This is a genomic window from Kiloniella antarctica (assembly GCF_042682825.1).
Classification (GTDB): Bacteria; Pseudomonadota; Alphaproteobacteria; order Kiloniellales; family Kiloniellaceae; genus Kiloniella; species Kiloniella antarctica.
In genome coordinates this window covers 1-57,671 of sequence record NZ_JBHUII010000008.1, presented here as the reverse complement: position 1 = coordinate 57,671, position 57,671 = coordinate 1, and the positions used below count along the sequence as shown (strand labels likewise).

Here is a 57,671-nt window from a genome sequence, read left to right as displayed (position 1 = left end):
GCGGAGAAGACAACGTTTAGCTCGCTGTCTTTTGCCATTGCCCGAGCCGTTGAAGAAGTAGCTCGTTTGAACTGCTCTAGAGGTGTTTCAGCCTTACTCATACGTGTTACTTACCGTCTTCTTACTTAATCAAGCCTGGATTGTTGGCTTTGCCGCACCGTCCGCCAATTCACGCCCAAAACAACGTTGGAAATATTCGGCAACAAGAGGGCGTTCCATTTCATCACATTTATTGAGGAATGTAAGACGGAAAGCAAAATCAATGTTCTCAAATATTTTGGCATTTTCAGCCCAGGAGAGAACCGTACGTGGGCTCATCAAGGTAGAAATATCACCGTTGATAAATCCACTACGGGTAAGATCTGCAAGAGAAACCATGTTGGCGATCAGCTCGCGGTCTTTTTCGCTATCATATTCAGGGTGTTTCGCCAGAACGATGTTCATTTCATCCTGATGAGGCAGATAGTTTAAGGTTGCTACAATGTTCCAACGGTCCATCTGACCCTGGTTCAACTGTTGTGTTCCGTGATACAGGCCTGTGGTATCGCCCAAGCCAACGGTGTTCGCCGTAGAGAACAATCTGAAAGAGGCATGGGGTGTAATCACCCTGTTTTGATCGAGCAGGGTAAGGCGGCCTTCTACCTCAAGAATGCGTTGAATTACGAACATTACGTCAGGGCGGCCGGCATCGTATTCGTCAAATACGAGCGCTACGGGACGTTGTAGAGCCCATGGCATTAGGCCTTCTCTAAATTCGGTGACCTGCTTACCTTCTTTGAGGACAATGGCGTCTTTACCTACCAAATCAATACGGCTGATGTGACTATCGAGATTGACACGGATGCAAGCCCAGTTTAGTCGGGCAGCGACTTGTTCGATATGCGTGGATTTTCCCGTGCCATGATAACCTTGAATCATTACGCGTCGATTGAAGGCAAATCCAGCAAGAAGAGCCAATGTTGTATCGAGATCAAATTGATAAGTTGGATCGATATCCGGTACATACTCGTTCCGTGTGCTGAATGCAGGAACCTGCATATCGCTATCAATACCAAAAACTTCTCGTGCTGAAACCGTTGTGTCAGGGCCACTCATGATCATTTCACTGTGGCTTATTACTTTAGAGGACATCGTTGCATCCGTACTGCTGATAGGGAGTAGTTAATTTCTTGGAGGTTACACTAGGGCGTCAATCCCGTTTCTTGAAGCGTTTCTTTTACAAAAATGCTTTTTTTAAGAAGACTGTAGGCCAAGTTGACCTTTTTTAACTGATCTTCAGCACTTTTCAAGCCGCCGTTGGTGTCAGGGTGGAGTTCTTTCACCAGCTTTAAATAACTCTTTTTGATATCTTTCCACGATTCCAAAGACTGGAGTCCCAAATCATGTATCGCCTGCCGCTCTGGTTCAGGAATGTATTTTTGTGCTTTTTTTGCCTGAGTTTCATCGGTGCCTGCAAAAGATCGCCATGCCTTTCCGAGTTCATCCATTCGATAGGCGTAGCTGCTTGGCTTTGAACCATTGAGAGGCCATGTGGGTTTGCCCCATACGGCATCATTACGGCGGAGGTTATCAACTTCCTCAATACCCATGTCCTTACAATAATTCCATGTAGCATTGTATTCTCTTACGTGCTTTAGGCAGAACCAATAGTAGTTGTTGAGCTTTGTTCGGGACTTAGGGGCTCTAAATTCTCCAGATTCCGGGCACCCTTTTACATCGCAGCAATTTTGCTTTTCTGTGTGGTCCCAAGGTGTCTCTAGGTGCGGGGCATGCTGCTTCTTATTCATTCTCCAATTATGGGGTGGATTGTAACGGGTTACAAGAGATGGATGCTCTATACGATAAAGGTTTTGCAGATGATGATGTGGGTAAATGTTTGATGGTTTTGAGCTGTAAGTTAAAAACGACACAGGCTGCAGACGGGGGTGTGAAATAATCGTGAAAAAAGTACAGAAGTGTAAGTTTTCGCAAATTATCTTGGAAAGGCAGTTCTTTAACCGCTATTGTAGTGTGAATTGGGTATAATTATTAAAAAAGTATAGGTCGCCTCATGGGAATGATGGAAACGATAGATGATAAACTTCGTGCAGGTTTATCACCCAAAAATTTAGTAGTTGTTGACGATTCCCATCAGCACGTGGGGCATGCAGGGCACCGAGAGGGCGGCGAAAGTCATTTTTCTGTTATTGTTGTTTCTGAAAAATTTGCGGGGATTACCCGTGTGAACCGGCAACGAATGGTTCATGAGTTGCTAAAGGATGAGCTTGTTTCGACCATCCATGCGCTCCAAATTAAAGCCAATACACCTGACGAGGTCGCTTCTGAATGACGGAAGAAAGTGATGAAGTGTCATTTCTCTCTCAAAGTCGGAAAGATCTTCATCGTGAGATGAAACAGCTTGATGGCAAGAATGGACTTGTCCTTAAGAATGTTATTATTTCTGGTCACAGAACGTCACTTCGGCTTGAGCCGATGATGTGGAAAGGGCTAGGTGAAATCTGTGAAAGAGAGGATCTGGCATTGAACGAAGTCTGTACTCTGATTGAGAATAGACGGGTTCAATCGAGCTTAACCGCAGCCATTCGTGTTTTTACACTGTCTTATTTTAGAACTGCTGCTCAGGAGAATTGGGGTTGGCAACCTTATTCTTTTGAGCAATTTGTAAGCCCTTCCAAGAAAAAAAATTAAACTAAAACGACCATATAATATTTGTTTTCAGTTTGACTTTGTTATTTGTCCAGGGGATTCCCAGTGTAAAATTCGGGCCATTCAGACTTCACGATGTTGCCCTTGGAGCTATAAGCGTGGCAGGTATCTATGATGCCGGGTCGCTTTTTCTCTATCGTATTTTGTTGGTCTGGCGTGAGGCTCTTTTCGGCTTGTTGTTTTTGACGTTTGATCATCGCGGGGTATAGGGTTTGAAAAGTGACTGTTGCCATTGAGCCAAGCATTTCAATCAGGTGTGTGCAGCCTTCGGTGCCCCCGACTGCGCGACGAATAGCGGCACGCCAGCCCGGGCCAACCTTCAAGCCGATTATCTTCTTAAAGTTTGGCGTTATTGCTGGGCATATGGCATAGGGGCTTTCATCAATACATGCCTCTATGTCCCGAACAATAAAATCCAGATCTACGGTGAGGCGAATGTGCATATCATGCAGAGCTTCCCCGGCTTTGATCTGCCCGCGAAATTGATTGGGAAAAGGGTGGGATTTCACATCTGTGATTCTGCCCTCAATGTCCCACAAATCGTCGGATCTCTCGTACCCCTGAAAGTCATAGAGACGCTGATGTAGATGTTTACGATTTTCTGATGGGGACAGGGGCATGATTAATCTCTTAGATCCTTCAGATAAAGTTTGCTCTCTTCTTTAATCCGCTAGATTGGACACACGAATGGATGTGATCTGGTGTCTTTTGCGCTCCAGTATTTCAAAGCGCATATTGTGGAAAACAAAAGCCTGTCCTATTTGAGGTATCTGACGGGCCTCAAAGAGAATAAGACCTGCAAGTGTTGCCGCCTTATCGTCAGGTAATCTCCATTCAAATTGTCGATTTAAATCTCGAATGGTAACGGTTCCATTAACCACAAATTCATTGTCATTAGTGGCTTGCACGCCTTCGATATCGACATCGTGCTCATCGGAAATATCACCTACAATTTCTTCGAGAATATCTTCCAAAGTGACGATGCCTTGTACTTCGCCATATTCATCAACGACAATAGCAAAGTGCGCATGGCGATCACGAAAGGCATGAAGCTGGGAAAGCAGGCTGGTCGATTCTGGGATAAACCATGGTTCATTGGCAATGGACAGAAGTGTTTCCCGGTCAAGTTCACCATCTTGAGAGCGAATTGCCCGTAAGAGTGCCTTGGCGTGTAAGACACCAACGATGTTGTCGGGCTTTCCTTGCCATAGTGGAATACGTGTGTTCGGGCTCGAAAGAACATCATTGATGATCTCGGCTGGGTCTTGATCTATGTCACTGGAATCAATGTCTTGCCTATGGGTCATTATTTCATCGACTTCAACATCGTCAAGGTCAAGGATGGATCTGAGCATGGCACGTTCATGCTTCACTTCTTCGCCTTCTCCTTCATGGAGGTCGATCGCTCCACGGAGTTCCTCTTCTGCAAACACGCTAATGTCAGAGGCATCGTCTTTGGATGTAAAGGGAGTAAGTAAAAGCTGGACAATGGTTTCCACAGCAAGAGCTATCGGTCCCAAGATGAAAACGATAGGTCGCAACAAAGGAGCAGAGGCTAAGGCCGCTTTGTCAGAGTTCCGTAGCGCATATGTTTTGGGTAAGACTTCTGCAAAAATCAAAACAAGAGCTGTCATGATTAATGTTGCATAGATCACACCTGTTTCACCAAACAGATTTATGAACATCGATGTGGCGAGCGCTGACGCCAGAATGTTCACCAGATTATTGCCGAGCAAAATTGAGCCAATAAGCCGTTCTTTTGCAATCCAGAGCTTGTTTACAATTTGCGCTTTGGTATCACCGCTCTGTTCCAGTGTATGCATACGGGGCTTCGAAGATGCTGTCATCGAAGTTTCTGCACCTGAGAAAAAGGCAGATATTATCAATAGAACCACAATGGCACTGATTGAGAGAATTAACTCTGTTTCCATGGCCCTTTCGGGGGTTGTGGGTAAGGCATTGACGTTACTTGGTTACTGTACGTTCAAGAAACTCAGAAACCGTTGTAATATCTACTGCGTTATCCAGATAAGCTTGACCAATTCCTTTTGTCATTACAAAGGTCAAACGTCCATCACTCACTTTTTTATCTCTGCTCATGTGATCCATTAACCGGGAAACTTCAAGCTTTTTCCCGCCGAGGGCGTTGGAAGAGACAAAAGAAGTTTCAATTGGAAGGCCGATTTTCTGGAAATGAGCTCGTACGATCTGTGCATCCTTAACATGACAAAGCCCAAGCTCTGCTGAGAGGTCATGAGCCATAACCATACCTATCGAGATTGCTTCGCCATGCAGGAGGGAGCCATTATATCTGGCTTCTGCTTCCAGTGCGTGACCAAAGGTGTGACCAAGATTGAGTAGGCCACGTGCGCCTGATTCTCTTTCATCTAGGGCCACGATGTCGGCTTTTGCCTTACAGCTGGTTAGAACTGCTTGGGTTTGAATTTGGTGACTACCCCCGACGACTTGTGCACCGTTATCTTCTAGCCAGGCAAAGAAATTAGGATTATTAATCAATCCATATTTCACAACTTCCGCATAACCCGCGAGAAGTTCACGGTGAGGCAGGGTTTGAAGCAGGCCTATATCGGCGAGAACTATCTGGGGTTGATGAAAGCTCCCCACCAGATTTTTTCCACGTGAAGTATTGATACCTGTTTTCCCGCCAACTGAGCTATCTACTTGAGAGAGAAGTGTTGTTGGGATTTGAATGAAATCGATCCCTCGCATCACGGTAGCGGCTGCAAAACCTGCAAGATCACCAATTACCCCGCCCCCAAAAGCGATAAGGGTCGACTTGCGGTCAATTTTGTTCTCCAGCAGGAAATCAATTACTTTTTCAAGTTGGCCAAAGCTCTTGGTCTGTTCTCCGTATGGGAGTATCAAAGATTTGCTTGTGATGCCTTCAAAGGAGAGAGCGTCTTCTAACGTTGCCAAGTGGTGTTTCGCAACATTTTCATCTGTGATGATAAACGTTCGTTGTTGTTTCAAAAAAGGTTGAACAAGTTTGCCCGCATTTGTGACCAGATTTTCACCGACGAGAATGTCATAGCTGCGATCGCCAAGATCGACAGTTAAACGTTTGAAAATCTCTTTACTCATATATCGTTTCTTCTTTGTCAGCAGGTTGTTCATGTGAGGAGTTAAATGGCAAGAGAGGTGTAAACTAATCAGTCATTTTTTTACAGTAGGCAAATAGGCCTTCAAGAGCATTTTTCGTTGTTATGTCTGCAGAGCCTTCTGCGGAATCTGTGGTGATATCTGCTTGGGCATAAATCGGATGACGTTGGTTGATTAAACCTGAGAGTATTTCCCGATGGTTGCCGTTCCGAAGAAGTGGGCGATGATTCCGGCGTGAAGTTCTTTCAACCAAGATGTCGAGATCAGCTCTGAGCCAGAGAGAAATACCTTTTTCCAAAATTGTTTTTCTGGTGCCTTCATCCATAAAGGCGCCGCCCCCTGTTGATAAAATTTGCACAGGGGCTTCCAATAAACGTTGGATCACCATTCTTTCTCTGTCACGGAAATAGGTTTCGCCGTGCTCTTCGAATATCTCAGAGATGGAACAACCGGCTGCTTTTTCAATTTCAACATCAGCATCGACAAAGGGCAAGTCTAGCTCTTGGGCCATCTTTTTGCCGATGCACGTTTTTCCTGCACCCATTAAACCAACGAGAACAACAGTTTTGGGGATGGAATAATTCCCGTTTATGGACATAGTACCTTTTACCGAATCACGTTACGTATCTTGGTCTAGCCTATAGAATTGATAACCGTGAAACAAAAAGAAAAGTCATGATTTCATAAAGAAATATAAGCTTTACAAGGAATAGGATCGTTTAAAAGAGAGGGCCCTTATATGCAGAGTGATTTTTATCATGGCCTGTTGTTTATCAACTCAGATAGTTTTTGGTATGGATCACCGTAACATTCACCCGCTTGATAGCTTGGGTTTTCGACGCCGAGTGCGGCAAAAACAGGAAGAGTTGCCGCACCTTTTTGTACGATCTGTTCTGCTGTTGGAGATTTTATGAGGCGTGGGACGTCTCTCTCCCCTTTTTCACTGACCGAGCGCATGAAGGGTCTTAAGTGTCGAATAATCGCTTCGAGAAACCATTCCGGCGCATCACCGCCCAATATTATTGTTTCTGGGTCATAAAGGTTTTCAAGTGAATTGATGCCTATTCTCAAGTATTCCGCATTGTTATTCAGCCAATTAAGAATGCGGGGATCGTTCATCTCGTAATTCTCGAATACATTACCGTACGGGGCGGGGAGATGAACCTCTTTTTGGAGATGCTTTGCTAGGGCATGTAGAGAAGCATAACCGTTTAAACATCCCGGATTTCCACAAGTGCAAATGGGGCCGTTTACATTAACAACAAGATGCCCGATGGATCCGGCTCTGGCAGATCTACCACGGTATATTTTTCCATCAACCATGAGGCCTGCGGTGATTTCTTGACCAACAAATAGATAAATGAAGTGATTAAAATTTCGGGCACAACCTTGAATGAATTCTGCTAAAGCAGCGGCAGCCGCTGCCGTTTCAAGCATGACGGGGAGATGAAGCTCCTCGTAAAGTCTTTTGGCGATATTTTGCGGGTTGATTACTGCGAGGGATCTGGATATTTCATTTCTATCATCAAACTCAGCCATGATAAGGCCTATACCGATAACACGGGTAATATTGGTTTGTGTTGTACGAATAAGGTCAAGACATAGGGGCTCAAGCAAGTTGAAAAGCTCGTCTTCAGTCTCGAATTTGATCCTTTTAAGTGTGTTATGGACAATATTTCCAGAAATATCACAAAGGGTTATTCCAATATGGTGGTGCTCAACTCTGAGGCCAATACTAAAAGCACCGTTTGAACAAAATTCAAGTATCCTAGAGGGCTTTCCAGCGCCATTTTTCCTAAGAGGGCCCTCTTTTATCAGGGATACCAGCAGTAGATCATCAACAAGGTTAGAGATAGTTTGCCGGGTTAGGCCTGTTCTTTTTGCGATGTCGGCACGGGACAAGGAATCACCTGTTCTTATTTCAGAGAGCACCGAGCGAAGGTTGTGGGCCTTTGCCTGCTCAAGATTTGTTCCTTTATGCGCCATGCGTTTACTTTCAGTCGTCAAGTCGATGTGAAAGCGTAATCAACCTTAAAATTGATATGGGATTCTATGTGCCATTAATTATTTTTAAAGCATGCTTTTACATAAGATATTTATATATCATTTTAATATATGTCTGTCTAATTTATTGATTTTGTTGTTAAATAACCGTGTTTGTCAAAATATTTGACAAACACGGTTATTCTCATGAAACTAAAGGGTATAACAAAACCATAATAAATGGAGAGGCAAAATGTCTGGGAAAATTATACTGAAATCTTTATTGGCGAAATCTCTATTGGTGGCATCATTTTCAATTGGTATCGGGGCAACTGTCGTTGCAGGGCCATTGGAGAGAATTGATCTTGATAAAGCGCCTGTTGGCCCTAACGGTAATGCTGCTAAATCAGCTTCGTTGATTGAGTTGAGTTCTGATGACATTGAAAAGGTAAAGTCAAATAAATATAAAGCGGCTTTGGTTTGGCACGCAACTGGCGATTGGGTTAACGCTGTTACCGAAGGAGCCAAAACGAAATTTTCGGAACTGGGAATTGAAGTGGTGGCTACGACCGATGCTCAATTTGATTCTGCACGACAGGCCAATGACGTAGAAAATGTGATGGCACTAGACCCCGATATTATTTTAACTCTTGTTGTCGATCCTGTTAGCGGTGCAGCTGCTTTTCGCCCTGCTGTTGATGGGGGAGCTAAACTGGTTTTACTGTCCAACCCCATTTCCGGATATAGCCCGAATAAGGAATATACAGGGATTGTAACCGATGACATGTATGGCATGGGAGTTGCTGCTGCTGAAATGATGAAAGAAGCGATTGGTGGGGAGGGCGAAGTTGGCTTTATCTATCATGATGCGAGCTATTTCATAACAAACAATCGAGACAATGCTTTCCGGACGGCAATTCAGGAAAAACATCCAAAGATAAAAATAGCTTCGGAAAAGGGTTTCACTGAGGAGGGGCAAACTTTTGAACTTACCTCTGCTATGTTACTGCAAAACCCTGACATAAAAGGAATTTATGTTGCTTGGGATGTTGCTGCTGAGGGAGTGGTTGAAGCTCTTCGTGCTCAGGGAAAAGAAGACGTTAAAGTTATTACCCATGACCTTGGGCAAAACAATGCCTTGGATATGATTCAACATGGCAATGTCTATGGCACAGTCGCAGATCGTCCTTATGAGATTGGTCAGGCGATGGCTATGTTAGGTGTTTACGGGCTTCTTGAAAAAGAATCCCCAGCCTTCTCTATCGTGGGTTATGACAAGGTTGTGCGTGGAAATCTTGAAAAGGTTTGGGAAACATCATTACGTAGGCCACTACCAAATAAACTAAAAGAAGCTTTGAAGTGACGTGTCCTTGGGGAGTAAGGAGGTCACGGCTTCTTTATTCCCCATTTTTTTACTACAAATTTGATGTTTTTATCTCGTGTGCTTTTCGTCTGAAATTATATCATCAGGACTGATGAGCCTTAAAAGGTATGTAAAATGACTTCCCTATCTGAAACGCGATGGCCTGTGTTTCAACGTTATATCAACCGAGAACATTTTGTTTACTATGCACTTGTCCTTGTCGTAGCATTTTTTGCGGTTGTTCTCTCTGATACGGCCTTTTTCTCGTTGCCGAATTTTATGAACATTATTCGACAAACAACTCCGATTACCTTGATGGCTGTGGGAATGACTTTTGCTCTAGCCGTCGGTCACATTGACCTTTCAGTCGGCTCTGTTGTTGCTCTATCAGCTTTGATTTGTGGTTTAATGCTTGATGTGGCGCCTTTGCCGATAGCCGTTTTAGCTGGTTTAGGCGTCGGTATGATTGCAGGCCTCATAAATGGAGTTTTGACGGAATGGCTTAGAGTTTCCTCTCTTTTGATTACACTTGGGTCAATGGGTGTGATCTCCGGTTTGGCACGGGTTTTAACAAACCTTGAATCTGTACCTATTACCAATGATACTTTTAACACCATCTTTGGCTCGGGTAGCTTTGGGGCGATATCTGTTATGTTCGTTTGGACAGCTTTCGCTTTGATCATTGGTTGGGTTGCGCTCTCGAAGACACGCTTCGGGAGCCATTTGCTAGCTGTTGGGGGCAGTCCTTCCGCGGCACGTGCTTTGGGAATTAATGTTGTCAAAGTACGCATTACCGCAATGGTTATTGCGGGAACAGCCGCCGCCATGGCTGGGATGCTCTATGCTGGTCGATTGCACGGTGCGCGTTATAGCTTGGGAGAGGCAGATCTCTTGACCGTTATTGCAGCCGTTGCAATCGGAGGGACTAGCTTGTTTGGTGGTCGTGCTTCGGTAGCAGGAGCTGTCGTTGGATCTTGGTTGATGGGAGTTATCAATAACGGTTTGATCTTATGGGGGTTTTCTACAAACGAACAGATTATCGCACGTGGATTGATTTTGATCGTTGCGGTTGCCATTGGTGTTAAGGAGGCTCGAAAATGACCAGCCAATATCATGTTCCAGACACCGCGTTAGAAGTTAATGAAGTTCACAAATCGTTTGGTGGCGTTCATGCTTTAAGGGGGGTTAGCTTTTCTATTCGCAAAGGCGAGGTTGTTGGTCTTCTCGGAGATAACGGCGCAGGTAAATCAACCTTGGTGCGATGTATTTCCGGTGTGCATCCTGCTGATAAAGGGCAAATCCTTATTAATGGTGAAGAGGCTTCTATCCATACACCACAAGATGCCCGATCTTATGGTATCGAAACAGTGTTTCAAGATCTTGCTGTTGTGCCGAACTTTGATGTTGCACGTAACCTGTTTCTTAATCGGGAAATAATTTCTAAAAATCCGATACTAAAGTTTTTCGGATGGTTAGATCAAAAAGCGATGCGAAAGCAGAGTGAAATAGCGTTAAAACGATTGAATTCTCGAATTCCCTCACTTGGGGAAGAAATTCGAAATCTTTCAGGCGGTCAACGGCAGGCTGTATCTATTGCCAGAGCTGTAAACTGGGGTGCAGATCTTGTGATCATGGATGAGCCAACCGCAGCCTTGGGTGTAGAGCAGGCCGCTCAAGTGAATAGCTTGATTAAGTTAATCAGTTCTCAAGGAGTCTCGGTGCTTTTAATCAGCCATAATGTTCAGCATGTTATGGAGGTTTGTCACAGGGCGGTTGTCCTTCGACATGGCCGTACGGCAGCAAATGTTATGATTGAAGACATTACGCCAGATGATCTTGTTGGCTTGATTACTGGGGCGAAGCGCGCCGCCTAGGATCTTGCCCTTAATTCAGAAGGGCTGATCTCTGGTGCTGGTTTAAGGTACTTAACATCTCGAGGAAATTATGATGGCAGATTTAAACTTGCTGAAAGGCAAGGGTGTTCACGTACGTCAAATTATTGAAAGAATGACCTTGGAGCAGAAGGTCGGGCAGCTATTTATGCTGGCGTTTGCAGGCAAGGATTTGGCTTATGCAAAAAAGCTTGTCGAAGAACGTTATGTAAGTGGTTTTTATATAACGCAGGATAATGCTGAGACAATGGCCGAGGCCCGGCACATGACGCAAACGTTGCAAGATGCGGCTTGTAAAACGGGAATGAATTTACCTCTTATTTTTAGTGTGGATCAAGAAGGGGCTTGGGGTGTTTTGATCTCCGAAACCGAAACAGGTCCAGGGAATTTGGCGTTGGGAGCTGCTGATGATACGGATTTAACAGCTGAAATTTATGGTATTTATGCCAAAGAAATTATGGCAAGTGGGTATAACGTAATTCTATCGCCTTGTTCTGATATTAACAGTAATCCGGATAATCCTATTATTGGCACCCGTGCTTTTGGTGAGAGTGTTGAGAAGGTTTCAAGGCATGTTGCTGCGGCAGTAAAAGGTGCTTTGGAAAACAATATTGTTTGTTGTGGGAAGCACTTTCCTGGGCACGGAGACACTGGCGAAGATAGTCACCGGTTGCTGCCAATGGTGGATCGATCTCTTGAGGACTTGCTTGTTCAAGATTTAGTGCCGTTTCAAACTGGGATTGAGGCGGGCCTGCCTATGATAATGACGTCCCACATTAATTTTCCACAAGTGGACCCTGAAAATCCCGCAACGCTTTCGTATACCATAATGACCAAGCTTCTCAGAGAACGTATGGGGTTTGAGGGGGTGATTGTAACCGATAGCATGAATATGTGGGGTATGAGAAAATACTATGATCCTGCGGAAGCTGCGATAAAGGCCCTTAAAGCTGGTTGCGATATAATCATGCTATCGGAAGAGCATTATGAACATGACCAAGAAGATTACGCTTCCAAACAAGCGGCGACGATCGATGGCGTGATACAGGCGGTATACGATGGAGAACTTGATTTAAGTGTGGTCGAAAAATCTCTGGAGAGAATTTATCAATTGCGGACACAAATTGCCGAAAACCGATCCTTAGTTTCTGTTGCAGAAGGTAATTCCGATCAAAAAACTCATCATAAAACTGCGCAAGAAGCCGCAAAAAAGGCAATTACAGTGATCAGGGATGTGCAATCACTTTGGCCTTTGAAGGGAAAAATTCTTCTCACCGGAGCAAGTGATCCTGTGGCACATGGAATGGTTGTTAATACTCGAGGCCTCGGTCCTAATGAACCTCGTGCAGCTTATGATGTTTTTTGTGAGAAATTTTGTGCAAAATATCCTTCCGTAGAAATTTTGAGCTTTGAAGATATGAACAAGCTCATTAGAGAACCAGAGGCGCTTTTTGATGATGTTACTTTGGTTTGTGTGACGGAAGATTATCCTTTGCCTGGGTTGGATTATGACGTTGAACAACAAAGAAAAATTGTAAATGACTTGGTACGATTAACAAAAGGGCGGTTGGTTGTTCTTGGTTTGAGGAGTGGTTACGAACTGCGTCATTTTCCGGATTTGAGTACTTATGTTTGCGCCTACTCGAGTAGAGCTTGTTCTGCGGAAGCGCTAGCCGATGTTGCATCTTGTATGGAACATCCGTCGTGATGTTCTTCTGGGAATAGAGTGTTACGATGGTTGCCGGTTTTATCGGATGACGCTTTTTGTTTTTAATCACAGGAAATATGTATCGTTTTCAATGATGGAGCCCTTAAGCTTATAACTTTCAAAAAGCAATTTTTGCGGATGGGAAAGCAGGGAGTTGTGGGCATTGGGAAATGAATTGAAAAATTATCGGGTCTTAGTCACAGCTGGTGCTGCTGGGATCGGGCGAGCTACGGCTGAGGCTTTTTTGGCAAAGGGAGCCAGAGTTCATATCTGCGATATTGACCAGACAGCTTTGGATGGATTTTTGCCCGTAGCTTCAAAGCAGGGCCTTTTGTCGAAGAGTCTTTTGGATGTAACAGATGAGGTTGGTATCACCACTCTTTTCGAACAATTAACAAAAGAGTTTGGCAGGCTTGATGTGTTGGTTAATAACGCTGGGATCTCTGGTCCAGCAGGCGCCCTGGAAACGCTGAATTATGCCGAATGGCAAAAATGTATTTCCGTTAATGTCGATTCACAGTTCTTATTTTCACGCGCCGCGATCCCAATGATGAAGACGCAAAAAAGTGGATCGATCATCAACCTCTCTTCTACAGCCGGTATGTTTGGCTTTCCCCTTCGAACACCTTATGCCGCTGCTAAATGGGCGGTTATTGGTCTTACAAAAAGTATGGCGATGGAACTTGGTCCTTATGGAATACGGGTTAATGCCGTTGCGCCGGGTTCCGTTTCTGGCCCCCGCATGGATCGGGTGATCAGTGCAACAGCACAAGCACAGGGGCTTTCAGGTGATGAGGTCAGATCTCAGTTTGAACACCAAGTATCAATGAGGACGTTTGTCTCGCCAGAAGATATCGCAAACATAATTGTGTTTGCGTGTTCCCCTAGTGGTAACAAAATCTCTGGCCAGGTTTTGGCTGTGGACGGTCACACAGAAGGGCTTTCTAGTTAGGTTTAGAAGGCGTGATCTATAGAAACAAAGAGATTTGAATTCAACAGGTTGTTTACAGATTGGGGGCTTGGTTTTAGACTGTCCCAATCTCGCCATACTCTAGTGATAGATCTGGGGAGTATAAGAATTATTTTTGACCCCTTAGATAGAGTTAACCTAGCATCCCATGCAGAAATTTGGCCTTTTTTTAGTCGTTGTCCTTATCGGTGCTTTGCTTGCCGGGGGCGTTTTCCTTTTGACATGGGACATTCCGGCACCTTCGTCCAAGGTGGAAAAGGTAATTCCCAATGATCGTCTCACGAAATAATATGATTTGGCATTTCTCAAAATACTTTCTAATGGGAACAGCGTTGACGCTTTCCATAGGAATGTCGGGCGAAATTACCTTTGGGGGATTTTCGAGTTCCGCATTGGCGCAAACTCAGTTAATCCCTGAGCAGCCAACGTCTGTTTTGCCCTTGATTGAGAGTGTCCCGAGTACGGTTCCGAACGCGGCGATTGAAACTGAAACCATTAGTTCTGGTGGAATACAGGTCAATAGCCTTGGAGGACTGGATTTAGATACTATTGGCACACTTAGCCCGGATCAAGGCGGATTTGGCTATGATATGTGGCGCCAAAGCTCTCTCCAAGACGTGTATGCGTTGATATCACATATGCCTGTTCGCTATAGTTCGTCTGTTGGAAACTCTTTGGCCCAGAGACTTCTTCTTTCAAGCGCAGGCCGTCCCTTGGATGATAAGCCACTCAAAGCGGATCAGAGCTTGCTTTCGCTTCGTATAGAAAAGCTTGGTGAACTTGGTGCTTATACGGATTTGGATAACCTTTTTCAGCGTGTGCCCTCACGTTCTGATACAGAAAAGCAAGCCATACTCCGAAGTGATACGCTCTTGATGGTAGGCAAAGCCACTGAAGCCTGTCAGGTCATCCAAAATATGTCCTCGACAGGGAAAGACAGTTATTGGATTCAGGGAATGATTTACTGTCATTTCTTGCAAAAACAAGTTGATCAAGCTCTTCTGGGTTTGGACTTGCTAGGGGAAACCGGAGCTACACCTGATCCTTTATTTCAAGAACTTGTATTGGCTGCTTCAGGTGTTGATATCAAACTAAGTGGCAAAAGTGCAGGAAGTGTTGAGCCTCTACATTGGGCGTTGTCTCGAATATCAAACAAATTCATCCCTTTGGAATTGGATAATTTCCTTAATCCTGGTGTTCGTATTGCCATGATTGTTGCAGAAGATTACCCGCTTGATCGTCGAGTTGTTGCGGCAGAAAATGCTGTCACAAGTGGCGAAATTGATGCTGTTAATCTTGTGAATTTATACAGTCGCTTTGAATTTTCGCCAGAAGAGCTCGACAGTGTTGTCGATGGTAAAATTAATCGGGATGGTGCTGAAGCGCGAGCACTTTTCCTTCAGGCCGCACAGCTCCAAAGTGTTCCTGCCGCGCGCGCAGAGATCATCAAGACCGCTCTTGATCATGCAGACAATGATGGTTTGTCTTTGTTGATGACACGCGTGATTTCAGGACTGGTTGGAGAAATTCCGCCTTCTGCTGATCTAACCTGGTTTGCTTTACCTGCAGGGCGGGTACTCTATGTGACAGGAAAAACACAGAAAGCGGATGCTTGGTTGATGTTGGCGCGTCAATATATGTTAAGCGAACAATCCGCGGCCGCAAGTATTACGGCGCTTTGGCCTTATGCTAGATTGTCAGGTCTTGAAGGCGGAGAACGCTACGGTACTTTGAAAGGTTGGGCCTCTGCTCAGGCAGAAGTTGGACCTGAAGTCCTAAATCAACAATTGGTCTTGTTACGAAGTTGCATGCAGGCTCTTGGCGAGACGGCAAGATTAAGCTGGGGAGAGCTGGCTTCTCTCGAAATTTCCTCGCCCGGTCTAGCACCTTCTGCTGCGCTGCTTTATGCACTTAAGGACGCCCAAAATGGCAACCGACTGGCTGAAATAGTGTTGTTGAGCTTGATCATCCTTGGGGAAGAAGGCCCCGGGGATACGCATAGTCTTGCTCTGAGCAGTGTTGTGGAAGCGCTTTATTCTGTCGGTCTGCAAGACGAAGCAAGAGCCCTTGCGATCGAAGCGATGATGCTCAGCGGAATTTGATCGACGTCAGGGGAGGGTAAAATGTCTGGTGGCACCCAAATTACCCTCTTTTTGGAGATGATGGCAGCGGAACGAGGGGCAAGTTTAAACACCCTGCAGGCGTACCAACGTGATCTTGTGCGGTTTGCTGATTTCTTGAAAGCGCTTGGACTTAAGCCAGAGAGAGCGAAACCTTCGGACATCCGAAATTATCTTGAGGACTTAACGGCCGAAGACTTAAGCCCACGCACACAGGCCAGACACCTTTCCAGCCTCAAACAGTATTTTTTGTTTCTGATGGAAGAGGGCTTGCGTCGGGACAATCCCGTTGCTGAAATTGACGCGCCGAAGATGGGGCAATCATTACCCAAATTTCTCTCGGTTGCAGATACAGAAAAATTGCTGGAAACCGCACGGGACGTTCAAGATAAAGAAGGCCTGCGCCTGCATGCTTTAGTTGAAATTTTGTATGCAACAGGGTTGCGTGTCACTGAGCTGGTGTCATTAAAAGTATCGCAAACACAACGAGATCCTCGTATACTGACGGTGCGGGGAAAAGGAAATAAGGAACGGTTGGTTCCTTTGAGTCCGACAGCCAGAGAAGCGCTGGACAGCTATATTGAACTGCGTTGGAATTTCTTATCAGCCAGCGATCAAAAACAGAACCAAGACGCTGGGTGGCTCTTTCCTTCCCGAGGAGCAAGTGGGTATTTAACCCGGCATAGAGTTGGGCAACTTTTGAAAGAGCTCGCGATAAGAAGCGGCATTGATCCTAAAAAAATATCACCCCATATACTTCGGCACGCTTTTGCGACGCATCTATTGGAAAATGGAGCCGATTTGCGGTCGGTCCAAAAAATGTTGGGTCACTCTGATATTTCTACGACCCAAATCTATACTCATGTTCTGCAAGATCGGTTGCAGCGCCTTGTTCTGGATCATCATCCCCTGTCTACAAAGGTTTAAAACACCTTTTTTGTGGATGGCTTGGCGTCTTTTGAACCCGGTTATTATAATTTTACTAAATTTTTGTCTCTGATATCGGATTGGCCGGGTGGGGTTTTTCCGTTGTCTGGTTGACAGATGAAAAGACTGAAGTCAAAGTCTATGCTGCAGCGCACAATAAAAATAAAATGCAACATGGGAGTAGGAAATGAGCTTTACGATTCCAGAAGAGGTAACATCTCGTTTAAATCGCAGTGAATTGGCCGTTCCGGGGAGCAATTCAGCTTTGTTTGAAAAGGCCGCAGCATCAAAGGCGGATGTCATTTTTCTGGACCTTGAGGACGCAGTTGCTCCTGATGATAAAGAACAAGCACGTAAGAATGTTATTGAGGCCATCAACGACATTGATTGGGGCAACAAAACACTCTCTGTCAGAATCAACGGGCTCGATACCCCTTATATGTACCGGGATGTAATCGATATTATGGAACAGGCGGGTGAACGCCTTGATCTTATCATGATTCCCAAGGTAGGTACTGCTTCGGATGTCTATGCGCTTGACATGCTGTGCACGCAAATCGAAGCAGCTAAAGGACGTAAGAAACCTGTTGGCTTTGAGATGATCATTGAAACGGCATTGGGAATGCAAAATATCAATGAAATTGCGGCGTCTTCTAAACGAAATGAAAGCCTACATTTTGGCGTAGCTGACTACGCGGCCTCAACCAAAGCTCGGACAACAGGAATTGGCGGTCCCAATCCTATGTATGGTGTGCTTACCGATATTGATGGTGATATTCCACGTGATTTCCACTGGGGAGACATGTGGCACTATGCTATTGCCCGGATGGTGGTGGCGGCGCGAGCCAATGGATTACGTCCCATTGATGGACCCTTTGGTGATTATTCAGACCCTAATGGTTTTAAAGCCCAGGCCAATCGCGCTGCCATACTTGGGTGTGAAGGTAAGTGGGCCATTCACCCTAGCCAGATTGGAATTGCCAATGAGGTCAATAGTCCCTCAGATGCAGAGGTGACCAAAGCCAATAGAATACTGGAGGCGATGGAAGAAGCACAGCGTGATGGAAAGGGCGCAGTCTCTCTTGATGGTCGATTGATTGATCTCGCATCCATTCGTCAAGCGACGGTTCTTGTCGATAAAGCCAAAGAAATTGCTGCCGCAGAGGGGTGAACTTAAGTTGGCTAAATACAGGCGACGGATTTACGTCGTCTGTATTGCCTTCGTTGGGCTGAGATTGTGATATATGAACATCGGTAATGCCGCAGGTTTTCTAATATGCCCCCTCGTACGCTCATAGGTGTGTTCATCAGGACTCTTCTGCTGATGTCTTTTCTATAACAAAGCTTGAATATCTTCTTTTGCCGGTGGGTATTATTCACTATATTTGTTGACTGATTCTCACTGTGTGATAGACAACGTTTTATGCAAAATTTCCTAGATTTCGAAAAACCAATCGCCGAACTCGCTGGCAAGATTGAAGGCTTGCGACATTTGTCCGACAGCAGCAGTGATGTAAATATCGCTGAAGAAGTTTCCAAACTGGAAGCTAAAGCGGATAAACTGTTGCGCCAGACCTACACCAAGCTCAGTGCATGGCAGAAGACTCTTGTGGCCCGTCATCCCGATCGCCCACATTGCAAAGATTATATTGCAGAGCTGATTAAAGATTACACGCCTTTGGCAGGTGATCGTGCCTTTGCTGAAGATTTTGCGATTTTAGGCGGAATTGGCCGTTTTCGTGGACAATCCGTTGTTGTGATTGGTCAGGAAAAAGGTGCAGATATGCACAGCCGGGTCAAACATAATTTCGGCATGGCGCGTCCTGAAGGCTACCGTAAGGCGCAACGTCTTATGGATATGGCAGAACGTTTTGACCTTCCTGTGATTACCCTGATTGATACTGCGGGTGCATATCCTGGTGTTGGTGCTGAAGAACGTGGCCAGTCAGAAGCGATTGCCCGTAGCATTGAAAAATGCCTTGGGATTAAAGTTCCTCTCGTTTCAGCTGTTATTGGTGAAGGTGGTTCAGGTGGCGCGATTGCTCTTGCCGCTGCAAACCGGATTTTGATGCTTGAGCACTCGATCTATTCCGTTATTTCACCAGAAGGCTGTGCTTCCATTCTTTGGCGCTCTGGTGATCAGGCCAAAGAAGCAGCTGAAGCATTGAAATTGACCGCACAGGATCTTGAGAAACTGGGTGTGATTGATGAAATCATTGCTGAGCCTATGGGTGGAGCACACAGAGCTAAAAAAGATTGTATGAACGCTCTGGGTGACAGTATTGAAAAGTATCTCAAGGAATTGATGGCTTATGATGGTGCGGAATTACGCCAAAAGCGCCGAGATAAGTTCCTCGAAATGGGGCAAAACGGTCTTTAAATTAAGCTATTTTCTCTGAATCAAAAAGGGGCACCGCTGGGTGCTCCTTTTTGATTCTAGTCGAATTCCTTAACATAACCATTGTTCGATCTTTAAATGGTTTCTATATCAACAAAGGTATCGTTGTAGCAGGCACCGCCCATAATATCGGCTCTTAAGTCGGCATTAATCAGAGCGTTGACTGTTTGGTTGGTTCCACTTGATCCAAGCCAGGTACCTTTTGGGGAATAAATTATCGCAGGCTTCACTTTATCTGTGATGCTTGCTATGAGATAGACCTCACCTTGGTCATTCCAGATCCTGACTTTATCACCTTCTTTGATCTTTCGCTGGTTGGCATCGGCAGGGTTGATTTCCAGTACTTCTGAGCCCATTGATTCCCGGTTTCCACCAAACGTAGCATTGGTTCGCTTGCTGGATGAAGGGCTGATCAAGGTGAGTGGATAGGATTGAGGAACCACTTGGTATCTTGGTAGCCCATAGCCAAACCGTTCCTCCAAATCTGCAGAGAAGAGCTCAATCTTCCCAGTTGTTGTGTCTGGAAACACTGTTTTGCACATAATGAGCTCTTGATCGTTTTCTGCGGTCATGGGCAGGGAATGTTCAAGTGAGATCGAGCTAGGGCGTATACCCTTCATTTGAGGGGCTTGTGGATCGTAGGCATCATCCATTAATTGGTAATCATCCGCTTTGAAGGTCGGATCGTCCATACCAAATTTTTCAGCCAATCGCCGGAAGATCTCGGTATTTGGTAACGAGGAACCCACCGTTGGTATTACGGGTTCTGCTCTTTGTAAGTGGGCTTGCCCGTAAGCAGCATAAATATCTGGGAACTCAAAGTGGCTGGATGCAGGTAATATGACATCGGCATAGGCCATGCTGTCATTCATCTCTATATCACACCCTACGATGAAAATATCTTCGCGGCTTAGGGCTCGACGCATTCTGTTTTGATCAGGATGGGTACATACCGGGTTATGGTTGTAAATAAACACTGCCTTGATCGGTGGAGCCAAGCTGTCGTCAAGGATATGTTTTGCTACATCGACAATGTTGAGCATTCTTGTGCTCTCTGGGGCTAAATCGGGCCGCCTTAATTTGTCGGAGGTAGAGGGGAAGGCGAGGCCTTGCTTGGCGATGATCCCGGCACCTGGACGCCCCATGTTTCCGCTCAGAACTTGAAGGGCCATGGCGGCACGAATTGAGGAGCCACCGTTGCGTCCTCTCTCAGCACCATTTCCTACGGACATTGCGACGTTTTCTGCTTTGGTGTAGTGGTTCAAAAAATCCTCAATTTGTTCGAGAGGTACCTGACAGATGTTTGCAGCATCTTGCAAAGAATATTCACGGGCGGCATTCATATAGGCTTCGTAGCCAAAGACCCAACGCTCAACAAATTCTTTGTCGATAGTATTACGTTTTTCAAGTTCAGCAGCCAGCGCTTGAAAAAATACGATATCGGTTCCGGGTTTGATCTGTATGTAGAGATCAGCTTGTTCTGCAATCTTGATTCTCTTGGGATCAATGACAATCAATTTAGCGCCATTTTTCTTGGCAGCTTTGATGCTTCGAGCAAGGTGGAGATTGGATACCGTAACGTTATTACTGGCAATGACCAGAAGATCGGATTTTTCAGCTTGTTCTGGTTCCATGCCAGGGGCGTTGCCAAAGAGGCTGGTATAAGCAGCTCCCCTTACGGCACCACAAAGCGGTCCTCTGTCGAGCTGTGTTGCGCCCAATTTATGGAAGAACCTGAAATCCATAGATCCTCCGGCAAGCTGCCCATGGGGACCTGCGTAATTGAAGGGCAGAACAGATTCCGGGCCATGGTTTTCTATCGCCTGTGTTAATCCGTCATGTACACGGTCAAGGGCTTCTTCCCAACTGATAGGGCTGTATTTTAAGGACCCGCGAGGTCCGGTTCGAAGGAGAGGAGTGGTTAGGCGGCGTTCGCCGTGGATGAAATCAGGATAATAACTCGAAACCTTCTTGCAGATAGCCCCGGCTGTGTAGGGGTTGGCTTTTGATCCCCGTACTTCCAGAATATTATTGCCATCGGTTAGGACGGATAGACTGCAAGTATCCGGGCAATCGAGAGGGCAGACACTTGGTTTTTCTTCTAAGGTTGCTGACGTTGTCATCTGGGTACTGGCTCCATGCGCTTTTTATCAAGCGACTATTATTCTTATCCTGAAAAATTTCCAATTCCACCTAAGGAAGGAATGTTATCAGCATAGAGCCAATTTTTCGGTTACGTAGATCCGTTTTTAAGAAGCAGGTGGGGCCACTTCAATTTTATTTTGAGATGTTATGGATTTGTTACTAACGCATCTTTGAGAATTTCAGCTAAAGCACGGGTTAGGTCTGGTCTTTGCCCGCGGTGCTTTTCAACAAGGGAGACTTTCCTTGTCACGGGGGGGCTTCCAAAGGGGCGAACAAGTAGATCTGAGTTTTCGGTGAGGCTGCTTTCTGGAATGATCGCGGCTCCCAATCCCTTGGCGACCATGCGTTGAATGGCTTCGAGGGAATCGAGCTCCATTATTTCGCGCAAGTTGGCCCCTCTCGTTCGCAGATGATGCTCAATGATCCGCCCAACCCCGGTCAGATGGTTGAAACGTACAAAGGGAAGGTGATCAAGCAGGGTAATGTCGCCATCTTTGGTTTTAGCAATTTTCTCGTTCGCCTTATTTTTTTGCGCAATAACGACAAGACGTTCTTCCCGCAGGAGGGTGGGCTTGAGTGCGTCATCCAAACGTTGGGCCTGGGTGATAATAATACAATCGAACTTCCCCTGAAGCAGCTCTCTGGTTAGCTCAGTGCTTAGGCCACTTTCCAAACGGATTTGCAACCTGGGGTGCTTTTGTCCCAGGCGTGCCAAGGCTTCTGGTAAAAAAGATGTCGTTGCGCTTGGGATTGCCCCCAATCGAAGAAGACCTGACAGATCGTCTTGGTTTGACCCGGCTTCAGCGAGTGAATCATACAGATTGATGATTTCCTGAGCCTTTTCCAACAGGCGTAAGCCTGTGGGGTTGAGATCAGGGGGACGACGGCTTCTGTCGAAGAGTTCTGTTTGTAGTTCTTCTTCGAGGGCCTTCATCTGCATGCTGACGGCTGAATGGGTCAGACCCATACGCTCTGCGGCGGCTTGAAAACTGCCCGCTTTCGATATTTCCAGCAAAGCCCGGAGGTGGCGAATACCCATGGTACCTTCAATTAGTGTAAATATTATTGAAGTAAGAAGTTATTTTAATTCGTTTGATTTGAAGAAAGCAAGCGCGAGATAATGAAACTGTCAAAAAGAGACAATACCTAACCTATAACTCGGCTATAACTTGCCTATAACTCTGTGGAGTATAAAGCCCATGCTTGCGGACCTTGATCGTATTACGGCACGTGAAAATGCTGACCTTAACGAGAAATCATGTGCTTCTCGTTTGGAAAGTATTCGAGAACGCGCGCGCGATCTTGCGCAAAATGTCTTCGGGCCTCGGGCGGCTTCTATTGATAAAGCCGAAATTTATCCTTGGGAGAACTGCTTTGCTCTGAGAGATGCGGGCTTTATGGGAATGACAATACCCAAAGCATATGGTGGCCAAGGTCTGGGATACCGGGAAGCTGTTGTCCTTGTTGAAGAAGTATCAAAAGCCTGTGGCGTTACAGGACGGATCGCAGTTGAGGCGAACATGGGCGCTGTTGGCGCAATCATGGCTTATGGCTCGGAAAAACAAAAAAAAATTGCTGCCGAATTGGTGCTGGAGGGAGATAAACCCGCCATATGTATCACGGAACCAGAAAGTGGATCCGCGGCAACAGATATGACGACACGTGCCGATAAGGTTGGCGACGGTTATATCCTAAATGGTAAAAAACACTGGATTACTGGTGGTGGCGTTTCCAGGTTACATCTCATTTTCGCACAGGTTTTTGAGAACGATGAACCTCAAGGTATCGCGGGTTTTATCGTGGTAAGAGGAGAACCTGGGGCAGAGGGACTGTCAATTGGTAAACGAGAGCCGACTATGGGCCTTCGCGGTATTCCGGAAACAGAGGTCTATCTTCGTGATCTTCATGTTCCGGCCGACATGCTGCTGCAGCCTCCTTCCGGCATTAGAAAGGGCTTCGGTGATCTGATGACGGCCTATAACGGTCAGCGGGTTGGGGCTGCGGCTGTCGCACTTGGTTTGGCAGTCGGCGCTTATGATCAGGCTGAGGCTTTTATTCAACAACGCGAACAGTTCGGGCGTCCGATTTGTGAGTTTCAGGGGCTTCAGTGGATGCTTGCGGATATGGCTGTGCAAATAAGTGCGGCGCGCGCCTTGATAAATGAGGCCGTAAACGGAACAGGTTTTCCCGATAAAATGAAAGCTGCACAAGCCAAGCTCTTTACCTCTGAAATGGCGGTTAAGGTTACCAATGATGCCCTGCAAATGCATGGTGCCGCGGGCTATTCTCGTAATAATCCAGTTGAACGCATGGTGCGTGATGCCCGGATGTTCACCATTGGTGGGGGCACAGCACAAGTTCTCAGAAATGTGATCGCTTCGGACCTTTTGGGGCGTAAATTCCCGCAGACAAGAGAGGGTTATATGGCGTATCCTGCCAGCAAATCGCCTGTTGATACTCTGCGTGAGAAAGTAGAAAAGTAACTGTCCTTGTTACTCTCTTTGAGTATCCCTTATGCGATGATGTCTTGAATTTCTAATCTGCTTGTTCCTCTCAATGGAAACAGGCAGGTATAGGTGTGTGTCGTAACCCATTTGAAAGTACGCTTATGAGCTTAACCGCTGCTGATATACTGGCCCAACGTCTCTTTGATGCGGGGTGCCGCCATGCCTTTGGTATCCCCGGTGGGGAAGTGCTGAGTGTGATGCATGCTTTGGATCATGCCGGGCTGGAAGTGGTTTTGACCAAACATGAAAACGGTGCGGGCTTTATGGCTGAGGGGACCTATCACCGAACCGGAGCGCCGGGGGTTCTCTTTGCGACTTTGGGGCCGGGAATGGCCAATGCTTACAATGTCATTGCCAATGCCTACCAAGATCGGGTCCCGCTGGTGTTCTTGACCGGGAAGGTCGATGATCTGGATGCTGTCAGTTACACGCATCAGGTTTTTGATCATGCGAAGGCACTTGAGCCCGTTGTAAAAGGGAGTTTTACGCTGGTGGATGGGGCGGTTGATCGTATTGTGGACAAGGCTTTGTCGTTGGCGCAATCGGGTAGGCCCGGCCCTGTGCATATTGATGTGCCAATTTCCTTGGCTGCGAAGGTTCAGGAAAATGCCGTTAAGTTATGGCAGCCATCCTATCTTCCTTCAGCGCCTGCCGAGAGCGCAGAGTTCAAATCGGTTCGGGAGAAACTCTCGCAATCCAAACGCCCCCTTGCCGTTCTTGGCTTGGAGATTTTAAGTGAAGGCTGCGAGGCTGAAGTTCGAGAGTTTTTACTTAAGCACGGTATTCCCTCTGTCGCGACGTACAAGGCAAAGGGAGTTATTCCTGATGATCACGCTCTGTCACTTGGCGGTGCGGGTCTTTCTCCAAAGGCGGACAAGACTATCTTGCCCTTGGTCGAGCAAAGCGATTGCCTGCTGCTTATTGGCTATGACCCAATTGAGATGCGTCACGGTTGGCAGGATGTATGGCAACCTGGAAAACAGTTTGTTGCCGAATTTACGCTTGAGCCGAATTTACATGGCATGCATCGGGCGAGTTATACTTTTTCAGGGTCGATTGCGCCTTCCCTTACGGCGCTGGATAGCGGTCTCTCTCTTGGCACGGTTTGGGACAACGATGAAATCTCTTTAGCAAAAGCTGCGTTGAACTCTGCCTTTCCAAGTGATGAAGAATGGGGACCTGCTGCGATTGTTGATGAAGTGCGCAAGGCAATGCCGGATCATGGGGTTGCATCGGTTGATTCCGGAGCCCACCGCATTTTGCAAAGTCAACTCTGGGTGTGTCGTGAACCTCATACCCTGATCCAGTCCAGTGCTCTGTGTACAATGGGTTGTGCGTTGCCACTCGCAATGGGGGCAAAGGTTGCATCCCCGGATGTACCTGTCGTCGCTTTTACGGGCGATGCAGGTCTGGAGATGATTCTGGGAGAACTCTCAACATTGAGAGACTTAAAGCTGCCTGTGGTCGTAGTTGTCTTCGTGGATCGTTCTCTTGCACTTATCGAGCTAAAGCAGCGGGGCAGCGGGCGCGAAAATCTGGCTGTCGATTTCGGAAGCACAGATTTTGGCGGAACCGATTTTGCTGCTTTGGCTCAAGCAATGGGCGGTAGAGGTCTAAACGCGTGTAGCCGGGCGGAAATGGTTTCTGCTTTGGATGGTGCGTTTGAAGGTGAAAAATTTACTCTGATTGCTGCGCATATCGACCGTGAATCCTACGACGGTAAGTTTTAAACTTAAGGCCTAAGAGGCAAAGAGCGTTTGTTTGCTGTATGGAGAGTGCAAACAAGGCTGTCCCTGTAAGCTGTGTAGAGTAACGATGCCCAGCTTGGCATGAAGAATATACGAACAAACCGTTTGGCTGTAAGTATGATTGCAAATACCTGTGGGAGCGCCGTGAGCTGTTTTTGTATCGTGAGAGGCGAGTATGGATTTCAAGGCGTCAAGGGTTTGTGCGTGCTTTAGGCCTTTGGTGATCCATTCGTAACGTCCATAACTATTACTGTTGTTGTTTTCCAGGCCATCTTTTGAGCCATGCAGGTGTTGATGGTTGGTTCGGGTTATGCGTGATGGATTGCGCTCTACCATCAAATTACTGTCACGGATTTCCACAGCAGCCGTTCCTGTCCTATCGGCAAGGATGAGGTTACCCCACCATGAAGGATAGTTGCTGATGCGGCTATTCAGTGCGAGCAGGGCAGTTTCAATGTCGTGCCCTTGGTTCAGGGCAGTCTCTACCAAAATATCGTAGTTGCTGGCTTTTGGACTTGTGATTTGCACATGAGAGTCCGCGACCAGAAGCCCATGTTTGTTGGCGCCAATGGATAAGCCGGAATAAATGTCTTCAACATTAGTGTCAGCCGAGAAGGTTTCTAAACCTTCTGCGCCCCAGATCTTATCCGTGCTCTTGATCCTATCGGTGTAGTCTGGGCGGCTAAAATCCTTGTTCTTAAACAGAAAGTACTCGTCTTTTGAGAGGAAAATTGCGCCGATTGTACACATGAGATCTATAGCCTTTGTTGGTGTTTGGTGTCGGAGTTGGTTTTGCTTTTTTAGAGAAAGGCAAAACTCATCAATGATCAGACTATATTCATCTTACGCGGGGTGGAATCAAAAAAGGGCAGCTAAAGCCGCCCTCTTTGAGGAGTAAAATACTCATATTAGGTTATCTTTATTTTAGGGAACCTAACTCAATTTTCCGTGGCAATGTTTGTATTTTTTGCCGGAACCACAAGGACAGGCCGCATTCCGGCTGGTTTTACCCCAAGTGGAAGGATCTTCCTGATCAAAGGGCTGTGCTGGTGCCGATGGGTTACTTTGGCCGGGTTCCTGACGTGATTCGTGCATCTCTTGTTCCTGACGAGGAACTTCTGCAGATTCTGGTGATTGCAACTCGAAACGGTGCATCAACATGGTCAATTCGTCACGCACGGAATCAAGCATGGCTTCAAACATTTCGAAAGCTTCACGCTTGTATTCGTCTAGTGGGTTCTTTTGCCCATAAGCCCGTAGACCCACTGCTTGTTTGAGATGATCAAGCGAGAGAAGATGTTCTTTCCACTGCTTGTCGAGGACCATGAGAAGAAGTTGTTTCTCAAGCGAACGCATGACTTCTGGGCCATAATTGGCAGCCTTTGCGGCCATTTTTTGATCACTGGCTTGAAGGATACGGTCGAGAATTTCCTGATCGGCAATGCCTTCTTCTTGCGCCCAATCTTTGACGGGAAGGTCCATGGCAACAAGGCGCGTACACTCTTCGTGCAAAGTGCCAAGTTCCCACTGCTCAGCATAGGCATTTGCGGGAATACACTTCGTAACAAGGTCTTCGAGAACTTCATGGCGCATGGAGGCGACAGTATCTTTCACCTCTGCGGCAGACATGACTTCTTTGCGCTGTTCGTAAATGACCTTACGTTGGTCGTTCATGACATCATCAAACTTGAGGATGTTTTTACGAATTTCGAAGTTTCGGGCTTCGACTTTTTTCTGTGCTTTTTCGAGAGCCTTGTTTACCCACGGGTGGATAATGGCTTCGCCGTCTTCAAGGCCCAGTTTCTGTAACATCGTATCCATGCGCTCTGAGCCAAAGATACGCATAAGATCATCTTCGAGACTGAGGAAGAACTTGGAGGCACCGGGATCAGATTGGCGACCAGAACGTCCGCGCAATTGGTTATCAATACGGCGACTTTCGTGGCGTTCACTACCAATCATGAACAAACCACCAGCATCGGTCACAATCACTTTATTTGCAGCAACTTCTGCAATAATCTCATCAGATTTTACTTTGCGTAATGCTTCGTCAGGAATCCCGCCAGCTTCTTGCTCAATACGCATGTCTTCATTGCCGCCGAGTTTAATATCGGTACCACGGCCAGCCATGTTGGTTGCGATGGTTACGGCGCCAGGGGACCCAGCTTGAGAAACAATAATAGCTTCTTGCTCGTGATATCGAGCGTTGAGAACCTTATGTGGGATTTTCTCTTTTGTAAGAAGAGCCGCAAGATACTCAGACTTTTCAATCGTCACAGTACCAACCAAAACAGGCTGTTTACGCGCGTGGCATTCCTTGATTTGCTTGATGATGGCCGTATCTCGTTCAAGCCCAGTCCGATAAACCTCATCGTCGTGGTCAATACGGATACAAGGAAGGTTTGTTGTCATGGAAATAACATCGAGCGAATAGATCGCAGAAAATTCTTCTGCTTCGGTCATCGCTGTACCAGTCATCCCCGCAAGTTTGGGGTAAAGGCGGAAATAATTCTGGAAGGTAATGGATGCAAGAGTTTGATTTTCTTGCTGAACATTAGCGCCTTCTTTGGCTTCAAGGGCTTGGTGTAATCCTTCAGAAAAGCGCCGACCTTCCATCATCCGACCCGTAAACTCGTCAATGATAACAACTTTTTTGTCTTTGACGATGTAATCTTTATCTACTTGGAAGAGCTTATGTGCACGTAATGCTTGATTGATGTGGTGGAGAGTGCTGACATTCTCGATCTCGTAAAGAGAGCCTGTCATAACACCGTCATCGTTGAGTTTTTTCTCGACAAACTCGACGCCTTCATCCGTGAGGGTCACTGAACGAGATTTCTCATCGAGTTCGTAGTGTTCTTCAGCAAGGTGCGGGATGTATTCGTTGATCGTGATGTAACTCTCGGAAGAGTCTTCCGCGGGGCCGGAAATGATCAAGGGTGTTCTGGCTTCATCGATCAGGATAGAATCAACTTCATCGACAATTGCGAAATTAAATTCGCGCTGCACCATTTGATCGATTTCAAACTTCATATTATCGCGAAGATAATCAAAACCGAGCTCGTTGTTTGTCGCGTAGGTAATATCGCAGCTATAGGCGTGATGGCGTTCTTGTTCGCCTTGACCTGGGGTTACACAACCGACAGTCATACCGAGGAATTGATAGATCTGTCCCATCCATGCAGCATCACGATTGGCGAGATAATCGTTCACCGTAACAACGTGGACACCTTTGCGTTGAATAGCATTAAGATAGACAGGTAAGGTCGCAACAAGCGTCTTACCTTCACCGGTTGCCATTTCACTGATCATTCCTCGATGAAGAACAACACCGCCCATCATCTGGACATCGAAATGTCTTAAGCCAAGAGTTCTGCGAGAAGCTTCGCGCACTGTTGCGAAAGCTTCAGGGAGAATATCATCAAGAGTTTCACCCTGCTCAAGACGGGTACGGAACTTCTCTGTTTGCCCTTTTAAGTCATCGTCAGACAAAGCTTCGATAGTAGATTCAAAGCTATTTATAGAAAGGACAATAGAGTTTAGGCCTTTTAGGTAACGGTCGTTGGCAGTGCCAAACATCCGTTTCACAAGCGCGCCGAGCATAGAGAACCCCTTGCGTGAAAACGCAGTTCAAGAATTAGTTAGTAAAAGTCAAAATGAGACATAGGGCTCACATGGGCTCCTGTCAATGTGAAGCTGCTTTTAATGGGGATGAAATACATCTGTGCTATCTTTCTTGTGTGATTGGATGTGGAGCAACGATAGATGCTTTAGGTTGTAGTAACTTTGTTGTAATAAGGATTGATATTTTTTCTGTGCCGATCTGGAGCCCTTGATTTGACTTGTTTTCGCAAAATAGTATCGACTATTACACTGTTGATATCTTTGTCTTTTATTCAGCCTGTATCTGCAGAGCCAGAAAAAGAAAGTACAGAAAAATCTGAACAACGCGAAAGTGGAGGAAAACTTTTACGGTTCCTTTTTGGTGAGGATGATGAAACTGATAGTCAAGACAAAGAGGGCCTTGAACCAACAGAAACTGTCGCGACTCCTTCTGGCAAAGAGACAATTGAAACTGAAGAAACGAATGAACTAATAGTCGTTGTACCTGCAGGAGAAGTCCCCGCAGTATTAACTGTAGAGCCTCTAAAGAGTGATGTGGTTAAAAAGGAAACACCAACCGCTGTCGATGTCCCTGGGCAGGAACGAGAAGGGTTAACACCTCCTCCAGGCTTTACGGATAGTGTTCCTACAAACGATGCCGAGAAAATTGAAAAGGGTCCCGTAAAAGATATCGTTGTCGAACAACTTCCTGCAACACCAACTCTATCTGGTAGCGAGACGGTTGCCATTGAACCTAGGTCAGAAAAAGAAACTTCTAAAGAATTGGAGTTGAACCGCTTGTCCAAAGAGAACCCTGTTGTTGCGATTGTCGAGGGTGATCGGATCTATTGGGAAGATATCATGCAAGCTGCGCGAAAATTACCTGAGCAATATCAAGGAAACTTAGAAACGATGTTTCCTCTTCTTCTCGATCGCGCGATTGATTTAAAATTACTTGCTCACGCGGGGGCAGATGCCGATGTTGACCGTGATGAAGCTGTGAAAAGAAAGTTAGCACTTGCCGAGGAAAAAATTATACGCGACGCCTTTCTTGAGCAAAAACTGAATGAGATGATTTCGGAAAGTATGCTGAAAGACCGCTATTTTAGCCTATTGCGAGAGAATATAATCAATGCAGAGATCCGCGCACGGCATATACTGGTCGAGACACGGAATGAAGCGTTGGCTTTGATTATCGCTCTTGAAAACGGCGCAAATTTCCCTCTTCTTGCGAAGAAATTTTCGCGCGGACCTTCTGCTGATAAAGGCGGGGATCTTGGCTGGTTTCGTCGTAAAGACATGGACCCTGAATTTGCAGCTTCAGCCTTTAATTTAAAAAAAGGGCAGTTTACTCAAACGCCAGTTTCAACTGAATTTGGTTGGCATGTTATTCTACTTGAGGATAAGAGGGACGTTAAACAGCCCACTTTTGAATCCATGCGTGCGGAAATAAAAAAAATCGTAAGTCGCGATTTGATTGCGGTGATGGTAAGGGAACTTAGGGAAGATGCTGATATCTCAGTATTTCCAGCAAAATAAGTAATAAACTTAGGTGGTAATAATAAAATTAGAAGTAGCCATTCTCTTGACACAGTCTTGAGATCACCTGCTGATCGACAAAAGGGGATTATGTGGCTAAAACCAATCCCCGTATTATATATAACCCATATTATAAATAACTAGGAGTTATCTCTAAGATGTCTGCAAAACAGATTTTGTTCCCACTTATTGGCGGTGCGGCCCTGCTTGGTGCAGCCTATGTTGGATTTAACTACGGGCAGCAAGGGGGAACTCTTCCATTTTTAAGCGGGGCGACATTCTCAGAATCTCCTAGCGAAACCCCTGCTGCAGATGACCCAATTATGGCTAAAGTCGGGGATGTCATTATTCGTCGGTCCGAAGTTGTGAAGTTTGCTGAAAGCATTCCAAATATTCCTCAAGCCCAGATCGAGTTGATTTTACCTGAATTGGTCGGGCAGGTTGTTGACTTAAAACTCATCTCTCAAAAAGCGAATACTTCTGGTCTTGAACAGGATCCGGAAGTGCTAAAACGTATTGGTGATATTAAAGAAAGAATTCTTGTTGAGGTCTTTCTAAATCGTGCGCTTGAAAAGGAAGTTACGGATGATGCTGTGGAAAAAGCCTATCAGGCTTATCTATTGGAAAATCCAGCTGTCCGCGAAGTTTCAGCCCGCCACATTCTTGTTGAAGATGAAGAAACTGGTAAAGACCTGATTAAGCAACTTGATGCGGGTGCTGATTTTGTATCCTTGGCAAAAGAGCACTCTACTGGCCCAAGTGGTCCCGGTGGTGGAGATCTCGGCTTTTTCCGCGCAGAGCAGATGGTTAAGCCATTCTCTGATGCTGCTTTTGGGATGAAACCTGGGGATCATTCTGCGACGCCTGTGCAATCACAGTTCGGTTGGCATGTAATCAAGGTTGAGAAAGAACGCGATTCCGAGCAACCAACAAAAGAAGCGTTGGATGGTCAACTTCGTGGCGAACTTTCAAGAACAGCTTATCAGGCGATTGTTGATGGCCTGAAAGAAGGTGTTGAAATTGAAATTGTTGGTGCTGAGCCCGAAATCGCACCAGAAGAAACCGCACCAGAAGAAACCGCACCAGAAGAAAATGTAACTGAAGAAAATGCAGAAGAAGGCACTTCAGAAGAAGCAGATAAACCTGCTACTGAATAATACTTGAAGAGTGAAATAAAAAAGCCCGGTTCCTAATTCCGGGCTTTTTTACCTTTGGGTATATTTGCTAAAAAGATATGTCTGGACGTTAATTTTATTTGAGGATGATGCCATGGAGCTTCTAAAATCTCCACTTGCCCCTGCGAACTTTCCTAATATGCCCGCTATTGATGGTGTTCAGCTTTCAACACGAGCTTGTGGGATTAAATATCAGGGACGTAAAGATGTTCTCTTGATGGCGTTTGATGAAGGTTCAACAATTGGTGGCGTCCTCACTAAATCTTTAACGTGCTCTGCGCCGGTTGAATGCTGTCAAGAACACCTAAAGTTCGGACAAGCCCGTGCGATAGTTGTGAACTCGGGTAATGCCAATGCCTTTACTGGTAAGTTGGGGAATGCCTCTGTTTCACGTACTGTCGCTGCGACGGCAGCTGAGCTGGGGTGCGCAAAAGAAAGCATTTTTGTTGCCTCAACGGGGGTCATCGGTGAGCCTCTACCTGATGAGCGGATCACTTCTGCTCTTGGTCAGCTTAAATCTGATTTGTCTAGCGATCATTGGCAGGCTGCTGCCGAAGCAATTATGACGACAGACACCTTTGCCAAAGGGGCGAGTGTTAAAACTCAAGTAGGCGGTAAGACTGTTACGATTAATGGTATTGCCAAAGGGTCAGGCATGATTGCGCCTGATATGGCTACAATGTTGAGCTTTATCGCAACTGACGCCGCTCTTTCTTCTGCAGTGGTTCAATCTTTGATTTCCCGTGGTGCTGACCTGTCGTTTAATGCCATTACAGTCGATAGCGATACATCAACAAGTGATACAGTGCTTCTCTGTGCTACAGGAAAAGCTGGCAATGCAATTTACCAGGATATCAACGCACCTGAGTTGGCTGATTTTGTATCAGCGCTCAATGGACTTTTAAGAGACCTCGCCCATCAAGTCGTTCGAGATGGTGAGGGCGCAAGTAAGTTTGTCAGTATTTTTGTATCTGGCGCCGAAAGCGATACTGCGGCTAAAAAAATAGGCCTGGCGATTGCGAATTCTCCTTTGGTTAAAACCGCTATTGCCGGGGAAGACGCCAATTGGGGGCGCGTAGTAATGGCTGTTGGAAAATCCGGCGAACGAGCCGATCGGGATAAGCTATCGATTGCCATGGGCGGTGTAATAATCGCAAAAGATGGACAAAGGGTTGAAGGCTTTGATGAGGGCCCTGTTGCTCAGCATATGAAGGGGCAAGATATCGAAGTTGCTGTCGATGTTGGAATTTGTACTGGAAGCGCAACAGTTTGGACTTGTGATTTAACACATGGTTATATTGAAATTAATGCTGATTATCGCAGCTAATTAGAGACGAATTTTATGAGTTCTGCCGAAGAAGATATGGGATGTTGGGCTGCCGAAAAAAGAGCTGACAGGGCGAGGCCAATTGTACTGGTCGCGGCCGCGGCTTTGGTGGATTCTGACGGCCGGGTGTTGTTGGCACAGCGTCCGGAAGGTAAGTCGATGGCCGGGCTATGGGAATTTCCGGGAGGCAAGGTTGAGGCAGGTGAAACACCAGAACAGGCTTTGGTTCGAGAGTTGAAAGAAGAGCTTGGTATCGATACCCGATCTAGTTGTCTTGCTCCAATTGCTTTTGCATCACATAGTTATGATGATTTTCATCTCTTGATGCCCTTGTTTGCTTGTCGAATATGGGAGGGGAATGTGACCGCTCTTGAGGGGCAGAAATTCGCGTGGGTGCGCCCCATGCGTCTTCGTGATTATGATATGCCTCCCGCTGATGAGCCTCTAGTAGCATTGTTGCGAGATTTACTGTAAAATAAATTTCTCGGAGCTAAAAAGCATACTCATATTTTATTAATTGTCGTCTGAGTGTGGTATTTTAGCTAACTAATGGGGGGTGTTTTCGGAAGGTTAATCCGAAAATAATGGAGGGTGTATGTCTACACTGGTAAATAGAAATATCACCCTAAAGGGGAGACGTACGTCCTTACGCCTAGAGCCGGACATGTGGGACGCACTTTTTGAAATATGCATCCGGGAGGATTGTCACATCAGTAATCTGTGTACAACGATTGATGATGCTAAAGCAGGATCCTCGCTTACAGCAGCGATAAGGGTTTTTATCCTTATCTATTTCCGTAATGCTGCCTTTGCCATTGGTTATGAACAGGTTTCTGAACCAGTTTTACTCGGTGAAGCCATATAGCACGAGCCTTGCTTAACGCAGAGGATGGCAAGTGCTCTCGAATTCATTACAGTATGAGGTAAAGACGAAAGAGCCTAGCGATGACGCAATTTAGTTTATTTTAGTTTCGTTTGTCTCAAGAAAATCAGCCAGGCGGCTTGTTGCTGTCCCAGGACGCAGAGGCTGTTGTTGTGAGCTGTGGGGTGCCCATCCTGCCAAATAGATGATATCGAAAGTTGCCGTTATGCGGCCTTCTTTATCTTGAAACCTTTCTTGATAAATCTGTGCCGCTTTCAAGAGTGTTTCCCGGCGGGTAAAAGTTTTACGCCGATTGTGTATAGCATTGGTTTCCCCCATTCCCCTGAGTTCTTTCATAAGTTCGAAAGCGGAGGCATAACTTACTTCTATTCGGTCATAGTCTGCGACGGGAAGGGCAAAGCCAGCACGTTGTAACAGGGCACCAGCATCACGAACATCGATGAGGGGAGACACCCTTGGGCTGACACCTCCTTCGACTTCCATCTCTGCTTCCATCAAAGCAGCCCTTAGTTCTTTGAGTGTTTCCCCGCCGAACATCGCAGATAAAAATAACCCATTGGGTTTGAGGCAACGATTTGTTTGTAGAAGGGCACCGGGAAGATCGTTAACCCAGTGCAGGCAAAGGTTACTGATAATCAGATCATAGCTTTGGGGCTCAAAGGATAAAATTTCGTCGACAATTTCAATTGGAATGTCTGTGGTATCTGGACTCTTGTTGTCTTGGGACGTTCTTTTGAACATCGAAGACGTGAACTGTTCGATTCCACCGCGAGGTCCTAGAGTTTTAGAGAGGATGGAATGATTTGATCCGAGATTTAGAGCCGTCGGAAAGCTTCGTGCAATATCGAGCAGCCGATCGCCCAGCCGATCTGCGACTTCTTCGAAAAGGAAGGCGTGATTACTGAAGCCTGGTTTGGCGCGTTGACGATGGAGGTCGACTGAGTTGTGATCAAAGATATAAATGTCGGTCATCGTTAACGGCTCAAGCTGATTAAGATTTTTCTGGTTATAGCAGATTGCCTTTTAATAACCAGAGCAATTAATGACTTGTATAGCTGCTCTCGGTTTTAGGGTGGCGCTAAATCATAAACTTTACGCTAAGGGTGTGCCGTATTAACTTCACTAAATGGTGGATTTTTTAAAGTTTGTCTCTCGCTCCGTGCCTGAAGCTGTTTTGAGCCTTGTCTCCGGCATCGTTGATTATGCGCTTCCTCCTGTTTGCGGTAATTGTCAGGAGCCAGTTTTAAACAGTAACGGTATATGTGGGGTATGTTGGGCATCTTTGACGTTCATATCTGATCCTTGTTGTGTGTGTTGTGGTTATCCTTTCGATTACTTTGTAAAAGACGATGTCCTTTGTGGTGAGTGCCTCAGATCACCTAAATCGTTTGATCGTTGTCGGTCTGCCTTGTCTTATGATGATCACAGTAAAAATATGATTATCGGATTTAAGCATGCTGACAGAACTTATCTGACGAAGCTTTTTACGAGGTGGATTGCGCTTGTCGGTAAGGAGATCCTAATGGATGTTGACTTCATCTCGCCTGTGCCTCTTCATCCGAGAAGGCTTTTAGCTCGACGTTATAACCAGTCAGGACTTTTGGCCCAAAAAATTGCTTATTCGCATAAAAAAGTATATCTGCCAGACTTGTTGTTGAGGACAAAAAACACTTCTTCACAGGGGCATCTCTCACTGATCAATCGTTGGAAAAATGTCAGAACTGCATTTGAAATCAATCCCAAGTACGCAGATTGTATAAGAAATAAAAATATAATTTTGATTGATGATGTCTATACGACCGGGGCAACGTTAGAAGCCTGTAGTCGGGTTCTCAAAAAGCAGAAGGTGGCAAAAATTAACGTGTTGGTACTCTCGCGGGTTCTCAAAGAAAGTGGAAGCTGAAGGGAAAAAATGATCCTTGCACTGTACATTTTCAAAATATCACCTAAATATTGCCTCTAACGCGTAAGTAAGATTGAACGTGCTAATATTATTTTGCATTTGGAAAAGGATTTTTTCGTATGGCTGAGGTTGTTGTTTATTCTAGTATGCTGTGCCCTTATTGTTCTCGTGCAAAAAAGCTACTGAAGGCTAAAGGCGTTGCATTTGAAGAAATCGATATAATGATGCAACCGCGCCGCAAATCTGAAATGATGGAAAAGGCCGGAGGTCGAACATCTGTCCCTCAGATATTTATTGATGGAGAGCATATTGGCGGGTGTGACGAACTGATGGCTTTGGAAGGCGCTGGTCTTCTCGATGGTAAATTGGAAACAAGGAAAGCTTCTTGAGTAAATTTAGGGCGGCCTGTGTCCAACTCACAGCTGGAAGAGATGATGAGATCACGCTAATAACGGCCTGTGATCTTATTCGCCAGGCGCATGCAGGGGGGGCGAACTACGTTCAGACACCTGAATGCACCACGATGATGGAGCCAGATAAAAAGCTGACGCTTGAAAAAGCTCTTCCTGAAAATGATCACCCTTCGATTAAGGCTTTTTCTGCCCTGGCGAAAGAGCTTGGGATTTGGTTGCATATTGGCTCTTTGATTGTTGGAACAGAAGAGAGGCGGGCCGCTAACAGGGCTTTTTTGTTTAATCCCCAGGGTGAGATCAAGGCGCGCTACGACAAAATTCATATGTTTGACGTTGAAATTCCTGATGGGCAATCATATCGAGAGTCCGCAACTTTCAGGCCTGGTGAAAAAGCTGTTGTGACGGACCTGCCGTGGGCGACGCTGGGGCTGGCGATCTGCTACGATGTTCGGTTCCCTTATCTTTTCAGAGCCCAAGCCAAACGCGGCGCACAAATCTTAACGGCACCAGCTGCTTTTACCAAATTTACTGGCGAAGCCCATTGGCACACATTGCTTAAAGCTCGAGCTATAGAAAACGGCTGCTTTGTTATTGCTGCAGGGCAGTGTGGTGTACATGCTGAAGGACGTGAAACTTATGGACACTCCCTTATTGTTGCTCCTTGGGGAGAGGTCTTGGCTGATGGTGGCAGCGAACCTGGTGTGATCTTTGCGGATATTGATTTGGACAGGATGAAACAGGCCCGGGATATGGTGCCTTCAATAGATCATGATCGTGAGTTTTCGTTTTGAATTAAGTCGCCAATTGTAAATGCTTAGTGAAAACCGTTCCACAATGTTCTCTAGATTGTATCATTTAAGGCGTGTTGCACAAATCCGTTGAACAACAGCAGGTTTGGGGGTCCCTATTATGGCTTCTTCATAAGCTGTAATGGATAATGTCCCGTGAAAACAGTCGAGAAGCTCCTGAGAATGTAAAAGGAACTTTGGCTTGCTTGGTCGACCAAAATGTTCGTTACCTTCCATAAATGTCTCGTAAATAAGTATCCCACCGATACTTAAAAGATCTGGTAGGAGTGGCAACAAAGGACGAAATAGATAGTTGGTCACAACAATACCGCCATACTGTTTACCGGCTAATGGAAAAGGTGAGCCATCTTCTAAATCAGCAGTAATTACTTCTGCACCAGGCAAGTCTTTTATGTCCGCAAGGCCTTCGGTGTTTTTATCCAAGGCGGATACGTAATGTCCTGCCATAAGAAACAAGCGGGCGTGACGTCCAGAACCACAAGCTAAATCTAAAACATTAGATCCTTCAGGAATATGCGGAGCAAAACGGAGAACCCAAGGAGAAGGTGCAGTCATAATTCTAACCAACCAAGTTAATGTATGATATGATTTGGTTACTCCTCAATAAGCCTCAAGGCAATAATTTCTCGTCGGGACTAATTTTTAAGTCTAGCTTGACCAAAGAGGATCTCTTCGGCAATAAACTCAGGGTTATGGGTATTGGTATGTTTGAAACGGAATTAGTATGATTCTTTTCGATTTGAAATGCGAAAATAATCACGTTTTTGAAGCTTGGTTTAAGGACAGTGAGGCTTTTAAAAAGCAATCTGAGAGAGGTATTGTTACGTGCCCGAGCTGTAATTCTTCTGCTGTTACAAAGGCCTTGATGGCACCCAACGTTAGCCTTGCCAACAGTGAGAAGAAGAGAGCCTCAACAAGTGACTTGGCTAAAGCCCAGAAGTTGCTAAGTGAAGCACAGAAGGTCGTCGAAGATAACTTTGATTACGTTGGTAAAGATTTTGCCAAAGAAGCGCGCAAAATCCATTACGGTGAATCAGATAAAAAGAACATTTATGGTGAAGCGACTGAAAAGGATAGCAAAAGGCTGAAAGAGGAGGGAATTGCTTTTAATCAGATTCCCTGGAAGCCGAAGGCTGACGCATAATAGTTAAGCCGAAGGCTGACACTTAAAAGCCAAACTGAGGGCCGACATAAACCGCTAATATTAAGGCTAAGGTATCGTGTTCAGATCCTAAGTATCTGATGTTTTTAGATGAGAACGAATCTGCTTAACCGATCTTTTCTGCAATCAGCATGTAATTTACATCCAGATCTTTGGCATCGTGTAACCATTTGTCTAAAACTGGATTGTAAATGATACCCATCAAATCTTGAGTTTCCAAACCATTGCGGCGTAAGACATCCACAAATTCTGAAGGTTTGAGGAATTTTTTCCACTCGTGGGTCCCTTTCGGTACCCAACGTAATAGATACTCAGCTCCGATAATGGCCAAAAGATAAGATTTTTTGGTGCGATTCAGGGTTGAGCCAAACATGACGCCGCCTGGTTTTACCAGAGCTGCGCATGAGGTGGTGTAAGCTTCGACATCAGCGACATGTTCGATGACTTCCATATTGATCACAACATCATAAGTTGCGCCTGTTTCAACCAAATCCTCAGCAGTCATGTGTCTGTAGTCCATATCGAGACCGCCGTCTTCTGCGTGAAGGCGTGCAATTTCTATGTTGCGGTGGGACGCGTCGATACTGGTGACTGTTGCCCCAAGCCTTGTCAGAGGTTCTGAAAGAAGTCCGCCACCACAACCAATATCGAGGATCGTCAAACCTTTTAGGGGATTGATGTCTTTGATATCGCGGCCATGCCGTTTTGCAAGGTGATCGCGAATATAGCTGATGCGCACGGGATTGAGTTGATGTAGCGGCTTGAACTTACCTAAAGGATCCCACCATTCGTCCGCCATTGCTGCGAATTTTGAAATTTCCTGTGGATCAACCGTGATCCCCGCAGCATCATCTTTTGTGGGGGTTTCGGTTTGGATTATCTTTTTTTTAGCCATCATGGTCCGGTGTACTCAGGTATTGTACGTTTTAAGGGCGCATAGAAACAAATTATACATAATTCGCGTGTGAAACTCGTCGTTTTTTAACATGCAATTACTTGATTCGAAGAGTTGTGCAGAGTATGGATATGTCCAGCCTTTAGAGCAACCGTTTCAAGGCGGTTTTTCGCGGAGGTTTGTGTAAATTTAAAATTTCCTTACAGGAAGAGTCCCGATGGCCCGAGTCGTAATGAAATTCGGCGGTACCTCGGTCGCGGATCTCGATCGAATCAGGAACGCAGCACAGCGCGTGAAAAGAGAAGTCGAGTCCGGTAATGAGGTTGCGGTAGTAGTTTCCGCAATGGCTGGTGTAACCAACCAACTAGTCGATTATGTTCAAAGTGCAGGATCGTTATATGATCTGCGCGAGTATGATACGGTTGTATCTTCTGGTGAGCAGGTAACATCTGGCTTGCTTTCAATCGTGCTTCAAGACATGGGTATCAATGCTCGGTCCTGGCTCGGTTGGCAGGGACCGATAATTACTAATGATGCTCATGGTAGTGCGCGTATCGAGCGCATAGAAGTTGATGATATTATTCGTCGTTTTGGTGAGGGGCAGGTAGCGGTCTTTGCTGGTTTCCAGGGTGTGGGTCCGGATGGACGTATTTCGACCTTGGGACGCGGTGGATCCGACACATCGGCCGTGGCTATTGCGGCTGCTTTGAAAGCTGATCGCTGCGATATTTATACGGACGTGGATGGTATTTATACAACCGACCCCCGTATCGTCGCCAAAGCGCGTAAAATGGATAAAATCACCTATGAAGAGATGCTCGAACTTGCATCTCAAGGTGCAAAAGTATTGCAAACCCGCTCGGTCGAAATGGCCATGAAACACGGGGTGCGTGTACAGGTTCTCTCAAGCTTTGAAGATAAGCCGGGAACCCTAGTCGTAGACGAGGATGAAATCGTGGAACAGGCAATTGTTAGTGGTATCGCCTATAATCGTGACGAGGCGAAGGTAACTCTGCGCAGCGTTAGAGATACACCAGGCGTCGCCGCCAGTATTTTTGGCCCGCTTATGGCTGCGGCCATTAACGTGGATATGATTGTTCAAAATATTTCTGCGGATAAAAAAACCACAGATATGACTTTCACCGTTGCTAAGGCTGATCTTAATCGTGCCATCAGCGTGCTAGAAGACAAGAGCAATGGCCTTACTTATGATAGTCTGGATTCTGATCCTTCTGTTGCTAAGATTTCGGTCATCGGCGTCGGTATGCGATCTCACGCCGGGGTTGCTCAAAAAATGTTTTCTGCCTTGGCTGATAAGGGAATCAATATCGAAGTTATTTCAACTTCTGAAATCAAAATTTCAGTTCTTGTCGCTGAAGAATACACCGAGCTTGCTCTTCGTAGTCTTCACACCGCTTATGGATTGGATTCAGAAGACTAATCTTGGATCTGTAGTTACGAGAGTAACTTTGCCAAGAACAGTGATGAGAATTGTTATGATCAGGTAGTTGGCAAATTTCGCCTTCGGCCTGATTTCTATATGGTGCAGCAAGGAAGCGGTATCTAATGAGCAGCAAGAATAATAAAACTTCTGCCTGGGGCGGATCACGCCGTTTGTTGAAGCTTCTGCGCGACCAAATGAAGGGCAAATCCACTAATCAAGAGCGTTTGGCACAGACCGTTAATCTTATTGCGCGTGATATAGCTGCCGAAGTTTGCTCGATTTACGTGATGCGCCGGGGTGAACATCTTGGCGGGGAGTATCTGGAACTCGCTGCAACGATGGGATTGAAGCCGGAGGCAGTGTATAAAACGCGCTTGCATAAAGGTGAAGGTATCGTCGGGCAGTGCGCCGCGTTGGCTCTGCCAATGGCGGTTTCAGATGCGCCTCGACATCCTAATTTTGCCTATAGGCCGGAGACCGGGGAAGAACCTTATCAATCGATGTTAGGTGTTCCTATTTTACGCAGTGGTCGAGTTCTCGGTGTCATTGCTGTTCAGAACGTTACGCACCGGCATTACGACGAAGAAGAAGTCGAAGCTCTTGAGACCATTGCTATGGTCTTGGCTGAATTGATTGCCGGAGGAACACTATCCGTTTCAGCCCTCGAAACAGGTGGAAATCAAGATGAATTAGAAAAGCCCGACCGTATCAAAGGCCTTTGTCTGAATGAGGGTATGGGAATAGGGCAGGCTGTTTTTCACAACCGTGGTATTGTTATCAGTCGTATTATTGCGGACGATGTCGAGGAAGAAGTTCAACGTCTCGAATTAACCGTTAAAGAAATGCGTTTATCTATCGATGAGATGCTGACCCGTTCAGATATTGCAGCCCTGGGCGAGCAACGCGAAGTTTTGGAAACATACCGTATGTTTGCCGAAGATCGTGGGTGGGTTGGGAAAATCACCGAAGCCATCCGGGTTGGAGGGATGACAGCCGAGGCGGCAGTCCAGAAAATTCAAAATGAAACCCGCTCCCGTATGGGCAAAATTAGTGACCCTTATCTTCGAGAGCGCTTGGCCGATCTTGATGATCTTGCCAATAGATTATTGCATCATCTTTTGGATTTAGGTGAAGATAAACCTGAATTACCCGATGAATTTATTCTTCTTGCCAGAACTTTAGGGCCGGCAGAATTGTTGGATTATGATTGGGATCGCCTGAAAGGAGTTATTCTTGAAGAGGGATCTCCAACTGCGCATGTTGCCCTGGTGGCGCAAGCATTGGAACTTCCCATTATCGGTCGGTGTCGTGATGTTCTTACGCGTATTCGCGAAGGCGATACGGTTGTCCTTGATGCTTCCAATGACCAAGTGTTTGTTCGCCCCAAAGAAGATGTTCTTGCCACACTGAGAACGAGTGTGAAGGATAAAAAACTACGTTGGGCTGAAACATCAGCTATACGGGATTGGGTTCCGGAAACTCTGGATGGGAATCGTATATCTCTGAATGTGAACGTTGGTCTTCTTATGGATCTTCCGCACATGCACGCCTGTGGCGCGGATGGGGTTGGACTGTACCGTACTGAGGTTCCCTTTATGGTACGAAAGTCTTTTCCGGGAGTGGCGGAGCAGGCCGAGCTTTACCGTAAGGCGATGGATCGTTCAGAAGGAAAGCCAGTTGTGTTTAGGACACTCGATGTTGGCGGGGATAAAGTCTTGCCGTATTGGTCAAGTATCGCTGAAGAAAATCCAGCGATGGGTTGGCGGGCGATTAGAATCGGATTGGATCGCCCAGCTTTATTGCGGCAGCAATTACGTGCATTGATTCGTGCCTGTGCAGGCCGCAAGCTTAGCGTAATGTTTCCTATGATATCTGAGACTTCTGAGTTTATTGCGGCGAGAGCACTTCTTGATAGAGAGCTGGAACGTGAAAAGACAATCGGCGGTGTGTTGCCAAAAGAGTTAAAAGTTGGTGCGATGCTGGAGGTGCCAGCTTTGATCTGGCAACTTCCGGCTCTTTGTCGTGAGGTGGACTTTCTTTCAGTTGGTAGTAATGATTTGATGCAATTTGTATTTGCGACAGATCGGGGCAACACGCGGTTGGCGCGGCGTTATGATGCGCTCAGTCCGGGTGTTTTAAGGATGATGCGTGAGATTGCTGATGCGACCCATCAGGCCGGTGTTGATTTGTCATTGTGTGGTGATATGGCGGGGCATCCCTTGGAAGCTATGGCCTTAATAGGCTGTGGGTTTAAGTCCTTATCCATGCCTGCACAACAAGTTGTTGGCGCTAAGAAAATGGTTCGTTCGCTGGATGTCGATAGTGTGACACACTTTGTAACAAGCCTCCTTAACAAGCCAGATCATAGCCTAAGAAGCGATTTGGAAGCCTATGCTAAATCATCTGGTGTTGTGATATAAAACAGAATTGTTTGTTGTTTGTTACTGAATTTGCTACAACTTTCCTCAACGCGCCACAGGTAGTTACGTCTTATTGAAGATCGTACTACGGCTTGCAGGGAGGGGATTGTGGAAGCGATGCAGAAAACACGGGATAATGCGTCTGGTGGAGATACTCCAGACTTTGACCAGCCTAAAGTTACCGTAGCGGAAATTTTGCGTACGGGTAGAGAAAAGCGTGGTCAGGACCTGCGTGCGGTCGCCAATGTTCTTCGTATTCGATATGTCTTTTTGGAAGCAATCGAACGCGGAGATTTTACAAGTTTGCCTGGTGATACTTATGCTTATGGATTTGTTCGAACGTACGCCGGATATCTTAATCTGGATAAAGATGAAATAGTTCGTCAATTCAAGGGAGAAGTAGAAAGTTATGGCGCCCGGAAAACCTTAATCTTTCCGACACCTGTTCCGGAGAGTAAGACTCCAGGACTTGCTATATTACTTATTTCTGTCTTGCTTTTAGCTATTGCATATGGCGGTTGGTCCGCTATTTCCCGTTTTGATGTAGAACTGCCTGATTGGGTGCCATTTACTTCACACGGGAAAGTCGTTGTTGAAGATACAAGCACTGACGGAGCTGTTTCGGGAACTGTAACAGCTAGCCAAGATGAAGAGTCTGTGACGCAAGAAGTGCCTGTTGAGGCGCAGGAAAGCAGCACGGTGGGCGCTATTGTTGCTCCCTCATCAGAAGCCACTGCTGCTGCGCCGGTCACTCCAGAAATAATTGAGCCTGAAGCGATTGAAAATACGACAACTTCTGAAGTTGTAACTACTGATCCCGATTTATCTATATCACCTAACGAAGTTCTTGATAGCTTAGGAGGAGAGGACGAGATTGACTCTTCTGAAGAGGTCGGAGTTGGAGCGGAAGCCAACGAAGTTGGCATTTCCGATGAGGCAACAAACGAAACGGCCAATGCTGTTGTGACGCCACCGCCACCGCCTGAGCCTGAAGTCTTTGGCGATGAAGGAGTGGCCTCAGCGATCTCAATTTTAGCAGAGCAAGATGCCTGGATGCATATTGTTGATGCCACTGGTGAAGTTGTCTTCAGCCGGGTTCTGCGTGCAGGCTCTGTTTATAATGTCCCCAAGCGCGATGGTTTGGTTATGACAACAGGGAATGCAGGGGGCATCATTCTTAAGCTCAATGGTAAGGAGTTGCCAAAACTTGGACCTGTAACAGGCGTTCGGCGCGATATAATCCTTTCTGAGGAAGGATTGCTGGAATCGATCCAATCTGAATAATATTGATCTATGAAAATCGGTATTGAATTCGATCCCTGAAATTTTATATAGAGAGGCGCATAGATTTATGCGCCTTTACTTATTCCTGACACCTTCGTCTGATAATAAGTTTGGATGTATGATTAGAAGTTTATTTGCTGTGAAACTAAGGTAGGAACAAGTGCTCGAACTTTGGGGTGATCGTTTCAATAATCCATAGGTATATATTTCACGGCTTACGACTTGAGTTTTATCTCGGGAAAGCGCATGTTGCCCCTGCTTTAGAAGGGCACAGAGAGAGTTTAATGAGTTTACGACCTTGGCGTGATGTTATCCGCCGTAAATCAAGACAGGTAATGGTTGGCAATGTTCCTGTTGGTGGCGATGCGCCGATAACGGTTCAATCTATGACCAATACGCTCACGACCGACGTTAAGGCGACTGTTGAACAGATCCTCGCTATGGAAGAAGCTGGCGCCGATATCGTTCGTGTGTCCTGTCCTGATGAAGCATCCTCTCGGGCTTTGAAAGATATTGTTCGAGAAGTGAACGTGCCGATTGTTGCCGATATTCATTTTCATTATAAGCGTGCTATTGAGGCTGCTGAATCAGGTGCGGCTTGCCTGCGGATTAACCCCGGTAACATTGGTAAACGTGAAAAGGTTCTTGAAGTCGTTAGTGCAGCCAAAGATCATGGTTGTTCCATGCGAATTGGCGTGAATGCGGGATCGCTTGAAAAGCACCTTCTTGATCGGTTTGCTGAACCCTGCCCAGAGGCGATGGTCGAATCAGCTCTAGGACATATTCGTATTTTAGAAGATTTGGATTTTCGAGAATTCAAAATTTCATGTAAGGCATCTGACGTCTTTATGGCCGTTGCAGCTTATATGCAGCTCGGCGAAGTTTGTGACTACCCACTGCATATCGGTATAACCGAAGCTGGAGGTCTGAGAACAGGGACGGTTAAATCATCAATCGGCCTTGGAAACCTTCTGTGGTCGGGAATTGGAGACACTTTGAGAGTCTCCCTGTCTGCCGATCCAGTTGAAGAAGTTAAAGTGGGCTTTGATATTCTCAAATCCATGGGGCTCCGTCACCGCGGAGTGAATGTCATTTCCTGCCCGTCTTGCGCGCGGCAACAGTTTGACGTGATCAGCACGGTTGCTGTTTTAGAAGAAAGGTTGAGCCATATCACTACGCCGATGACGGTTTCTGTTATTGGTTGCGTGGTCAATGGCCCGGGGGAAGCAACAATGACCGACATTGGCCTAACGGGCGGAGGCAAAGATACCCATCAGGTTTATGTTGCGGGTATGCCAGATCATCGCCTCAAGGATCAGAGTATTGTTGATCATCTTGTCGGTATGATAGAGACAAAAGCTGAAGAGATCGAAGCGGCAATAGCTCGAGGTGAAGAGCCTCAAGTAATGGGTCATTGATTTTTGAAATAAAATTCCCGTACTTTAAAAACGGCTTTCAGATTCAGCATCTCGATATTCATGATCGTGGCTATATACATTTACGGGACTAATCCCTATAACCATTCCGGTTAATTGTTCATATAAAATCAGGCTATTTCAGGAGAACCCAAGCCATGTCTTCTCTGCAACCAGTACGCGGAACGCACGATCTTTTCGGTGAAGATATGCGTCGACATCGTGAAGTTCTTGATATTGGAAGGGCCGTTGCGAACCGTTTTGGTTATGACGAAATCATCACACCCATCTTTGAGAAAACAGAAGTTTTTAAGCGTACACTTGGTGATACGTCAGATGTGGTGACCAAAGAAATGTACACCTTTTCGACGAAGGGGGGGGATGAGATCACCTTGAGGCCTGAAAACACAGCAGGTGTTGCACGTGCTTTTATGTCGAACGGGCTGAGCCAACAGCTTCCGGTAAAGTTTTTTTATGGCGGCCCTATGTTCCGTCACGAACGTCCGCAAAAAGGGCGTCAACGTCAATTCCACCAAGCTGGAGTTGAGCTTCTTGGTGTTGAAAAGCCGCAGGGTGATGTGGAAATTATAGCCCTAGGTGTTCATTTCCTGAAAGAATTAGGTGTTTATGGCGACACAGTATTGGAATTGAATACTCTGGGTGATACTGAGAGCCGTAAGGCTTATCGTGATGCGCTTGTTGCGTATTTCTCTAAGTTCAAAGATCAATTATCAGAAGATAGCTTGGATCGCCTTGAAAAAAACCCTCTCCGAATCCTTGATTCTAAGAATGAGCGTGATCGCAAACTTGTCGCTGATGCACCAATTTTCTCTGATTATTTAAATGATTTTAGTAAGGACTTCTTTGCTCAGGTGAAGGATGGTCTTGATGATTTAGGCATTGCTTACGAAATCAATCCCCGTTTGGTAAGGGGATTGGATTATTATTGCCATACCGCATTTGAGTTTACAACCACAGCATTGGGGGCTCAGGGGACTGTATTAGCAGGTGGTCGTTACGATGGTCTTGTTAAAATGATGGGTGGCCCAGCTACACCCGGTGTTGGCTGGGCGTCAGGTGTTGAACGCCTTGCCATGCTCATGACCCGTGAAATTGTGATCGCCAAACCCGTTGTAATTATTCCAATGGGAGAGGCCGCAGACAAACGTGCGTCTGTTCTTGCAGATGAATTGCGATATGCTGGGTATCGAACAGAACTTGGATATAGCGGTAATCTGAAAAAACGGTTGATTCGGGCAAACAAACAAAACGCCTGTGCAGCTATTATCATGGGGGATGATGAACTTGCAGAAAATTCAGCAACCGTCAGAGACCTTGTGAGCGGTGATCAGAGCGTCGTAAAGTTGGACGAGTTGGTGGAAAAACTGGCAATTTATCGCTAACCTGTACAGTTGGGGCGAAAGGGGCTTAAACTGGTCCCTATTGTCTCTACTAGTGATCCCGTATGATTTCAGTACCACCTTTTATACCTGAACACCCCTTCATCGAACAATCAGAACAGTTCGATAAGTTGGCGGTCATTGGCGTGAGCGCTAGGACTGCAGGCCGAAGGTTACGAGACAGCCTCTTCGTTGAGGAGCCTGAATACGATAAAGTCCTCGCAGGATTAAAAAAACGCGGAGAAAAAAGTGTTATTTTAATCGCAACCTGCGAACGATTTGATTTCGTTCTTGGTGACCATAAGTCCAAAGATACGGACTATTATCTTTCTCTTATGGCCTCTGAGGCCAAGATGACAGTAGATGAAATCCGTAAACAAAGTTATATTCATACGGGCTTTAATGCTCTACGTCACGTTTTTGCAATTTCCTCGTCTCTCGATAGTGTTGTTGTTGGCGAGCCCCAGATATTGGGGCAAGTGAAAGATTGTCATCGCCAGTCGAGATCGATCGGACTAACAGATGGATTTTTGGATGATGTTATTCAGGCAAGCTTAGTTGCGGCTAAGCGGGTTAGAACCGAAACAACAATTGCACAACAACCTATTACTCTTACCTCTTCTGCTCTTCAGGTCGCGCGTGGCATCCATGGTGATCTTTCCCGGTGTAGCGTGTTACTCGTAGGAGGAGGAGAAGTTGGTGAACTTCTTTGTGGCGAATTTAACAGTGTGGGTATTCGGGCATTAAGAATCTCTCATCCGCGGGGTGAGCGAAGTAAAACTGCTGTATTTCGGTTGGGTGGAGAAGCTAGTCCCTGGTCTGAGATCCATGATTTAGCCATAGACAGCGATATTATACTCTCATCGCTGGGCGGGGGTGAAAAAATTTTCACCAAAGAGATCATTGGGCGTTGTTTGAAACAAAGGAAGCGCAAGCCCATTTTTATAATTGATACCACGGGATCACGCGACGTTGCTGTTGAAGTCAACGAGCTTGATGGCGCGTTTTCTTATAATTTAGAAGATCTTGAGAATGTAGCCAAACAAGGAAAGAAACATCGCGAAAATGCAATGATGGCGGCTTGGAAAGTTTTGGGTCAAGAGATGCAATCTTTTATTCGGAACAAAATAGAGCGCCAGGCCGCTCCAACAATTTCTATAGTAAGAAAACATTTTGAAGCACTTCGCCAGCAAGTTCTAACCGAATGTGCTGGAAATGATGGGGATGTTGATGCTGCGACCAGATTATTGATTAATCGGCTATTGCATAATCCTCAAGTCGTTTTAAAAGAGACTGCTAGAGAAGATCCAGAAGCCCATTTGGTATTGGAAGAGACCCTTTGTCGTCTTTTCCGTATTGAAAGTTTTCCAACGAATTTAGGGAACGATGCTGTGGGCAGTGATGAAGTGAAAGAGGACTGAACGTGAAGTTCGATGATAAACTAGACGCTGTAGTAGCCCGATATGACGAACTGACCGCTGTTATTTCTACTCACCAAGATCCTGGATCTGAGGAGTACACAAAACTGCTCCGTGAACTTTCCGAGCTGAGTTCTGTTGTTGAAACAGTTCAAGAGCTCAGAAACTTGCAGTCAGAGATGTTTGATCTTGCAGAAATGTTAAGTGATCCAGATGCTGACCCTGAAATGAAAGACCTTGTTCAAGAAGAGTTTTTGGAACTTAAACAGAAGCTTCCAAAAATGGAACAACAAGTCCAAATCATGTTGTTACCCAAGGACGTTGACGGTGAGCGGAATGCGATCCTTGAAGTTCGGGCCGGAACCGGAGGTGATGAAGCCGGGCTCTTTGCTTCCGAGTTATTTCGGATGTATCAGCGTTACTCTGAAACAATGGGATGGCGTTTTGAAGCGTTGGATTATTCAGAGAACGGGATTGGCGGCGTTAAGGAAGCGACAGCTCTTATTACCGGGAGCGGTGTGTTTTCAAATTTGAAATTTGAATCTGGTGTGCACAGGGTTCAAAGGGTGCCCGTTACAGAATCAGGAGGAAGAATTCATACTTCCGCGGCGACTGTTGCTGTTATGCCTGAAGCCTTGGCCGTGGACGTGCAGATTAATCCGAGTGATTTACGGGTCGATACTTATCGTGCTCAAGGTGCTGGTGGCCAGCATGTTAACACGACTGACTCTGCCGTTCGGATTACCCATGTTCCGACAGGGGTTGTTGTTCAATGTCAGGACGGGCGCTCCCAACATAAAAATAAAGAGCAGGCTATGAAGATGCTGCTCACACAAATTTACGATAATCAACGTCGTACACAAGAAGAAGAACAGGCCGCCAATCGTAAATCTCAGGTCGGAAGCGGGGATCGATCTGAACGTATCCGTACTTACAATTTTCCTCAGGGGCGGGTTACGGATCACAGGATCAACTTGACACTCTATAAGTTGGATAAGGTTATTGCCGGTGAAGCGCTGGATGAAGTTATCAAATCATTGATAGCAGAAGATCAAGCCGCACGCCTTGCTGAGATCCAATAAGATAATGACAGCCGAGCAAGATCATTTTGCAACGGTAACAATTGGTGAATGTTTGCACCAGGGAGTAGAGCGTTTAAACAAGGCCGGGATTAATGGCGCTCGCCTGGATGCCCGGCTGCTTTTGGCTGAAGCGATCGAAAAAGACCCATCCTATCTGTTTGGATATCCAGAGAAAGAAGTTACAAAAGCTGAAAGGGCTTCTTTTGAAAATATGATTACACGCCGTACTAATCGAGAGCCTGTGTCTCGTATTGTAGGGTATCGTGAATTTTGGAGCATAAAGTTTTATATTTCATCAGAAACTCTGGATCCCAGGCCAGATAGCGAGACTTTGGTAGAGGCTACGTTGGGCCTTTTAGAAGATAAAACAATACCTCTTCGAATTTTGGATTTAGGAACGGGATCTGGGTGCTTGCTGCTTGCATTGTTAAGTGAGCTTCCAAAGTCGACAGGATTGGGTGTTGATATAAGTGCCGGCGCAGTTGCTGTTGCTGAAAGTAATGCTTTGAGCCTGGGTTTAACTGAGAGAGCCAGTTTTCAAACAGGAAATTGGTGTGAAGGCCTATCTGGTGAGTGGGATATCATTATTTCAAATCCTCCTTACATTGGGCGACACGAAATATCTGATCTGGAGCCGGAAGTTCTCGAATATGACCCGGCGAAAGCTCTCTTTGCTGAAGAGAACGGTCTCAAGGATTACAGAGACCTAATTCCCCAAGCTGCTAAAATCCTCAAAGAACAAGGATTTCTCGTCATTGAGGCTGGTCAAGGACAATCTCTGGAGATTAATGACCTAATGGTGAGCGCTGAGTTGACCTGCTTGCCAACGATAAAAGACCTCGCTGGAATCGATCGAGCCTGTTTTGCACGTAAGGTAATATAATAAATAATATAAAATTAGCATTTAGGGGTTGGAAACCTCGAGATATAGCTTTACGGTGTAATCTATAGCAGGGGCATGGGGTGCCCCGGGGGTATCAGCCGACAATTTAAAAGTTTCTCGTCAGGTTTCGCGACCTTAGACGATTGTCGATATCCAATATTTAGCATTATAATTTAGCTTGCGAATGATGAGACAGCAAAACACAAATAATTCAAATAACTCAAATCGTCGTCCACGTGGCCGATCAAACAATAACAACACTAATCGTAAGCCACAGCAGTCACGAAACGGTGTGTTTGATAGTAATGGTCCAGGCGGACGTATCCGCGGTAACGCTTCACAGTTGAAAGAGAAGTATCTTCAGCTGGCTCGAGATGCGACTGTGAGTGGGGATCGTGTGCTTGCTGAATCTTTACATCAGTTCGCAGAGCATTACTTTCGTGTGATTAATGATTCGACTGATCCACAAACTCAAAGTCAGTCTCAACCCAGACATTCAACTGATCAACGTCCATCTGACCAACGTCAAAATCAATCAGATAATTATCGGAATAGAAATTCTCGATCAAACGTAGATCAGGAGAACAGAGGAAACGAGAACCCTGAGTTCATTGAGAAAGACAACGAAAGCTCTGTTGACGCAGTGAAACACACTGATCTTTCTAATTCTGACTCTGATACGACAGGATCTAATCTTTCAGGTAACAGTTCTTCTGAGAGCAATAGTGAAGAAACTGGTGGACGGCGTAAGCCTGCTTCACAGAATACTGTTTCTCGAAATAGAGTTCGTACACGCCGGCCTCGATATGAAACAACTGATTCTAATGGCGAGCAGCCGCGACAGAGTTCGCCTGCGTCGGAAACGCAACCAATTCAAGATGTTCCTTCTGTTGCTACAAAATCTGTTTCTGCGGAATTACCACTCAATATAGATGAAGTGTCTGCCGAGAAGCCAAAACGTAAACCTCGGATAACAAAACCGAAGGCTGAGGCTTCTGAAATTAAGACTCCTCGCCCACGTGGAAGGCCGAGAAAAATTGTTGCTAAGGTTGAAGACGATAGCTCGACAGAAATTTAGTAAGCTATCGAACTCATTAATTCGTTTGCGGAAGGCGCCCTGACTATATGATAGTCACGGGCGCTTTTTCTTTGATCTCGCCAGAATTTTTTACCACTGCATAGACACCCATATTGCGATGACCATATCCTGACTGCAAACTTTTGGGGATATTCATATCTACATCTGCACTATCCAGATTGACATTTGTTGCTGAACAGCGACCAATTGGTGAGGCAATTTTGAGGGTCACATCCCCAACTTGAATCTCTTTTCCGACCCAGTTATTCTCTACCCAAGGCTCTAGACCCTCGATATAGAGGTTCGCCCTAAAGCGCAGAGGATCAACGGGACTGCGAACCACACGTTCTATATCTTTCACGCTTGCAAGATTGATTAGTGAAATTTGTTGATCTGGGATGTCTGTGAAGGCCGTTATCTTGTTTTCAACAATTTTTGGGATGCCTCGAGATTCGGCTTCTAGAAAGCCGACCAAGAATTGCTCCAAGAGCATACGCCCAGTTGGATCGGTTAGTTTTCCCCGAGACACTTTTTTTCCGTTTCTTTTTAAGGTCAAAACCTCTGTTTTATCATCAAAGTGCGAGACGAGTTGAGCAAGCTTCGGAGTTTTGGCGAGCATAAGAAAGTGTTTCTTAGAGAGCCAACAGGGGCCATCGGGGAAATCCGTGGATCCGTGTGCTATCGCGAATCGTCGATCATTGGGAATAGTTTGATTGGCGAGAAGATTAACTTTCGCAATTGATTCGGGACTTAGCCCTTTCACAGGGTAGCGATAAATTGAATTTATTTGTGCTGACATGTATTTCACCTGGTTTTTTTACCATTCTCCTTCTTCAGTATTATTTATCAAGGCCTTAATAATTTATGAGTGTTAATGCGTTATTTTCCTGGTGTTTTCGTCGTTTACAACTGGAGGAAGGAAAAACTCTTTTTTTGGATTGAAAAAATAAATTCAAATGAGAATGATTTTCAGTTGCATAATAAATTCTTCTCAGCTAAGTTCTTTCTTGTAGTTCCTACCGAGGAAGATATGCAGACCTTAAGGCAATTATGCCATTTACATTGTTTGTGTTCCTTCTGGGTATGTACTCATCTCTCCTGACGTAACTATGGGATTTCCCAACCCTGCCTTCGGGCAGGGTTTTTTTTATGAAAATTCCTGATGTAAGACCCGGTGTAAGAAGTGAGCGAAGATTTCACGGGTGTCGTGAGCTTTCCCTTACTTCTTTCAGTAGAGATTAAGCTCTAGCTGTCTTGTATTTTTCTTCTGGTTTTCCCATATATTTTATGACGGGTGATTAAAATCAACGTTAGAGCACCATCATGCTGCTAAGGTGGGTGATGGTTAGTATTGGCATCAACGGCTATGCGCTGTTTATCAGGCATGGCGGAGAGAGCTTAAGAAATGAATGTAAATAATTATACAGAGCGTACGCAGGGATTTATTCAATCAGCACAAAGTCTTGCTCATCGGAGTGACCACCAAAGATTGACACCAGAGCATATGCTTAAGGTGATGTTGGACGATAGCGAAGGGTTGGTTGCGAACTTAATTGAAGCTTCGGGTGGGAACCCGGGAAAAGCCCTTGGAGGGGTTGAGCGAGAGCTTGCAAAACTACCTAAAGTCAGTGGACAGGATGTTGGGCAAATTTTCCTGGCTCCGGAAACGGCAAGGGTGTTTGAGCAAGCTGAGCAGATTGCAAAAAAGGCTGGTGACAACTATGTCACGGTTGAGCGCCTCTTAATTGCGCTTGCTCTTTCCACTGAAGCTGCTTCAGCGAAAATATTAAAAGACGCTGGCATCACGGCCCAATCGTTAAATGCAGCTGTGAACGATTTACGCAAAGGTCGTACCGCACAATCAGCTTCGGCAGAGGACAGTTACGAGGCTCTTAAAAAATATGCTACCGACCTGACTGAGCTTGCGCGGGAAGGTAAGCTTGATCCGGTGATTGGCCGCGAAGAAGAAATCAGGAGAACAATACAGGTTCTCTCACGCCGAACCAAAAACAACCCGGTTCTTATTGGGGAGCCGGGTGTTGGTAAAACGGCCATTATTGAAGGCCTCGCGTTACGAATCGTACACGGTGACGTTCCCGAAAGCCTTCGCAGTAAAAAATTAATGTCACTAGACCTTGGAAGTATGATTGCCGGCGCAAAGTACCGCGGGGAGTTTGAAGAACGTCTTAAAGCTGTCTTGCAGGAAGTGACAGAAGCGAATGGTGAGATCATTGTCTTCATTGATGAACTCCATACTTTGGTTGGTGCAGGGAAAACCGACGGAGCAATGGATGCTTCTAATATGCTCAAGCCTGCTTTAGCCCGGGGTGATCTGCACTGCGTGGGAGCAACCACGCTGGATGAATATCGTAAGTATATTGAAAAAGATGCTGCACTCGCTCGGCGTTTCCAGTCTGTGTTAATCGCCGAGCCAAGTGTTGAGGACACGGTTTCGATTCTGCGGGGATTGAAAGAAAAATATGAATTACATCACGGTGTCCGAATTACAGATTCCGCACTGGTCGCCGCAGCGTCTTTGTCCAACCGGTATATTACTGATCGTTTTTTACCAGATAAGGCAATTGATTTGGTTGATGAGGCCGCCAGCCGATTGCGCATGGAGGTTGATTCTAAGCCTGAAGAAATTGATGAATTGGACAGAAAACTTATCCAACTCAAAATAGAGCAATCTGCGCTCCAAAAAGAAAGTGATAAGGCTGCTAAAGACCGTCTGGAAAAATTGAAATCAGAAATCACGGAACTGGAAGAAAAAAGCAATGTTCTCACCAGCCAATGGAAATCGGAAAAAGATAAATTGGCTGGCGCCCAGAAAATCAAAGAGAAATTGGAACAAGCTCGCATTGAGTTAGATCGTGCTGAGCGTGGAGGGCATTTGGAAAAGGCTGGAGAACTTAAATACGGAGATATTCCAGATCTTGAACGCGCATTGGCTGAAGCCGAAGAGGCTGGGAGCCGTGATGCCCATATGCTCAATGAAGAAGTGCGCGAGGATGCTATTGCAGGGGTTGTTTCTCGATGGACGGGAATCCCTGTGGATAAGATGCTTGAAGGAGAACGGGATAAGCTCTTAAAGATGGAGGAGCTTTTAGGTAAGAGGGTTATTGGTCAAAGCGAAGCCATCGTAGCAATCTCTAATGCTGTTCGCCGATCTCGTGCAGGGCTGCAAGATCCGAATCGCCCAATTGGCTCTTTCCTTTTTCTTGGCCCAACCGGAGTTGGGAAAACGGAGTTAACAAAGGCTTTGGCTTCTTTTCTGTTTGATGACGACACTGCCATGGTTCGCCTGGACATGTCAGAGTATATGGAAAAACACGCTGTATCACGGATGATTGGTGCGCCTCCTGGTTACGTAGGATATGAGGAAGGTGGTGCTTTAACTGAAGCTGTGCGCCGTAGACCTTATCAAGTTGTGTTGTTTGATGAGGTGGAAAAGGCACATCCGGATGTATTCAATGTTCTCCTTCAGGTTTTGGATGATGGTCGCCTGACTGATGGCCAGGGGCGTACGGTAGATTTTAGTAATACGCTGATCATTATGACATCAAATCTGGGGTCGGAAGTTCTGGCAAATCAGCCTGAGGGTGAAGACAGTTCTGCTGTTCGTGAGCAGGTGATGGAAGTTGTTCGCGCGTCTTTCCGACCAGAGTTCCTCAACAGGTTGGACGAAGTGTTATTATTCCACCGTCTGGAACGCAGTCATATGAGTGCAATTGTGGGCATTCAATTTGGGCGTTTGGAACGTCTTCTCTTGGGAAGAGAGATCAAGGCTGAGCTAGATGATGCCGCGATCGAATGGCTGGCAGATAAGGGGTATGATCCTGTTTATGGCGCGCGGCCTCTTAAACGGGTGATCCAACGTGAGTTGCAAAATCCTTTGGCATCCATGATATTAGAAGGGGCTGTGCACGAGGGTGATATCTTGAAAGTATCGGCAAGTGATGCTGGTTTGAGTATCAATGGAGATTATATCTCCTCGACCTGAATTATCAGGCTTCGTGAAGATAAAAAAGGACCGCAATTTTTGCGGTCCTTTTTCTATCAGATGAAAGCCAAATTTGATGATATTCAGCTTGGTATGTTTGTTAATTCAGTTCGGCTGTACTTGTGCAAGAGCGGCAGGTTTCTTTAAGTCATTCATCATTTGATTGATTTTCTTCTGCTCGACTTTAAATTTTTTGAGGTCAACGCTTTTAAGCTTTTCGCCAGCAGGCAGCTTTACGCCCAGTGGGTTGACTTGACGCCCATTGAACAGGACTTCGTAATGTAGGTGTGGCCCCGTAGAGCGTCCGGTCGTGCCGATGTATCCGATCACCTGTCCTTGTCGAACGCGTTTGGACTTCTTTATACCCTTGGCAAAGCCCTTAAGGTGAGCATAGGCTGTTTGGTATCCGCTATGGTGTCGAATTTTGATGTAGTTACCAAAGCTGCTAAAGCGATTGGCACGGACAATGACACCATCACCGGCAGCATAAATCGGTGTGCCACGAGGTGCTGCAAAATCTACCCCCTTATGGACCTTGGTGTACCCAAGAACAGGGTGTTTTCTTTTGCCAAAACGACTGGACAAACGTGCACCGTCTACGGGGGTTCGCATCAAAGCCTTTTTCGCAGATTGCCCTTTTTCGTTAAAGTAATCCGTAAACCCACTAGATGGTGTATAGCGATAGAGCTGTAGATCATCGCCTGACAATGTCAGATTGCCATAGATCATCTCTCCGGTTCGGGCTAGATTATTGTCTTCATCGTAGTAAGCTTCATAAACGACTTCAAAACGATCACCCTTTTGAATTTCGCGTTGGAAGTCTACGTCAAAACTATAGGCTCTGATCAGCTTGATCATGATATCGTTTGGCACGCTGACGTTCTGTGCTGCTAAATAAAGGCTGCTATTAATCTCGTTTGTGCTACGTGCCATTTTCATGGTGAGCGGGCGTTGAATTTCTTCGGCAATATACCGAAGGTTCTCGCCTTCTGCAGTGCTGACTTTCACGATACGTTCAACACTGGGCTGGAACTGCATGGCTCTTAGGGGGCCGACATCGCGCGTTGTGTCTAGCGTTTCTATAGATGTCGGCGACGCAAAAGTAAGTGCAATATCCAAGCCTGGGCGAATCTTTTTCGGGGAATAAACGTCTGTGAGGGCTGTAATGGCTCCGTGTGCTTCTGATCTTGTTGCTCCTGCCGTAACCAACAGGCTCATTAAGGTATCACCAGAAGATACTGTCACCATTTTTTCTATATCACTGGGCGGGATAGCTTCAGGCATGATTTCTGTAGGAACGGCACCAACGGCAATATACTCACTGGTCATAAGATCAGTTTTCAATGTGGCCGTAAGCTCAGAAGACGCAGTGTTAACGTCTGTAGCTTGTGTTGAAGTACCTTTTATAGGAGGGCCGCTGGATAGCCATAAAATTCCCCCGAGGGTAAGAACTGATAGGCCAGCACCCAGTGCTGCTTTAACCATAAATTTAGGCGTGTGGAATCTATTGTTCACACATAGTGCTCCGGAATCCGAGACGACATACGGCCGTGTTTGTTGTTGTAATTAAGGGAACCTCAATAACTCTGCATCGACAAAATGATATATTTCTGGATTCCTGTCAATATTTTCTCGATTCATCAATTTAAAAAAAGTCCTGTATTTCTGCGGGGCTTCGAGCTTTGGTACTCTTAATCGCGGCAAAGATGACTGAAAAAGGTAAATAAATTGGAAAAGGTCTTTGACAGGTGTTGGTGAGGGGCCTATAACACCGCTCACCGACGAGGCGCATGCTTCGGTGGTGCATCGGAAAGACATAGTAAAAACAGGCAGTTAGCGATTGATTGCTGAGTGTTGATTTTAAGGTTTAGGTCTTGGAATTTTTTTTACAAAAAGATTTACGATGTTCCTTGACGATAGGGAAAAAGACTATATATATCGTCTAGCT

At 45.9% G+C, this 57,671-nt stretch carries 49 protein-coding genes (1 of these 49 running past the window's edge); 32 read left to right on the top strand and 17 right to left on the bottom strand.

The window, feature by feature from the left end:
• The 3 genes in view from cobT to ACFSKO_RS14915 are tightly spaced (at most 50 nt apart) and all read right to left on the bottom strand, a layout consistent with a single transcriptional unit that may run on beyond the window.
• Positions 1 to 101 carry the 5' end (the start) of a cobaltochelatase subunit CobT gene (cobT, locus tag ACFSKO_RS14925; protein ID WP_380253032.1) on the bottom strand. The gene continues 1,738 nt to the left of window position 1, outside the view, so only the first 101 of its 1,839 coding nucleotides appear in the window; the start codon lies at positions 99 to 101; its stop codon lies off the left edge, out of view.
• A gap of 28 nt (positions 102 to 129) precedes the next feature.
• Positions 130 to 1,131 carry a cobaltochelatase subunit CobS gene (cobS, locus tag ACFSKO_RS14920; protein WP_380253030.1) on the bottom strand — a complete coding sequence of 334 codons (1,002 nt, stop codon included), beginning with the start codon at positions 1,129 to 1,131 and terminating at the stop codon, positions 130 to 132.
• Between the two features lie 50 nt (positions 1,132 to 1,181).
• The gene (locus ACFSKO_RS14915) at positions 1,182 to 1,787 is read right to left on the bottom strand and encodes a J domain-containing protein (protein ID WP_380253028.1); all 606 of its coding nucleotides are present in this window, start codon (positions 1,785 to 1,787) and stop codon (positions 1,182 to 1,184) included.
• A gap of 269 nt (positions 1,788 to 2,056) precedes the next feature.
• Here ACFSKO_RS14915 and ACFSKO_RS14910 point away from each other — a divergent pair, with 269 nt between their 5' ends.
• Both ACFSKO_RS14910 and ACFSKO_RS14905 read left to right on the top strand, forming a co-directional pair.
• Positions 2,057 to 2,329, top strand: coding sequence for a BolA family protein (locus tag ACFSKO_RS14910; RefSeq protein ID WP_380253026.1), 273 nt, complete (start codon positions 2,057 to 2,059; stop codon positions 2,327 to 2,329).
• The gene (locus ACFSKO_RS14905) at positions 2,326 to 2,688 is read left to right on the top strand and encodes a ribbon-helix-helix domain-containing protein (protein WP_380253024.1); all 363 of its coding nucleotides are present in this window, start codon (positions 2,326 to 2,328) and stop codon (positions 2,686 to 2,688) included. Before ACFSKO_RS14910 ends, ACFSKO_RS14905 begins: the two co-directional genes overlap by 4 nt.
• Before the next feature lie 41 nt (positions 2,689 to 2,729).
• Here the strand turns inward: ACFSKO_RS14905 and ACFSKO_RS14900 are convergent, their stop codons facing one another.
• From ACFSKO_RS14900 to ACFSKO_RS14880, 5 genes are all read right to left on the bottom strand, one after another.
• Positions 2,730 to 3,326, bottom strand: a complete 597-nt coding sequence (locus ACFSKO_RS14900; protein ID WP_380253022.1) for a DUF2889 domain-containing protein — start codon at positions 3,324 to 3,326, stop codon at positions 2,730 to 2,732.
• Between the two features lie 42 nt (positions 3,327 to 3,368).
• On the bottom strand, positions 3,369 to 4,637 hold the full coding sequence (locus tag ACFSKO_RS14895; RefSeq protein WP_380253020.1) for an HlyC/CorC family transporter: 1,269 nt from the start codon (positions 4,635 to 4,637) through the stop codon (positions 3,369 to 3,371).
• A gap of 34 nt (positions 4,638 to 4,671) precedes the next feature.
• A complete protein-coding gene (aroB, locus tag ACFSKO_RS14890) occupies positions 4,672 to 5,808 on the bottom strand; it encodes a 3-dehydroquinate synthase (protein WP_380253018.1) in 1,137 nt (378 codons plus the stop codon).
• Between the two features lie 64 nt (positions 5,809 to 5,872).
• A complete protein-coding gene (locus tag ACFSKO_RS14885; RefSeq protein ID WP_380253016.1) occupies positions 5,873 to 6,424 on the bottom strand; it encodes a shikimate kinase in 552 nt (183 codons plus the stop codon).
• A gap of 158 nt (positions 6,425 to 6,582) precedes the next feature.
• Positions 6,583 to 7,812: an ROK family protein gene (locus ACFSKO_RS14880; protein ID WP_380253015.1), complete on the bottom strand. Its 1,230-nt coding sequence runs from the start codon at positions 7,810 to 7,812 to the stop codon at positions 6,583 to 6,585.
• Positions 7,813 to 8,062: 250 nt separating this feature from the next.
• Here ACFSKO_RS14880 and ACFSKO_RS14875 point away from each other — a divergent pair, with 250 nt between their 5' ends.
• The 9 genes from ACFSKO_RS14875 (at position 8,063) to ACFSKO_RS14835 (ending at position 19,169) form a co-directional block, all read left to right on the top strand.
• Positions 8,063 to 9,172 (top strand): substrate-binding domain-containing protein, encoded by a 1,110-nt coding sequence (locus ACFSKO_RS14875; protein ID WP_380253013.1) that lies wholly within the window; start codon positions 8,063 to 8,065, stop codon positions 9,170 to 9,172.
• 135 nt (positions 9,173 to 9,307) lie between these two features.
• Positions 9,308 to 10,273, top strand: a complete 966-nt coding sequence (locus ACFSKO_RS14870) for an ABC transporter permease (protein WP_380253011.1) — start codon at positions 9,308 to 9,310, stop codon at positions 10,271 to 10,273.
• Positions 10,270 to 11,046, top strand: coding sequence for an ATP-binding cassette domain-containing protein (locus tag ACFSKO_RS14865; RefSeq protein ID WP_380253009.1), 777 nt, complete (start codon positions 10,270 to 10,272; stop codon positions 11,044 to 11,046). The genes ACFSKO_RS14870 and ACFSKO_RS14865 overlap by 4 nt, the downstream gene beginning before the upstream one ends.
• 73 nt (positions 11,047 to 11,119) lie before the next feature.
• Entirely contained in the window at positions 11,120 to 12,772 is a 1,653-nt protein-coding gene (locus tag ACFSKO_RS14860) for a glycoside hydrolase family 3 protein (RefSeq protein ID WP_380253007.1), read from the top strand.
• 175 nt (positions 12,773 to 12,947) lie between these two features.
• Positions 12,948 to 13,724 (top strand): SDR family oxidoreductase, encoded by a 777-nt coding sequence (locus ACFSKO_RS14855; protein WP_380253005.1) that lies wholly within the window; start codon positions 12,948 to 12,950, stop codon positions 13,722 to 13,724.
• A gap of 287 nt (positions 13,725 to 14,011) precedes the next feature.
• Positions 14,012 to 15,844, top strand: coding sequence for a hypothetical protein (locus ACFSKO_RS14850; RefSeq protein ID WP_380253003.1), 1,833 nt, complete (start codon positions 14,012 to 14,014; stop codon positions 15,842 to 15,844).
• Between the two features lie 21 nt (positions 15,845 to 15,865).
• Complete coding sequence (gene xerD, locus ACFSKO_RS14845) at positions 15,866 to 16,789, top strand: site-specific tyrosine recombinase XerD (RefSeq protein WP_380253001.1); 924 nt, start codon at positions 15,866 to 15,868, stop codon at positions 16,787 to 16,789.
• Between the two features lie 187 nt (positions 16,790 to 16,976).
• Positions 16,977 to 17,960 carry an HpcH/HpaI aldolase/citrate lyase family protein gene (locus ACFSKO_RS14840; protein WP_380252999.1) on the top strand — a complete coding sequence of 328 codons (984 nt, stop codon included), beginning with the start codon at positions 16,977 to 16,979 and terminating at the stop codon, positions 17,958 to 17,960.
• A gap of 252 nt (positions 17,961 to 18,212) precedes the next feature.
• Complete coding sequence (locus ACFSKO_RS14835) at positions 18,213 to 19,169, top strand: acetyl-CoA carboxylase carboxyltransferase subunit alpha (protein ID WP_380252997.1); 957 nt, start codon at positions 18,213 to 18,215, stop codon at positions 19,167 to 19,169.
• A 92-nt stretch (positions 19,170 to 19,261) separates the two neighbouring features.
• Here the strand turns inward: ACFSKO_RS14835 and ACFSKO_RS14830 are convergent, their stop codons facing one another.
• Entirely contained in the window at positions 19,262 to 21,310 is a 2,049-nt protein-coding gene (locus ACFSKO_RS14830) for a molybdopterin-containing oxidoreductase family protein (RefSeq protein WP_380252995.1), read from the bottom strand.
• 167 nt (positions 21,311 to 21,477) lie between these two features.
• Entirely contained in the window at positions 21,478 to 22,371 is an 894-nt protein-coding gene (locus ACFSKO_RS14825; protein ID WP_380252993.1) for a LysR family transcriptional regulator, read from the bottom strand.
• A gap of 160 nt (positions 22,372 to 22,531) precedes the next feature.
• On the opposite strand from ACFSKO_RS14825, the gene acdA reads away from it, so the two are divergent.
• Entirely contained in the window at positions 22,532 to 23,815 is a 1,284-nt protein-coding gene (acdA, locus tag ACFSKO_RS14820) for a 3-sulfinopropanoyl-CoA desulfinase (RefSeq protein WP_380252991.1), read from the top strand.
• 95 nt (positions 23,816 to 23,910) lie between these two features.
• The gene (locus ACFSKO_RS14815) at positions 23,911 to 25,569 is read left to right on the top strand and encodes a thiamine pyrophosphate-binding protein (RefSeq protein WP_380252990.1); all 1,659 of its coding nucleotides are present in this window, start codon (positions 23,911 to 23,913) and stop codon (positions 25,567 to 25,569) included.
• Positions 25,570 to 25,578: 9 nt separating this feature from the next.
• On the opposite strand, the gene ACFSKO_RS14810 is transcribed toward ACFSKO_RS14815, so the two are convergent.
• Together ACFSKO_RS14810 and secA are read right to left on the bottom strand one after the other, a co-directional pair.
• Complete coding sequence (locus tag ACFSKO_RS14810) at positions 25,579 to 26,337, bottom strand: carcinine hydrolase/isopenicillin-N N-acyltransferase family protein (protein WP_380252988.1); 759 nt, start codon at positions 26,335 to 26,337, stop codon at positions 25,579 to 25,581.
• A gap of 183 nt (positions 26,338 to 26,520) precedes the next feature.
• Entirely contained in the window at positions 26,521 to 29,190 is a 2,670-nt protein-coding gene (gene secA / locus ACFSKO_RS14805) for a preprotein translocase subunit SecA (RefSeq protein ID WP_380252986.1), read from the bottom strand.
• Positions 29,191 to 29,424: 234 nt separating this feature from the next.
• On the opposite strand from secA, the gene ACFSKO_RS14800 reads away from it, so the two are divergent.
• The 5 genes from ACFSKO_RS14800 (at position 29,425) to ACFSKO_RS14780 (ending at position 34,096) form a co-directional block, all read left to right on the top strand.
• Positions 29,425 to 30,729, top strand: coding sequence for a peptidylprolyl isomerase (locus ACFSKO_RS14800; RefSeq protein WP_380252984.1), 1,305 nt, complete (start codon positions 29,425 to 29,427; stop codon positions 30,727 to 30,729).
• A 158-nt stretch (positions 30,730 to 30,887) separates the two neighbouring features.
• Complete coding sequence (locus ACFSKO_RS14795) at positions 30,888 to 31,886, top strand: peptidylprolyl isomerase (RefSeq protein ID WP_380252982.1); 999 nt, start codon at positions 30,888 to 30,890, stop codon at positions 31,884 to 31,886.
• A 112-nt stretch (positions 31,887 to 31,998) separates the two neighbouring features.
• Complete coding sequence (gene argJ / locus ACFSKO_RS14790; protein WP_380252980.1) at positions 31,999 to 33,231, top strand: bifunctional glutamate N-acetyltransferase/amino-acid acetyltransferase ArgJ; 1,233 nt, start codon at positions 31,999 to 32,001, stop codon at positions 33,229 to 33,231.
• A gap of 36 nt (positions 33,232 to 33,267) precedes the next feature.
• Complete coding sequence (mutT, locus tag ACFSKO_RS14785) at positions 33,268 to 33,705, top strand: 8-oxo-dGTP diphosphatase MutT (RefSeq protein WP_380253128.1); 438 nt, start codon at positions 33,268 to 33,270, stop codon at positions 33,703 to 33,705.
• A 121-nt stretch (positions 33,706 to 33,826) separates the two neighbouring features.
• The gene (locus ACFSKO_RS14780; RefSeq protein WP_380252978.1) at positions 33,827 to 34,096 is read left to right on the top strand and encodes a ribbon-helix-helix domain-containing protein; all 270 of its coding nucleotides are present in this window, start codon (positions 33,827 to 33,829) and stop codon (positions 34,094 to 34,096) included.
• A 90-nt stretch (positions 34,097 to 34,186) separates the two neighbouring features.
• Here the strand turns inward: ACFSKO_RS14780 and ACFSKO_RS14775 are convergent, their stop codons facing one another.
• Positions 34,187 to 35,086 (bottom strand): methyltransferase domain-containing protein, encoded by a 900-nt coding sequence (locus tag ACFSKO_RS14775; protein ID WP_380252976.1) that lies wholly within the window; start codon positions 35,084 to 35,086, stop codon positions 34,187 to 34,189.
• A gap of 154 nt (positions 35,087 to 35,240) precedes the next feature.
• Between ACFSKO_RS14775 and ACFSKO_RS14770 the strand changes: the two genes are divergently transcribed.
• From ACFSKO_RS14770 to ACFSKO_RS14760, 3 genes are all read left to right on the top strand, one after another.
• The gene (locus tag ACFSKO_RS14770) at positions 35,241 to 36,017 is read left to right on the top strand and encodes a ComF family protein (RefSeq protein WP_380252974.1); all 777 of its coding nucleotides are present in this window, start codon (positions 35,241 to 35,243) and stop codon (positions 36,015 to 36,017) included.
• A 119-nt stretch (positions 36,018 to 36,136) separates the two neighbouring features.
• Positions 36,137 to 36,406, top strand: a complete 270-nt coding sequence (gene grxC, locus ACFSKO_RS14765) for a glutaredoxin 3 (RefSeq protein ID WP_380252972.1) — start codon at positions 36,137 to 36,139, stop codon at positions 36,404 to 36,406.
• Positions 36,403 to 37,221 (top strand): carbon-nitrogen hydrolase family protein, encoded by an 819-nt coding sequence (locus ACFSKO_RS14760; RefSeq protein WP_380252970.1) that lies wholly within the window; start codon positions 36,403 to 36,405, stop codon positions 37,219 to 37,221. Before grxC ends, ACFSKO_RS14760 begins: the two co-directional genes overlap by 4 nt.
• Positions 37,222 to 37,281: 60 nt before the next feature.
• On the opposite strand, the gene ACFSKO_RS14755 is transcribed toward ACFSKO_RS14760, so the two are convergent.
• Positions 37,282 to 37,794 (bottom strand): class I SAM-dependent methyltransferase, encoded by a 513-nt coding sequence (locus ACFSKO_RS14755; protein ID WP_380252968.1) that lies wholly within the window; start codon positions 37,792 to 37,794, stop codon positions 37,282 to 37,284.
• Positions 37,795 to 37,963: 169 nt separating this feature from the next.
• Between ACFSKO_RS14755 and ACFSKO_RS14750 the strand changes: the two genes are divergently transcribed.
• Positions 37,964 to 38,383 carry a DUF1178 family protein gene (locus ACFSKO_RS14750; RefSeq protein ID WP_380252966.1) on the top strand — a complete coding sequence of 140 codons (420 nt, stop codon included), beginning with the start codon at positions 37,964 to 37,966 and terminating at the stop codon, positions 38,381 to 38,383.
• Positions 38,384 to 38,507: 124 nt separating this feature from the next.
• Here ACFSKO_RS14750 and ubiG read toward each other — a convergent pair whose 3' ends face one another.
• Positions 38,508 to 39,299, bottom strand: a complete 792-nt coding sequence (gene ubiG / locus ACFSKO_RS14745) for a bifunctional 2-polyprenyl-6-hydroxyphenol methylase/3-demethylubiquinol 3-O-methyltransferase UbiG (RefSeq protein WP_380252964.1) — start codon at positions 39,297 to 39,299, stop codon at positions 38,508 to 38,510.
• 214 nt (positions 39,300 to 39,513) lie between these two features.
• Between ubiG and ACFSKO_RS14740 the strand changes: the two genes are divergently transcribed.
• The 9 genes from ACFSKO_RS14740 to ACFSKO_RS14700 all read left to right on the top strand — a co-directional run bounded on the left by ACFSKO_RS14740 (position 39,514) and on the right by ACFSKO_RS14700 (position 51,720).
• Positions 39,514 to 40,737 (top strand): aspartate kinase, encoded by a 1,224-nt coding sequence (locus tag ACFSKO_RS14740; RefSeq protein ID WP_380252962.1) that lies wholly within the window; start codon positions 39,514 to 39,516, stop codon positions 40,735 to 40,737.
• 125 nt (positions 40,738 to 40,862) lie between these two features.
• Positions 40,863 to 43,160, top strand: coding sequence for a phosphoenolpyruvate--protein phosphotransferase (gene ptsP, locus ACFSKO_RS14735; RefSeq protein WP_380252960.1), 2,298 nt, complete (start codon positions 40,863 to 40,865; stop codon positions 43,158 to 43,160).
• A 117-nt stretch (positions 43,161 to 43,277) separates the two neighbouring features.
• Complete coding sequence (locus tag ACFSKO_RS14730; protein ID WP_380253126.1) at positions 43,278 to 44,444, top strand: helix-turn-helix domain-containing protein; 1,167 nt, start codon at positions 43,278 to 43,280, stop codon at positions 44,442 to 44,444.
• Positions 44,445 to 44,728: 284 nt separating this feature from the next.
• Entirely contained in the window at positions 44,729 to 45,862 is a 1,134-nt protein-coding gene (ispG, locus tag ACFSKO_RS14725) for a flavodoxin-dependent (E)-4-hydroxy-3-methylbut-2-enyl-diphosphate synthase (protein ID WP_380252958.1), read from the top strand.
• Positions 45,863 to 46,017: 155 nt separating this feature from the next.
• Positions 46,018 to 47,262, top strand: coding sequence for a histidine--tRNA ligase (hisS, locus tag ACFSKO_RS14720; protein WP_380252956.1), 1,245 nt, complete (start codon positions 46,018 to 46,020; stop codon positions 47,260 to 47,262).
• Positions 47,263 to 47,324: 62 nt separating this feature from the next.
• Positions 47,325 to 48,680: a glutamyl-tRNA reductase gene (gene hemA / locus ACFSKO_RS14715; protein WP_380252954.1), complete on the top strand. Its 1,356-nt coding sequence runs from the start codon at positions 47,325 to 47,327 to the stop codon at positions 48,678 to 48,680.
• Positions 48,681 to 48,682: 2 nt separating this feature from the next.
• Positions 48,683 to 49,759, top strand: coding sequence for a peptide chain release factor 1 (gene prfA / locus ACFSKO_RS14710; RefSeq protein WP_380252952.1), 1,077 nt, complete (start codon positions 48,683 to 48,685; stop codon positions 49,757 to 49,759).
• A 4-nt stretch (positions 49,760 to 49,763) separates the two neighbouring features.
• On the top strand, positions 49,764 to 50,642 hold the full coding sequence (gene prmC / locus ACFSKO_RS14705) for a peptide chain release factor N(5)-glutamine methyltransferase (protein WP_380252950.1): 879 nt from the start codon (positions 49,764 to 49,766) through the stop codon (positions 50,640 to 50,642).
• 187 nt (positions 50,643 to 50,829) lie between these two features.
• Positions 50,830 to 51,720 (top strand): DUF4167 domain-containing protein, encoded by an 891-nt coding sequence (locus ACFSKO_RS14700; RefSeq protein WP_380252948.1) that lies wholly within the window; start codon positions 50,830 to 50,832, stop codon positions 51,718 to 51,720.
• Between the two features lie 43 nt (positions 51,721 to 51,763).
• Here the strand turns inward: ACFSKO_RS14700 and ACFSKO_RS14695 are convergent, their stop codons facing one another.
• Complete coding sequence (locus ACFSKO_RS14695; protein WP_380252946.1) at positions 51,764 to 52,519, bottom strand: MOSC domain-containing protein; 756 nt, start codon at positions 52,517 to 52,519, stop codon at positions 51,764 to 51,766.
• A gap of 606 nt (positions 52,520 to 53,125) precedes the next feature.
• On the opposite strand from ACFSKO_RS14695, the gene clpB reads away from it, so the two are divergent.
• Positions 53,126 to 55,723, top strand: a complete 2,598-nt coding sequence (clpB, locus tag ACFSKO_RS14690; RefSeq protein WP_380252944.1) for an ATP-dependent chaperone ClpB — start codon at positions 53,126 to 53,128, stop codon at positions 55,721 to 55,723.
• A gap of 105 nt (positions 55,724 to 55,828) precedes the next feature.
• Here clpB and ACFSKO_RS14685 read toward each other — a convergent pair whose 3' ends face one another.
• Complete coding sequence (locus ACFSKO_RS14685; protein WP_380252942.1) at positions 55,829 to 57,238, bottom strand: M23 family metallopeptidase; 1,410 nt, start codon at positions 57,236 to 57,238, stop codon at positions 55,829 to 55,831.
• Between the last annotated feature and the right edge of the window lie 433 nt (positions 57,239 to 57,671).

Coding starts and splice junctions, on each gene's coding strand:
- cobS (WP_380253030.1), bottom strand. CDS start 1,131: ATGTCCTCTAAAGTAATAAGCCACAGTGAAATGATCATGAGTGGCCCT.
- ACFSKO_RS14915 (WP_380253028.1), bottom strand. CDS start 1,787: ATGAATAAGAAGCAGCATGCCCCGCACCTAGAGACACCTTGGGACCAC.
- ACFSKO_RS14910 (WP_380253026.1), top strand. CDS start 2,057: ATGATGGAAACGATAGATGATAAACTTCGTGCAGGTTTATCACCCAAA.
- ACFSKO_RS14905 (WP_380253024.1), top strand. CDS start 2,326: ATGACGGAAGAAAGTGATGAAGTGTCATTTCTCTCTCAAAGTCGGAAA.
- ACFSKO_RS14900 (WP_380253022.1), bottom strand. CDS start 3,326: ATGCCCCTGTCCCCATCAGAAAATCGTAAACATCTACATCAGCGTCTC.
- ACFSKO_RS14895 (WP_380253020.1), bottom strand. CDS start 4,637: ATGGAAACAGAGTTAATTCTCTCAATCAGTGCCATTGTGGTTCTATTG.
- aroB (WP_380253018.1), bottom strand. CDS start 5,808: ATGAGTAAAGAGATTTTCAAACGTTTAACTGTCGATCTTGGCGATCGC.
- ACFSKO_RS14885 (WP_380253016.1), bottom strand. CDS start 6,424: ATGTCCATAAACGGGAATTATTCCATCCCCAAAACTGTTGTTCTCGTT.
- ACFSKO_RS14880 (WP_380253015.1), bottom strand. CDS start 7,812: ATGGCGCATAAAGGAACAAATCTTGAGCAGGCAAAGGCCCACAACCTT.
- ACFSKO_RS14875 (WP_380253013.1), top strand. CDS start 8,063: ATGTCTGGGAAAATTATACTGAAATCTTTATTGGCGAAATCTCTATTG.
- ACFSKO_RS14870 (WP_380253011.1), top strand. CDS start 9,308: ATGACTTCCCTATCTGAAACGCGATGGCCTGTGTTTCAACGTTATATC.
- ACFSKO_RS14865 (WP_380253009.1), top strand. CDS start 10,270: ATGACCAGCCAATATCATGTTCCAGACACCGCGTTAGAAGTTAATGAA.
- ACFSKO_RS14860 (WP_380253007.1), top strand. CDS start 11,120: ATGGCAGATTTAAACTTGCTGAAAGGCAAGGGTGTTCACGTACGTCAA.
- ACFSKO_RS14850 (WP_380253003.1), top strand. CDS start 14,012: ATGATCGTCTCACGAAATAATATGATTTGGCATTTCTCAAAATACTTT.
- xerD (WP_380253001.1), top strand. CDS start 15,866: ATGTCTGGTGGCACCCAAATTACCCTCTTTTTGGAGATGATGGCAGCG.
- ACFSKO_RS14840 (WP_380252999.1), top strand. CDS start 16,977: ATGAGCTTTACGATTCCAGAAGAGGTAACATCTCGTTTAAATCGCAGT.
- ACFSKO_RS14835 (WP_380252997.1), top strand. CDS start 18,213: ATGCAAAATTTCCTAGATTTCGAAAAACCAATCGCCGAACTCGCTGGC.
- ACFSKO_RS14830 (WP_380252995.1), bottom strand. CDS start 21,310: ATGACAACGTCAGCAACCTTAGAAGAAAAACCAAGTGTCTGCCCTCTC.
- ACFSKO_RS14825 (WP_380252993.1), bottom strand. CDS start 22,371: ATGGGTATTCGCCACCTCCGGGCTTTGCTGGAAATATCGAAAGCGGGC.
- acdA (WP_380252991.1), top strand. CDS start 22,532: ATGCTTGCGGACCTTGATCGTATTACGGCACGTGAAAATGCTGACCTT.
- ACFSKO_RS14810 (WP_380252988.1), bottom strand. CDS start 26,337: ATGTGTACAATCGGCGCAATTTTCCTCTCAAAAGACGAGTACTTTCTG.
- secA (WP_380252986.1), bottom strand. CDS start 29,190: ATGCTCGGCGCGCTTGTGAAACGGATGTTTGGCACTGCCAACGACCGT.
- ACFSKO_RS14795 (WP_380252982.1), top strand. CDS start 30,888: ATGTCTGCAAAACAGATTTTGTTCCCACTTATTGGCGGTGCGGCCCTG.
- argJ (WP_380252980.1), top strand. CDS start 31,999: ATGGAGCTTCTAAAATCTCCACTTGCCCCTGCGAACTTTCCTAATATG.
- mutT (WP_380253128.1), top strand. CDS start 33,268: ATGGGATGTTGGGCTGCCGAAAAAAGAGCTGACAGGGCGAGGCCAATT.
- ACFSKO_RS14780 (WP_380252978.1), top strand. CDS start 33,827: ATGTCTACACTGGTAAATAGAAATATCACCCTAAAGGGGAGACGTACG.
- ACFSKO_RS14775 (WP_380252976.1), bottom strand. CDS start 35,086: ATGACCGACATTTATATCTTTGATCACAACTCAGTCGACCTCCATCGT.
- ACFSKO_RS14770 (WP_380252974.1), top strand. CDS start 35,241: ATGGTGGATTTTTTAAAGTTTGTCTCTCGCTCCGTGCCTGAAGCTGTT.
- grxC (WP_380252972.1), top strand. CDS start 36,137: ATGGCTGAGGTTGTTGTTTATTCTAGTATGCTGTGCCCTTATTGTTCT.
- ACFSKO_RS14755 (WP_380252968.1), bottom strand. CDS start 37,794: ATGACTGCACCTTCTCCTTGGGTTCTCCGTTTTGCTCCGCATATTCCT.
- ACFSKO_RS14750 (WP_380252966.1), top strand. CDS start 37,964: ATGATTCTTTTCGATTTGAAATGCGAAAATAATCACGTTTTTGAAGCT.
- ubiG (WP_380252964.1), bottom strand. CDS start 39,299: ATGATGGCTAAAAAAAAGATAATCCAAACCGAAACCCCCACAAAAGAT.
- ACFSKO_RS14740 (WP_380252962.1), top strand. CDS start 39,514: ATGGCCCGAGTCGTAATGAAATTCGGCGGTACCTCGGTCGCGGATCTC.
- ptsP (WP_380252960.1), top strand. CDS start 40,863: ATGAGCAGCAAGAATAATAAAACTTCTGCCTGGGGCGGATCACGCCGT.
- ACFSKO_RS14730 (WP_380253126.1), top strand. CDS start 43,278: ATGCAGAAAACACGGGATAATGCGTCTGGTGGAGATACTCCAGACTTT.
- ispG (WP_380252958.1), top strand. CDS start 44,729: ATGAGTTTACGACCTTGGCGTGATGTTATCCGCCGTAAATCAAGACAG.
- hisS (WP_380252956.1), top strand. CDS start 46,018: ATGTCTTCTCTGCAACCAGTACGCGGAACGCACGATCTTTTCGGTGAA.
- hemA (WP_380252954.1), top strand. CDS start 47,325: ATGATTTCAGTACCACCTTTTATACCTGAACACCCCTTCATCGAACAA.
- prmC (WP_380252950.1), top strand. CDS start 49,764: ATGACAGCCGAGCAAGATCATTTTGCAACGGTAACAATTGGTGAATGT.
- ACFSKO_RS14700 (WP_380252948.1), top strand. CDS start 50,830: ATGAGACAGCAAAACACAAATAATTCAAATAACTCAAATCGTCGTCCA.
- ACFSKO_RS14695 (WP_380252946.1), bottom strand. CDS start 52,519: ATGTCAGCACAAATAAATTCAATTTATCGCTACCCTGTGAAAGGGCTA.
- clpB (WP_380252944.1), top strand. CDS start 53,126: ATGAATGTAAATAATTATACAGAGCGTACGCAGGGATTTATTCAATCA.